Origin of the sequence: Burkholderia singularis (assembly GCF_900176645.1) — a bacterium.
Lineage (GTDB): Bacteria > Pseudomonadota > Gammaproteobacteria > Burkholderiales > Burkholderiaceae > Burkholderia > Burkholderia singularis.
In genome coordinates this window covers 1-49,656 of the sequence record NZ_FXAN01000060.1, presented here as the reverse complement: position 1 = coordinate 49,656, position 49,656 = coordinate 1, and the positions used below count along the sequence as shown (strand labels likewise).

The following is a 49,656-nucleotide window of genomic DNA, read 5'->3' as shown; positions in this document are numbered from 1 at the left end:
AATGCTCGACGCCATTTGAACACCAGGTTCGGATTCACCCCATGCTCCATCGCCAGACGCGCCACCGATACGTCCGGCTCGCAGGCCAGCTTGGCCAGATGCCGTCGAAATTCGATCGGGTGATTCGGGATGCCTTTGCGTGAAGTTCTCTTCGGCGTATCTGTTGCCACTTTGGTCCCCACTACTTTGGTGGGGACTACTCTGGCAACTTCCTTTCACATCGTCGAGACGGTGCTGGGGACACGCTTACCATCGAGCCACGCCTGCGCCAAATCCTTGCGTGAGCATCGGCCACGTATTCGCCGTTTGCGCGGCACGGCGTCAGGTCGATGGCGAAGCGGGCTGAATTGAAGCGAATTCTCTCTTATTGCATGATTGCCGCGCGGCCATGACCGCTGCGGAACGTGGCGTGACGGGTAAATTGCCGTTACGTGTTCAGAAGGGCCATGATTTGGCTCGCCTCATGGTCCGACTCGCAACTCGCCATGCCGTCGTTACGCAAGAGTGCGCGAATGGACACGAACATTAGCCATGCACTCGCATCGATCTCGTGATGACCGTCGCGGAGGACACCGTCTAACTCGGCGCGAGCTCCAAACGGCAAAAATTGGTCGACAATGCCGGAGCCGTCACGTCGGATCCGCTTCAATAGGTCGGTTCTATCCATATAAAACCTCTATTTTTGCCTGCGTATCCCGACGCAGGGGCGCGCTGGCGAGCGCTTGGCGTGGGACGCGACGAATCACAATTCAAGGTCGAGGACGCTCGCGTCTTGCGAGCAAGTGTCGATGAGGTGCTCCGCATAGGCAGTTGATGCTCGCCTCGCATCACCTGCATTCAGGAAGGGCTTGGCCACCGGGAGCTGGAATACTCGGCTGCGCGATGGTCCGTCGGGGTTTTCCGGCTCCTGGATGCGCACGGCGGCGTTGAAGCCCTCGTCGTAGTTATGCCCGTATCCGGGCTCGGTGGTATGACGTGGATAAACAAGCGGGTAAATTTCCAACCCGCGGTAGAGACGGAAGCTAGTTGCCATCGGGGCACCTCTGAGGCCGCATCACCATGCGGCGCAAGACAGTAGCAGTGCGAGCGACTGAATTCAGTCTTCACACGATCGGCCGCGTTGTTCGGCTTGCGATGAAAGCGGGCAGCCCTGTTTCATCGAAAAGAAGTCGGCGGATATGCGGGAACGGGCCCGGGCAATCATTCGCTTCATGCTACGCCCATTGCTGGACTTGTACAGCGGAAATTTACTTGCCCGTGCTTCGTTGACAAAGCGTCGGAGGGCCGGGTTTCAGGGCGGCATCATGGTTCCGCCATGATGCCGTCCCAAGGCTTTCGTACTCGTGTCAACGGCGGCGAAAGGCTGTTCTGCGCGTTGAGCCGCCGCTGCGTTCGTCCTTGTGTCGAAAATTGATCCTTCCTTTTGTCAGATCGTACACGGAGAGTTCCAGCGTGACACGATCCCCTGCAAGGATGCGGATGTGATTCTTTCGGATACGGCCAGACGCATAAGCACCCACCACGACGCCATTGTCGAGCGTGACGCGGTAGTGACTGTCCGGCAGTACTTCGTCTACGATGCCGTCGAGTTCCAGCAGTTCTTCTTTGGCCATTCAAGGTTCCTGGTTAATTGGTGTGACACCGATGATGCGGTGCCTGGTCAGGCAAGAGGTTGCGAGCGCCGAATGACATACGCTCGGGCGATGACGAGAAGTGCGGGGATGGGCTGCCCCTCCTGTTGTAGACGTCATAGTTCGCGTTGCCGGGGCGATGCGCGTCGTACAGGCGAGGGGGTGAATCAGGCGCGAGGGGCCGCAATACCGGTCCGATCGGGATTGGAGGCGCCAGAGGATACCGTGTTTGCCAGCTTCGCAAGGCGATCGGTCAAACAAGGGCTCGCAACGAGCCAATGCACGTCTTATCGTGCAGTGTACAGTTAGTTTTCCAAAGAAGTTGGTGCTGCATTATAACTGAACGCCGTTGTCGGCAGCGTCACGTTCTACGTTACGAAGAGTCCAGGCGGCTGTCACGCCTGTGCGGCGTCGATGCGGGATGCATCGATGTCGGGCACGCGTGAGGTGATTTGTCGTCGGCGTGTGCGGCGGCAGTCGTTATGCGCTGCTATTCGCAGAAGGAAAAGCCGGACAGCAGCGAAATCAGCACCGATGACGTTAGATACCCCGCGAAAGACCATGAAACGAGCGCCGCAAGGCCGATCGTCACGAGAATGGCAAGGACTACGAACGCTATGCGACTGGCGAGCTTGGTGGGTGCCATTGCCGTCAGCATTGCGTGCACTGGAGGTCGCACATTGGCATGGCATAGCGGATGCACTTGCCGCATCCGCTATGCGGCCGAGCTGTTTTTCGACAAGAGCGCATCGCTCACCTCATGTCAGCCTGACGCCCGGCGCGGCAAGCCGCGTGACTTGCTGATCGTCGATCGGCAGATGCAGCACTGCGGCGATCACGCCGAGCGCGGCCGAGCCATACCACAGCAGATCGTATGAATGGGTCGCGTCGAACACGACGCCGCCGAGCCATACGCCGAAAAAGCTGCCGAGCTGGTGGCCGAAGAATACGAAGCCGAACAGCGTCGTGATGTAGCGCACGCCGAACACTTGCGACACCAATCCGTTTGTCAGCGGTGCCGTGCCGAGCCAGACGAGTCCCATCACGAACGAAAACGCATAGAGGCTCGCAGGCGTGAGCGGCAGCGTCACGAACAGCAGCATCGCGGCCGCGCGCACGAAGTAGATGCCCGACAGCAGATACTTGCGACGCAGAAAGCCGCCCGCATAACCGCACAGGAACGTGCCGATCGTATTGGCAAGTGCGATGCTCGCAAGCGCGATGCCCGCTTGGCGTGCGCTCATGCCTTTGTCGAGCAGATACGCGGGCAGGTGCGCGGTGATGAATGCAAGCTGGAATCCACAGGCAAGAAAACCGAGATTCAGCAGCCAGAAGCCACGGTGGGATAGCGCTTCGCGAATCGCCGCACGCATCGTTTGTCCGTCATCGCCGGGCACGCCGGGTTCGGCACGGCGCTCGCGCAGCCAAGCGGCGAGCGGCGCGGTAGCAAACATCACGGCGGCGAGCACGACGATCGCCGACACCCAGCCGAGCCCGGCGATCATCTGTTGCGTAAGCGGCACCATGCAGAACTGGCCGAGGCCGCCGATCGTTCCGGCGACGCCGAGCGCCCAAGCACGCTGCTCGGCCGGAAACAACCGCGACAGCGCGCCGTACACCGCGCCGAACGCGGTGCCCGATAGCGCGATCCCAACCAGCACACCGGTCCCCAGCGTATAGACGCCGGCCGACGCCGTGTGCGCCATCACGACGAGGCCGAGTGCGTAGAGCACTGCGCCTGCGGCGATTACGCGGGCAGAACCGAAGCGGTCTGCGATCATGCCGGTGAACGGTTGCGCGACGCCCCACAGCAGGTTTTGCAGCGCCAGCGCGAAGCCGAATGTCTCGCGCGGCCAGCCGTGCTCGATGGTGACGGGCAGCAGAAACAGCCCCTGCACATTGCGCACGCCGAGCGCCGCGCCCATTAGAAGTCCGCCTGCCACTACGAGTCGCCAGCGGTGTTGCCACGCGTCTGCGGGTCCGATCACCATATGTCTCCGTCATGTGTTCGATTCGACCAAGTGTCGTCGCGCGGCTGGCAGCGCTGCGCGCGCCGTGCGGATTCGACTTCGACGGGCGCGCGTTCGGCGACCGTCGTTTGGCCATTAAAGCGCTGACGGGTGCGGCCGCTCAAGTGACTCTTAGGTTGAATTCGCATGCGTGGCACGCATGCGAGCGTGGCGACGGCGGGGAGAGCGCCGCTGGCATGGGGTTTCGTGGCAGGTTGGCCGGCGCGCACCGGCTTCGCGGGCCATATGCCGTTTGATTTCAGCGTGCATTGCGCGCCTCGGCGACGCGGCGAAACATGTTGCGTCTTCCGGTGGCGTCAGCGCGATCGTCAAGCCGGATCGGCATCGGCATCCACGTCCGCATCCGCCATCGCGGAGGCTTCGTCCATGATCCATGCGACCACCGCGCGCACATCGTCGCGCGCCACCGCTTCGGTCTGATGAAGCCAATACGCGTGCCCGGATGCACGGCCGGCGCCGGGCTCGCCAATCGCGACAAGCCGGCCTTCCGCGAGCAGCGGCTCGACGAGCGCACGCCGCCCGAGTGCGATTCCGCTGCCCGCCAGCGCTGCCTGGATCACCTGGTCGTACTGGTTGAAGCGCAGAATGCCGCGTGTGGGCGCATCGTCAAGGCCGAGCGCGCTCAAATGATCGGACCACCGCAGCAGCGGCCGGCGCGGACCGTCGAATTCGAGCAGCACGTGGCGGGCGAGCGCGACGGCGTCGAGGGTGTGGACCCCGAGCGACGGATGGGCGACGGGCATGATCGATTCGTCGAACAGGCGGATCGACGCAGGCGGCGCGCTGCTCGCCGGCGAATAGCGGATGGCCAGATCGATGCCCTCGGCGCGCGCGTCGAGTATCTTGTCGTTTGCGGCGACGCGCAGATCGATGTCGGGATGACGGCGCTGCAGGTTGCCGAGCCTCGGCAGCAGCCACAACGCGGCGACGCCGATGCTCGCGGTGATCGTCACCGGCTGGCGCGTCGTCGGATGCGTAAGCGCGTCGACGGCTTCCTGCAATTGCTGGATCGCGCCGTCTGCCGCGCGAAACAGCCGCTCGCCATCGGCGGTGAGCGAGATGGACCGGTAACCGCGGTTGAGCAGGCGCACGCCGAGAGTTGTTTCGAGCGCATTGATCTGCCGGCTGACGGCAGACTGCGTGACGCACAGATCCTGCGCGGCGACGGTGATGCTCATGCGCCGCCCGACCGCGACAAAACCGCGGATCAGATCGAGCGGCGGGAGCTTGACGAGAGGGACTGCCATGCGCACTCCTCATGCGAGAGATGCGGGAAGATTGATTGAGCGAATCGCGAAGGTCAAGTGCAATAGGCAATGCGGTGCAATCCGCACGAACCGCGATGCGGCGCGCCGGCAGCGGTGGTGCGCATGACGGGTGTGCATGCTGAGGATGATGGGATGAGCGAAATGACCGGGACGGGCGAAATCAGCGTAGCGAGCGGGACAGACGATAACGACACGGGCTTAACCGAGCCGGAGCCGATCACCGTGACGGCGGCCGACGGCTATCCGATCAAGGGTTTCGTTTGGCGCCACCGCGCGGTGCCCGCCGGTGGCGAGCCGAGGCCCGTGGTCATCGTCAACGCGGCGACATCGGTGCGCTGCCGGTACTATTTCCGCTTCGCCGCGTATTTGCATCGGCACGGTTACGATGCGATCGTCTACGATTATCGCGGCATCGGCGAATCACGGCCTGAGCGGCTTGCACATTTCGACGCCACCTGGCTCGACTGGGGCGAACTCGATTTCGAAGCGGTGCTGCGCCATGTGCTCGATGCGTTTGCGGGGCAGCCGATCGATGTGGTCGCGCACAGCATCGGCGGCTTCGTGGTTGGACTCGCGCCGTCGAACGCACGGATTCGCCGCGTGTTCATGATGGGAGCGCAGTATGCGTATTGGCGCGACTACGCGGCCCGGCACAAGTTTTCAATGCTGTGGAAATGGCATTGGCTGATGCCGCTGCTCGCGGCGCTCTGCGGCTATGTTCCGGCCAAGCGCTTCGGCTGGATGGAGGATACGCCGAAGGGCGTTGCGCTGTCGTGGAGCCGCAGCCGGCCGAATTTCGAGGATACCTATCGCCGCGCGCCGATTTTGCGCGACGACGTGCAACGCCGTGCGCTGGTGCGCCGCTTTGCGGCGCTGCGCGCACCGGTGCTCGCGACAAGCGTCACCGACGACGAATTCGGCACGGTTTCGGCGATCGAGCGGCTACTCCGGTATTTCACGCGCAGCCGCGTCGTGCATCTGCGGATTTCTCCCGATGCGATTGGCGCGGATCGCATCGGGCATTTCGCGTTCTTTCACAGCCGCTTCGAGGCGAGCCTGTGGCCGATTTCGCTCGATTGGCTGAAGAACGGCCGGATGGCACCATTCACGCCCGGCCGGATCGTGTCGCAGCGCGACGCGCAGCGTGATTGCGCCGATGCCGGGTGAATCGGGTCGACCGCGATGGTGGGCCATGCGCACGGCGAAGGTCGTGTCGGGCTGCATCAAGGCGCGGCAGCGTTTGCGGCTTGCGCCGCGCGCACCGCACGCGCCGCTCGCTCGACGAAATCGCGCTCGACGCTGGTGAGCGCTTCGTGCTTGCCGTCGGGCATGACGACGATGAGCTGATGAGTGACATCCTGCGTGGTCCACGCCAGATAACCGACGACGATGAGCATCACGCCCGCGACGAGCAGCACGTTCGTGCCGCTCAGGCCGCCATAGATTGCGGCGGCGAGCCCGATCAGCGAGATCGACCACGGCACGAGCTTATTTTTGGGGATAGTCAGAACTTCGACATCACGAATTTCGCGCAGCGCGAAGAGTTGCCCGCCGGCGGACAGGCCGTTGCGCGTGATCGTCACGCCGCGTTCGTTGAAGGCGTTTTCCATCGAGGCATTGCAAAACGGAAAACGCGCAGGGTAACAGATTTACCCGCGGGGATAGCGAGACCCGATGCCGCAGCGCGCGGCAATGGAAGGCCGCGAGCGGAAAGAACGGTGACCAGGCCAGCCAAGCCGGCCAGGATGATGATCGTCAGGACAGCTATCGAGACAGCGTCATGCTGCTGCCGCGCCGATGCACACCGCAATGCACGTCAATATAGTGCGGTGCCGCCTTCGTACAGCCGCCCCGGCACGTGAGACGCGACGGCCTCGGCGATTTCGGCTTCGGTGCTTTCGGCCGGCACGATCCGGCGGCGCGCGGGCGCATCGAGATGCATCGTCCATTCGACGAGACGATACGGGCGTCCCCATGGCCGCTGCATGGTGACCGAAACGCGGCAGCTCTGCACCGGGAATGCATGTTCGTGCGTGAGCAACGTATGCAGACCGCTGAAAACGGTATCCTCAATCATCGTTTCCTCCGATCCTGTCTTGCATGGGCGGCGCGTGCCGCCTCGATCCGGATAAAAAAATGCCGCCGATGCTCAGGCGGCCAACAGGGGGGGTGTGAGTATCCTCTCAATTCAGAATTAAGCGAAACTTAAAAGGCGCAAAAAAAACGCCCCGCACGAAGTGCGGGGCGTTTTGCCGCGATATGCCGCGAATTGCCGAGCGCTGGCTCAGAACTTGTGGCGGATACCGACGCGCGCGGCGATCTGGTTCTTCGAACCCGTGCCCGACGTGTTGAAGTAGCTCGTCGACGAGCCGATCTGCGCCTGCACGCCGTTGCCCGAACCTTGCTGGTAGACGACAAGGCCGTACACGTCCGTGCGCTTGCTGAGCGCGTAGTCGAGCGCGGTGTTGACTTGGTTCCAGTGATACGACTGGCCCGCACGGGTCAGGTTCGAATACGTGTAGCCGACCGCAGCCGACAGCGCCGGCGTGAATGCATACTTCGCGCCGCCTTCGTAGGCGTTGTATGCCGCGCCCGCCGCGCCCACAGCGTCGAATTGCGTGCGCGTCCACAGTGCCCAGAGCGACGCCGGACCCCAGATGTAGCGTGCGCCGACGCCGTAGCTGCGCAGATCGCGCACCGTGCCGAGGCCGATGTTCGCGACCGTCGTCGAGAATGCCGGCGTGGCTTGGCTCGGATAGCGGATGTCGGTGTATGCCGCGCCGATGCCGATCGGGCCGTTCGCATAGTTCAGGCCGAAGCTGTACGCGCGCGACGAACCGGGCGTGGTCGTCGTGCCCGCCGTCGTCGCCGGCGCGCCGGCGAAGTTCGTCGAGTTCGAGAAGCCGTACAACGCGCCGAACGTGAAGCCGGCGTAGTTCGCGCTCTGGAACTTCACCGCGTTGTTGATGCGGCTCGACGTAAGCTGGTCGATATCGTTGACGTGGTACGCGTAGTTGCCCGCGACCGTGTTGCCGCCCGTCGAGTAGTTCGAGCCGAGGATGTCGGTCGAGAACGAGTACTGGCGACCAAACGTCAGCGTGCCGTATGCTTGTTGCGACAGGCCCACGTAAGCTTGACGGCCGAAGATCGCGCCGCCCTGGCCGATCGTGCCGTTGCCGCTGTTGAAGCCGTTTTCGAGCACGAAGATCGCGCGCAGACCGCCGCCCAGATCTTCGGTGCCGCGCAGGCCCCAGCGGCTGCCTTGCGCGACGCCGTCGTCATACTTGAAGAGCTTGCTCGAGCCGCCGGTTGCGTTCTTGCTGTGGTTCACATAGCTGATACCGGCATCGATGATGCCGTACAGGGTGACGCTGCTTTGCGCATGCGCCGCGCTCGCCGTTGCTGCGAGGATAGCGGTGGTCAACAGTTTCTTGTTCAAGGAAATCTCCGACGAGTAGAAAAGGTGGGTTCCGCGACGCTCTTTAAGGCGCCTGGAAGGAACGGAAGCGAACTGTATCGATGGCGCACTTAATGAATATGACAACGGCTGTCACAATGTCTGGATGTCGCGCCCGCGCCACACTGGACCGCCAGCATGCGCATGGCGGTTCGGCGCTGCCGTGAACCGGGCGGTGCGCCCGCGCGCTGGAATATCTGTATGAAAATCGCTTGGTTGGCCCCTGCGGCGCGGCATGCGACGATGCGCGCTTTCAACGGACAATCAATCGGGATCGGAAGGGAACACCATGCAGAGATTGACTTCGATCTTCCGCCGGCTGGCGGGCGGCGCGGCGTTGGCGTTGGCGGCAACGCTCGCACATGCGGATGGCACGGCACTGAAGGTCGGCACGATGAGCGGCCCGGATGCGGACATCTGGTCGGTGGTGACGAAAGTCGCCGCGCGCGACGGGCTCGCGCTCAAGGTGATCGAATTCAACGATTACGTGCAGCCGAATGCGGCGCTTGCCGCGGGCGATCTCGATGCGAACGGTTTTCAGCATCAGCCGTTCCTCGACAGCGAGATCGACAAGCGCGGCTATAAGATCGTCAGCGTCGGGTTGACCTACGTGATGCCGATGGCCTTTTACTCGAAGAAATACAAATCGCTCAAGGATCTGCCGGCCGGTGCGAAGGTCGGGATTCAGAACGATCCGTCGAACGGCAATCGTGCGCTGAGGCTGTTGCAGAAATACGGGCTGATCAAGTTGAAGGCGGGGACCGGCGCGAATGCGACGCCGCTCGACGTCGCGGAAAATCCGAAAAAGCTCAAGCTCGTCGAACTTGACGCCGCGCAACTGCCGCGCGCGCTGCCGGATCTGGACGCTGCATCGATCAACACCGACTACGCGGTGAAGGCCGGGCTGACGCCGGTGAAGGATGCGATCGCAATCGAGGATCTGAAGGGGCCATACGCGAACCTGATCGCCGTGCGCACGCAGGACAAGGACAAGCCTTGGGTGAAGAAACTCGTCGCCGCGTATGAATCGGACGAAGTGCGCAAGTTCATCGAAACGAAGTTCAACGGCGCGATCGTTCCGGCGTTTTGATGGGCATGGGCGGCGCGTGCTTTTAGGCAAGCGCCGCCCATGCCCCGCCGGCTCAAGCCGACAAAAGCGAACCGGTCCGGAACGGCGTCGCTCCGGCGATCCGCGCGATTTCCATGCCGGCTGTCGCGAAACGCGCGATCTGGCGTGCGTACAGCACGCCGGACACGCTGCTCTTCAACGTAATGACGCGCTCGGTCAGCGGATCGACGATATCGACGACCGCTTGGCCCGCTTCGATCCACACGCCTACCGGCGTGTGGAAAACGATGATGCCCGAGACTGGCGCGACGAGCGGTTCGGTGCCTGCAAGCGGTGTTGCCGCGAATTCGAGCGGCGGCTGCGGCGCGGGCGTGCCTTCGATGGCGCCGCGCAGCGTCAGATAGTCGACGAGCGCCTGCGCATCGTGCTCGGCGAGCGCATATGACACGTCGCGCTCGCTGCGCAGCTCGACCGTCACCGAGATCGAACCATTCGGAATCGGATAGCGCTCGCCGAAGCGGCTGCGCAGCTCTGACCAGCAGAAGCTGTGGATTTCGTCGAACGGATTGCCCACCGAGTTCAGCGCGAGCAGCGATGCCTTTGCGCCCAGGTAGCGCGCAAGCGGCTCGACTTCTTCCCAGAGATCCGGATTCGTATACAGGTGCATGACCGCATCGGAATCGCAATGCAGGTCGAGCACGACGTCGGCGTCGTAGGATAGCCGCTGCAGCGCGAGCCGTTGCGATTCAAGCTCGGTGCGCGGCTTCTGCGCATCGAGCGCTTCGCGGATCGCGGCGCGCACGGCGGCGAGGTTCTTTGTTGCATCGTGCGTCAAGCGGCCTTCGACGCGCGGGAGCGCGAGCGCCGCCAGATCGTGGAAATTGCGGTTGAAGTTCTGCATCGAGCCGAGTTCGAAGCGGCCGAGATGGTCGCCGAACACGTGCTGCGAGAGGCCGATCGGATTCGCGATCGGCACGACGACGATTTCGTCACGCAATCTGCCAGCGGCTTCGAGCTTCTCGAGCTTGCGGCGCAGCAGGGTTGCGACGAGCATGCCAGGCAATTCGTCCGCGTGCAACGACGCCTGAATATAGACCTTCTTCCCGCTGCGCGGGCCGTAGTGGAAGCTGGTGATCTGGCGAGCCGTGCCGATGGCGGGCGAAATCAACGGATGGGTCTGCGTTTGCATGATCGGAATGCGCGGCGCAGCCGCGGCGTGAGTTCGATGTCAGTGAGATGACGATTGTACGTTGGCTGCCGCGGATGCATCAAACGCACGGCGCAGTTTCGGGGGGCGTTGCTCGGCGATGCGGGGGTGTATGCGAGTGTCGGTTCGGCGCTGCCGAGGGCGTGCGCAGAGCGGCGGCGCGTGCTTCGCGCAACCGGCCGCGGCATGCCGCCGATTTGACGGCACGATGCGTTGCCGTTGCCGGTCATGGTGTCGAGCAGCCCGCCCTTATTTCATCAGAAAGAGCGTGATGAGGAATGGCGCGATCAGGGTCAGGATGAGACCGCTGACGAGCGCGACCGGAATCTCGATCGGCCTGCACGTCTGCTTGATGATCGGGAGCGTCGAGTCCAAGGCCGTTGCGCCGCTCGCGCCGATGCACGGATGAGCGAAACGCGCTCCGGCGCTATACAGCAACACGATGGCGAACAGTTCCCTGAACAGATCGGTGAGCAACGCAACCGTGCCATAGGTGCTGCCCAGGTATTTCGCCACCAGCACGCCGGACAGCGTGAACCATCCGAAGCCGCTCGACAGCGCCAGCGCCACCCCAAACGGCGTGCCGCCGAGCGTCGATGCGATCGCGCCGCCGGCCCACGATCCCAGTATCACGAGAATCGGCACGGCGAGCGTGCGCAGCGATAGCACCTGACGGTTGACGTCGATTGAGATCAAATCGACGCCTACCAGCCAGATCAATGCGTAGAGCAGCTGGTTGGTCGACGGTAGCGGAAGCTTGAGGAGCCACGCGGGCATCGTTACGACGCTGATCGTCACGCCGATCGCCACCATCAGAAGTGCGATCGCGCATTCCTTCAGCGGTTTCAGAATCGCCCGGACCGGCCCGTGCCGCTGGCCCGCGGAGCCGTCGCGCATCGTCTCGGGGCGATGAACCAGCACGATCAAGAGCCACGGGATGAAGGTCGTCAACGCGGCGAACATGAGCGCCAGCGCAACGACATAGCCCACCTCGGAGGCTTGGCTGAGCACATGGCCGAATTCATGCCCGATCGACAGCAGGAGCAGCCAAACGAGCGGCGCGATGAGGCGCACCAGGACGGTTCGGACCGTTTGGCCGATGATCCGTCCGCTTACGTATCCTGCCAGAAGCGCAATGAGTATCGGAAGAATTGCCGCGTCGAGCGTCTGCATTCAATAAGCCTGAGGGGTTGGGGAAAATCGGTTGGGATAATACAGCGTCGGCCAGGGCTGTATTGTCGTTGGTTTTACGCGACGGGCCGACATAACGGCAGAATGCCGGATCGAAAAGCACGAAGCCTTTGACAAAACCGCTCAGCGTGAATGGGCGGCGATGTTGTTTTTATCGATGTTTTCCAATATGGATTGCGAATCGCTGACTGCCCGATAGGGGCGATGCTGACGGTTGGCGCATTGGAGCGATAAATAGAATGATAACGATGCCGTTTCCATCGCCTCGCAGACGGCAGGCGCAAACGGCGGGCGTCAACCGGCGCGAATGCGCCCGGTTCGGGTCTCGAAAATTCCGGGCCGAGCGTATGTCGATTTCATGTTTCGGATGAAGCCGACAGTGAATTCCGGGTGAAGCCATTTTGTCCCGGATCAGCGCAAATGGATTTTCGCCGGTATGGTGTTTGTTGATTCGGCGCGAAGTTCAATGGGGCGTGGCCGACGAAATCCGGATTCTCGGGGGCCCGTTGGGAAGCGCGTTATCCCTCGGTTGCAGTTGGCCGGGCGCGTTTGTTCGTCCGACATGTCGGTTCGCGGCGCAGCCGCGCTCGAGCGCATGCGGCGAGAACCGAAGCAATCCCGAGCGCGCGGCCGTGCGCGTCCGGCATCGCGGACGCGCCGCCCATGCCGCTAACGCTTACTTGCCGTAGACGTCAAAGTCGAAATACTTCTTCGAGATCTTCTTGTACGTGCCGTCCTTGACCATCGCCGCAATCGCGCCGTCGATCTTCGTCTTCAGATCGGTGTCTTCCTTGCGCAGACCGATTGCGGCGGAGCCCGTCGGAATTTCCTTGCCGGCGAATTCGAAGCCTGCGCCGCGCGGCGTCTTCAAAAAGCCGATGTCGGCTTGCACTTCGTCTTGCAAGGCGGCGTCGAGGCGCCCGGTCTGAAGGTCCGCGTAAACCTGGTCCTGGTTCTGATAAGGCACGACCTTCGCGCCATTCGGCGCCCAATTGGTCTTCGCGTAAGTTTCCTGAATGGTGCCCTGCTCGACGCCGATGGATTTGCCCTTCATCGATTCTGCGGTCGGCTGCAGGTTCGAGCCCTTCTTCGCGACGAGGCGCGTCGGCGTATCGAACAGCTTGGCGGAGAACGCGATTTGCTCTTCACGCTGCGGCGTGATGGTCAGCGACGACAGCACGCCATCGAACTTGCGTGCCTTCAGCGCCGGAATCAGGCCGTCGAAGTCGTTTTCAATCCACACGCACTTTGCATTCAGGCGCTTGCAGATTTCGTTGCCGAGATCGATGTCGAACCCGACCACCTTGCCGTCCGGCCCTTTCGACTCGAAAGGCTGGTAGCTCGGATCGACGCCGAAGCGAATCGTCGACCAGTCCTTCGCGTAAGCGCTGCCCGCCGATACCGCCAGCAGGGTCACGGTCAAAGCCGCCAAGATTTTTTTCACTGTTGGTACCTCGTTATACGTAGTCGTAGTTCGATGATTGCGTGCGGTTACGCCGCCAATTTCATGTTGCCCGGCGCGGTTGCCGGCCGGGCGGTGCCTGCGTCCGTGCCGAACGGAGGGCGCATTAAGAGTATCAAGACAAAATTGTTGACGGATGCTTAGTAAATGCCCGAATGGCGATCGGGCCGCACACGCAGTGTTTATTGGGTTCGCGACGTAGATGAAAGCTGATGATGGGCTGGCGAAAGGATACGCCGAGGCTTTGCGCCGCGCACCGAAATGCCGATTCGGCCGGCCCCGGCGCGCGATGCGAACGGATTGCCGCATCGCACAATCCGGGCGCCCAGCGAAGCGTCACGTGCCGTTGCCGGCCGTGACCACGCGTGTAGCGCCGCCGCGGCTACTCGTGCGCCGATGCCGCGCCGGGCCTGCGCGCGCCGCATGCGCGCAGGATCAGACGCACGACTTCGTCAGTCGTGCTGCCGAATGCTTTGGCCGATAGCGTGCGTTTGCCGGCAAGGGCTTCGATCTGCGCATCGAAGTCGGCGTAATGCTGGGTCGTTGCCCAGATCATGAATAGCAGCGTCTTGGGTTCGACGGGTGCGACAAGCCCGAGCGCGATCCAGCGCTCGATCAGCGCGACGCGCGTTTCGAGCCAGGGCTTCACGCGTTCGCGCAAGATGTCCTGCATGTGCGGCGCGCCGCTGATAATTTCGTTGGCCCAAACTTTCGAGCCGAGCGGTCTTCGGCGCGACAGCGCCATCTTCGCGCGCACATAGCCGCCGAGCGCGTCGACTGGGTCGTCGCCGACGTCGAACGTCGCAGCGGCTGCGTGCCATTCTTCGAAGATGTCGTCGAGCACGTGGCGGTACAGCGCAAGCTTGGTCGGGAAGTAATAGTGCAGATTCGCTTTCGGCAGGCCGGCGCGTTCGGCAATCAGCGCGGTGCTCGCGCCTTCGAAGCCGCGCTCGGCGAATACGGCTTCCGCACAGGCGACGAGTTGAGCTTCGTTCGATGCACGAATGCCGGCTTTGCGGCGGCGCTCGACGGGCGGCGCGGCGGCATGCTCGCGCCGCGCATGGCGGCCAGGCTGCTGGGGTTCGTCGGCGGGCGTTGGCGGATCGGGGTCTCGCATGGATCGATCGATGAATAAGGCGCGGCCGCACCCGCGGGTGCGGGCGCTTCGCGGCTATTGTAGACGCGGCTGCCCGGCATCTGATTGCATCGGCATCCAAACGTGGCTCCACGGACGCCATGATGGGATGCGTGTTTGCGGGACGCGTGGCGCGGGCCGCATCGGCCGGCATCGTCGAATCCGCCGACTTGAACCTTCAGTTCGATTCGGAGAATTGAATCTGGTTGGTGGCCGTTGTACAGCTACCCAGGTTCAGGTTGTTGCCTGCGATACTGAACGGCCCGATCGATTGCCGCACGCAAGTGGGATTGGCGGTGCTGCTGTTCTTGATCAATTGCAACTTCACGGACGACCCAGGATTGAATTGCGCGATACCGGATGCGTTTCCGTCAGCCCGGCCAAAAACGTTGAATGCCACCTGTTTCCAGGACGGGATGATATTCAATCGATCGGGCGATGTGATTAAGTAAGCGTAGTTACCGTAGAGGAAGTAAAACGAAAAGCCGTTGCTGGACGAAGCGATGACGTTCGTTTGCGCGCCTCCAAGCCCAGTGGCGGGAACCGCCGGCGTATCGTAAAAGGTGTCTCGTATATAACAATTACCTTTGCCGTCGTCCGACCAATTACTGGGACATGGTCCGAAATTCCCATAGTTCATCAGCCAGGATTCGCCGTAAAGAAGGGCGGCGGCGGGCTGCGAATTGGGAAGCGTCGTCGAATAGACAAACCGCTGGAAGGCCCGGCAGTTGGTCGCGCCATTATTGCAGGCCGATGTGACGGCCGTATTCGTAAGCAGTTGAATCGAATACTGATTGGCCGCGCTTGGATGGCTGGGGTCCGTGATCGACGCCACGCCGGTGACGGACGGAAAGATGCCGATTACCGAACTGATCGGAGTGCTCGATACCAGGGTATAACCGTTCGTGTTGTCCACCGCCGTGGGCGACGCACCCGAGGCGTTCAACGTGGTTTGCAACGGCGACGGCAGCGTGGACTTGAATGATGGACCCTGTCCGCAGGTTACTTTTTCCCACACAAGATTCGGATAAGACGCGCGAAAGCATCCGAAGCCAGACGATGCTATCTGCGTGATCTGTTTGAACCATTGCCCGCGCGCTTGTGTTTCGACGGAATGGGTGGCTCCCGCCGGCTCGACGCTTTCTGCGGCCGGTGCAGCAAGCACGGACGCGCTGACGAATCCTGCCAGGATGACAAAAGCCGAAAGTTTCGTATTTAAGTGCATAGCGAGTTTTCCTCGACGCGTGACGAAAATTTGTATGTCTGCAACGCAACGGCCGTGAGCGAGGCAACCATCGGAAACCCTCTTTGCCTCCGATCAAACGCTGGTGCAGAGCGCGTAAGCCAATAGGGGACACTTGGCGGATAGAGCTTATCGACGTTCTGTATAACGAACTGCCTCTGAATTCTCAGGGGTTCGTTGATATAAACCGTGTAGCTGTGATATGGCTGTCGATCAGCCGCGATCGTCCTGACCTCGCGGAGCGCATGCTCGAGGCGGATGCGCCGCAACGGGCTGATTGGCGTCGAGCCGTTTTGTCGGATGTATTCGAGGCGGTATCGGGAGCGCGATTTCGCCGCCGCCCATGCATCTGCCTCATGTTTTTGACACGTTTGAAATTGGCGATATGGTCGGTTATAACCTGACCATACGGACAGGATTGGAAGCGCCCCTCACGATAGATTCCGTTCGCCGGCCATGCTTGCCGCCGCAGCGCATCGCGCGCAATCTCGAACCAGATGGAGAGACACCCATGACTGCAACGACAGAAGTCGCGCTGTCGACCTCGGTGAAAGTCGACGGCGAGCGTTTGTGGAATAGCCTGATGGCACTCGCGAAAATCGGTGCGACGGAAAAAGGGGGCGTTTGCCGGCTCGCGCTGACCGATCTCGATCGAGCGGGCCGTGATCTGATCGTCGGCTGGGCGAAGGAGGCGGGCTGCTCGGTGAGCATCGACCGCATGGGCAACGTGTTCATGCGCCGCAAGGGCCGCAACGATGCGTTGCCGCCTGTCATAACCGGCTCGCATGCCGATTCCCAGCCGACGGGCGGCCGCTTCGACGGCATTTACGGCGTGCTCGGCGGCCTCGAAGTGATTCGGACTCTGAACGATCTGGGCATCGAGACCGAACGGCCGATCGAAACCGTCATCTGGACCAACGAGGAAGGCTCGCGCTTCGCGCCCGCAATGGTGGCCTCAGGCGTGTTTGCCGGCGTGTTTTCGCTCGAATATGGCTTGTCGCGTCAGGATGTCGACGGCAAGACGATCGGCGAGGAATTGGCGCGCATCGGTTATGCGGGCGATCTGCCGTGCGGCGGCAGGCCGATCCACGCGGCTTTCGAGCTGCATATCGAGCAAGGGCCGATTCTAGAGGCAGAGGGCAAGACGATCGGTGTCGTCACGGACGCACAAGGGCAGCGCTGGTATGAAGTCGTGCTGAGCGGCCAGGAGGCGCATGCCGGCCCGACGCCGATGCCGCGTCGCCGCGATGCGCTGCTCGGCGCGTCGCGCGTCGTGCAGCTCGTCAACGAGATCGGCCTGCGCCATGCGCCGCTCGCGTGCGCGACGGTCGGGATGATGCAGGTACATCCTAATTCGCGGAACGTGATTCCGGGGCGCGTGTTTTTCACGGTCGATTTCCGCCATCCGCAAGACGATGTGCTCGCGCAAATGGATGCGCAGTTGCGCGCCGGCATTGCGCGGATCGCGGCCGACGGCAAGCTCGATGCGCAGGTCGATCAGATCTTCTATTACGCACCTGTCGCTTTCGATGCCGGCTGCGTGCGCTCGGTGCGCGCGGCGGCGGAGCGCTTCGGCTATACGCATCGCGACATCGTATCGGGCGCCGGACATGACGCGTGTTATCTCGCGCAGGTCGCGCCGACGTCGATGGTGTTCGTGCCATGCATCGGCGGGATCAGTCATAACGAAATCGAGGACGCCACTCCCGAATGGATCGCCGCGGGCGCGAACGTGTTGCTGCACGCGATGCTCGAGCGCGCATCCGAGCCGGGCTGATCTCGCGCGGCCCTGCGCGGGCGCAGCGTTTTTGTCGAAAAAAACGGATGTCCGGCGGCGGATGCGGGGCCGCGCGCCCGGCGTTTCACCTCACCATAAACAGGAGTCCCCATGTCCTGGAAGGAAATAGGCGATGTCGCTGCGGGCCGCGTGCCGGCCGCGCAGCTCGCATGCAATTTCGCGGACGTCGCGCCGCCGCTGGATACGGGTGCCGCGCGGGTCGCCGCGGATCGTTGCCACTATTGCTATGACGCGCCGTGCATTGCCGCGTGCCCGACCGGAATCGACATTCCAGGCTTCATCCGCAAGATCGGCAACGACAACCTGCGGGGCGCGGCGCGTGACATCTTGTCCGCGAATCCGCTCGGCGGAATGTGCGCGCGCGTTTGTCCCACGGAGATTCTGTGCGAAGGAGCGTGCGTTCGCCATCATCAGGATGGCGAACCGGTTGAGATCGGCGCGCTGCAACGGTATGCGACGGACTGGCAGTTCGCGCGCGAAGCGGCCGGCGAGAAGCCGCTGTTCGAGCGCGCCGCCTCGAGCGGCAAGCGTGTCGCGGTGATCGGCGCGGGGCCGGCCGGGCTTGCTTGCGCGCACGGCCTCGCGCGCGCGGGCCATGACGTCGTGATCTTCGATACGCACGGCAAGCCGGGCGGGCTCAACGAATACGGAATCGCCGCCTATAAAACGGTTGATGGGTTCGCGCAACGCGAGGTCGCATGGCTGCTGTCGATCGGCGGGATCGAATGGCGCGCGAACCAGACGCTCGGGCGCGAGCTGACGCTCGATGCGCTGCGTGCCGAATTCGACGCGGTATTCGTCGGTGTCGGGCTCACCGGCGTGAACGCGCTGCGCATAGAAGGCGAAACGCTCGACGGCGTAATCGATGCGGTCGATTTCATCGCGCGGTTGCGGCAAGCGGACGATCTGTCGCAAGTGCCGGTCGGCCGGCGCGTCGTCGTGATCGGCGGCGGCAATACGGCGGTCGATGCAGCCGTGCAAAGCCGCAAGCTCGGTGCGCTGCAAGTGACGATCGCGTATCGGCGCGGCGCGATGCAGATGAGCGCGACCGGCGCGGAGCGCGAGTTCGCGCAGCGCAACGGCGTGACGTTGATCGAATGGGCACGGCCGGCCCGCATCGTGGGCGGTGGCGGCCGGGTGAGCGGGGTCGAATTCGACGCGATGCGTGCGACTCCGGCCGGCGGCGTCGAGCCGACTGGCGACACGTTCCGGATCGACGCGGACGTCGTACTGAAGGCGATCGGTCAGCGCTTCGAGTCCGACGGCCTGGCGGCACAGCTCGCGCTCGACGGCGGCCGGATCGCCGTGGACGCGCATGGCGCGACATCGCTGCCAGGCGTCTGGGCGGGGGGCGATTGCACGAACCATGCGGGCGAAGACCTGACCGTGCAGGCCGTCGAGGACGGCAAGCGCGCCGCGCGGGCCATCGATCGTTTTCTGCGCGGCTGATTCTGCGTGCGCTCCGGTAGCGCACCCAACGATTTTCCGAAACAAGAAGGAGATGACGATGGCCGATCTTCGTTGCACGCTTGCCGGCATTCGTTCGCCGAACCCGTTTTGGCTTGCGTCGGCGCCGCCGACCGACAAGGCATACAACGTGAATCGCGCATTCGAAGCCGGCTGGGGCGGCGTCGTGTGGAAAACGCTCGGGCTCGATCCGCATGTCGTCAACGTCAGTTCGCGATACGGCGCGGTTCATTACAACGGCCAGCGGCTTGCGGGGCTAAACAACATCGAACTGATCACCGACCGGCCGCTCGACGTGAATCTGAAGGAAATCGCGCAGATCAAGCGCGCTTGGCCGGACCGTGCGTTGATTGTCTCGTTGATGGTGCCATGCAACGAGCGCGACTGGAAATCGATTCTACCGATGGTCGAGGACGCGGGCGCGGATGCCGTCGAGCTGAATTTCGGTTGTCCTCACGGAATGAGCGAGCGCGGAATGGGCGCGGCGGTCGGTCAGGTGCCCGAGTACGTTCAGATGGTCACGGCTTGGGTCAAGGAGGGTAGCCGCCTGCCGTGCCTCGTGAAGCTCACGCCGAACATCGCCGACATCCGGCTCGGCTCGCGAGCGGCGCATGCGGGCGGCGCCGACGGCGTGTCGCTGATCAACACGATCAACTCGATCGTCGCAGTCGATCTCGATCTGATGGCACCGCAGCCGAGCGTCGACGGCAAGGGCTCGCACGGCGGCTATTGCGGGCCGGCGGTGAAACCGATCGCGCTGCACATGGTCGCCGAGATCGCGCGCGATCTCAGCACGCCGAACCTGCCGATTTCCGGAATCGGAGGTATCTCGAACTGGCGCGACGCGGCGGAATTCATCGCGCTCGGAGCCGGGTCGGTTCAAGTCTGCACCGCAGCGATGCATTACGGATTCCGGATCGTCGACGATATGATCGACGGGCTGTCGAACTGGATGGACGCGAAGGGCTACGCGACGCTCGACGATTTTCGTGGTCGTGCGGTGCCGAACGTGACCGACTGGCAGTACCTGAACCTGCGCTACGACGTGAAGGCGCGCATCGATCAGGATCGTTGCATTCAATGCGGGCTGTGCCATATCGCATGCGAGGACACGTCCCATCAGGCGATTACCGCGACGAAAGACGGCCGCCGCCACTTCGAAGTCATCGACGAGAACTGCGTCGGGTGCAATTTGTGCTTGCATGTGTGTCCAGCCGACGGCTGCATCACGATGGAGCGCGTCGATTCGGGCACCTACGCGAACTGGACCACGCATCCGAACAATCCGGTGCGCGCCGCGTAGACGTCCCATTCGCGGCAACCGGCTTGCCGGCGGCCGCTTCGACAAGGAGAGCGGTGCAATGAGTCATCCTGCGGTTCCCGGCGGCGCGCGGATGCCGGCCGGCGCGCTCATCAACGACGACCTCGCGCCGACGAGCGCCGCGCAGCGCACATGGCGCTGGCAGCATTTTGCGGCGCTATGGGTCGGGATGGTGATGAACATTGCGTCGTACATGCTTGCGGCAGGGCTGACCGATCAGGGGATGTCGCCCGCGCAGGCGGTGTTGACGGTATTGTTAGGTAACCTGATCGTGCTGGTGCCGATGGTGCTGATCGGTCACGCAGGCGCGAAATATGGGATTCCTTACGCCGTGCTCGTGCGCACTTCGTTCGGCACGCAGGGCGCCAAGCTGCCCGCGTTGCTGCGCGCGGTTGTCGCATGCGGCTGGTACGGCATTCAGACCTGGCTCGGCGGCAGTGCAATCTACACGCTGCTCAATATCCTGACCGGCAACGCGCTGCACGGCGATGCGTTGCCGCTCGCCGGCATCTCGGCAGGCCAGCTGGCGTGCTTTCTCGGCTTCTGGGCGTTGCAGCTCTACTTTGTCGTGCATGGCACGGAATCGATCCGGTGGCTTGAAAGCTGGTCCGCGCCGATCAAGCTCGTGATGTGCGTGGCGCTCGTCTGGTGGGCGTGTGCGAAGGCAGGGGGCGTCGGCACCATGCTGTCGCAGCCGTCGCAATTTGCCGCGGGCGGCAAGAGGGCGGGCCAGTTCTGGGCGACCTTCTGGCCCGGTTTGACCGCGATGGTTGGTTTCTGGGCGACGCTCGCGCTCAATATTCCGGATTTCACCCGTTTCGCGCGCAGCCAGCGGGATCAGATGGTCGGCCAGGCGATTGGCTTGCCGGTACCGATGGCGCTGCTGTCGGTGATCTCGGTGGTCGTCACGTCGGCGAGTGTCGTGATTTACGGCAAAGCAATTTGGGATCCGATCGATCTTGCGAGCCGGATGGAAGGCGTGGGCGTCGGCCTCGCGCTCGTGATCCTGACGCTCGATACGATGTGCTGCAATCTCGCGGCGAATCTCGTCGGCCCCGCCTATGATTTTTCGAGCCTGTGGCCGCGCGCGATTTCATACCGGACAGGCGGCCTCATGACCGCCGCGCTCGCGATTCTGATGATGCCGTGGAAGATTCTCGCAACCACGGACGGCTACATCTTCACCTGGTTGATCGGCTATTCGGCGCTGCTCGGACCGGTCGCCGGGATCATGATGGTCGATTATTTCTGGATTCGGCGCACGCGGATCGACATCGCGCAACTGTTCGACGAGCATGGCGACTATGCCTACGTTGGCGGTTGGAATGTCGCGGCACTCGCGGCGCTCGTGCTCGGCGTGCTGCCGAACCTGCCGGGCTTTCTGCACGAGGCGTTTCCGGCGGCGTTTGCCGGCGTCGCGCCGTGGTTCAAGCTGCTTTATACGTATGCGTGGTTCGTCGGGCTCGTGGTTGCCGCGTGCGTGTATGGCGTATGGATGGCGCTGTCGCGCCGCGCGAGGCCGGCGCTCGCGTGAACGGGGCTGCCGTTCTCGCGACGCGCGGGCGGCATTCTGCAATGCACAGGACCAGGAGACAAACATCATGACGATATTGATTCGGGGCGGCACCGTCGTCGATGCGGACCGCAGTTATCGCGCGGATGTGCTGTGCGCATCCGCGGCCGAGGGCGGCGTGATCCGCCAGATCGGCTCCGACCTCGATGTGCCGGCGGGGGCGAACGTGGTTGACGCGGGCGGCCAGTTGGTGATGCCGGGCGGCATCGATCCGCATACGCACATGGAGCTGCCGTTCATGGGCACGACCGCGAGCGACGATTTCTACACCGGCACCGCGGCCGGGCTGGCGGGCGGCACGACGACGATCATCGATTTCGTGATCCCCAATCCGAAAGAGCCGCTCATCGATGCGTTCAAAAAATGGCGCGGCTGGGCGGAGAAGGCCGCCGCCGATTACGCTTTTCATGTCGCGGTGACGTGGTGGGACGACAGCGTGCATCGGGATATGGGCATGCTCGTACACGAGCACGGCGTGTCGAGCTTCAAGCACTTCATGGCGTACAAGAACGCGATCATGGCCGACGACGAGATTCTCGTGAACAGCTTCTCGCGCGCGTTCGAGTTAGGTGCATTGCCGACCGTTCATGCGGAGAATGGCGAATTGGTGTTCCGGTTGCAGAAACAACTGCTTGCTCGCGGAATCACCGGGCCGCAAGCGCATCCTTTGTCGCGGCCGCCTGCGGTTGAAGGCGAGGCCGCGCATCGCGCCATCCGGATCGCGCAGGTGCTGGGCGTGCCGGTTTATATCGTTCACGTATCGGCCAAGGATGCGCTCGATGCGATCACGCGCGCGCGTGCCGACGGTCTGCGCGTGTTCGGCGAAGTGCTCGCCGGGCATCTCGTGGTCGACGAATCTGTGTATCGCGATTCCGACTGGACGCGCGCGGCCGCGCACGTGATGAGCCCGCCGTTCCGCACGCAAGAGCATCGCGACGCGTTATGGCGCGGCTTGCAGGCGGGCAATCTGCAAACGACGGCGACGGACCATTGCGTGTTCTGCGCATCGCAAAAGGCGATGGGCCGGGACGATTTCAGCAGGATTCCGAACGGTTGCGGCGGTGTGGAGGACAGAATGTCGATTCTGTGGGATCAGGGCGTCAATACGGGACGTCTGACGCCGAATGAGTTCGTTCGCGTGACGTCGACGAATGCCGCGCAAATTTTCAATCTGTACCCGCGTAAGGGTACGGTTACCGTGGGGGCGGACGCCGATCTCGTTGTCTGGGATCCGACGGCAACGCGCACGATCTCGGCGAAGACGCATCATCAGAATGTCGACTTCAATGTATTCGAAGGAATGACCGTGCGCGGGGTGGCAACCCATACGTTGTCGCAGGGCGAGCTTGTGTGGACGGACGGCGATTTGCGCGCGCAGCGTGGAGCGGGACGTTACTTGAAGCGGCCCGCCAACGCGCATTATTTCGATGCGCAGCGCGTGCAAAACCGGCTGCGCGAGCCGCAGCCGGTCGATCAATAGCGATGCGATGAATGCACGCGTGTCCGTCAACCACGCCGGGCGACGAGTGCGGACACCGTCTGTGCAGCTTCGAGCAGCGGCTCGACGAACGCCTTCACCATCTGCTTGGCGGTATGCCGTTGCGCGTTGCCGCTGATGTTCATCGCGGCGATCGTCTGGCCACGTCGATTGCGAATCGGCGCCGACAGCGAGATCAGGCCGACCTCGAGTTCCTGGTCGACGAGTGCCCAGCCTTGGCTGCGCACTTGCGCGATCGCGCTCTTCAGCGCATCGGGATCGGTGATCGTGCGCGGCGTGTAGGCGCGCAGCGTGCTTTGCGCGAGCGTCTCGTCGAGCTTCGCATCATCGAGCGACGCGAGCAGCACGCGGCCCATCGACGTGCAATACGCAGGCAACCGGCTGCCGATCGATAGATTGATCGTCATGATCTTATGCGTCGGCACGCGCAACACATAGACGATCTCGGTGTGATCGAGCACGGCTGCCGAGCAGCTTTCATGGATGCGCGCCGAGAGCTGCTCCATCACCGGCTCCGCGAGATTCCAGAACGGCATCGAGGTCAGATACGCGAACCCGAGATCGAGGATTTTCGGCGTCAGCCGGAACAGGCGGCCGTCTGCCTCGACATAGCCGAGCGTTTGCAGCGTCAACAAGATGCGCCGGGCGCCCGCCCGCGTCAGGCCGGTCGCGGCTGCGACCTCGGTGAGCGTCTGCTCGGGATGCTCCGTGTCGAACGCGCGGATCACCGCGAGACCACGCGCGAACGATTGGACGTAGGAGTCACCAGGTTTGGCCGGAAGATCTGTACTCATGATGGGTGGATACGATGTGCAGCCAAGAAGATTAGCGCATGGGGTCGGGTTGCGCCAACTTGGTGCCGAGCGGATACCGATTCTGGCCGGTTATTTGCCGGCCGGCGACCGCTGGGCGGGGCGACGGTGCGATGCGTCCCGCGTGGCAGACTACAGCGGCAACGAAGATGGAGCGCAGGCCGGAAAAGGCAAATGGCGACGCTCGCTTCGAGATTCGAGCGGGGCGGCTTGCACGGTGCGGGTTTTACTGTAATTCGGGGGAAGGGGGCCGACGAATGACTTTCACCGACCGCATGCGCTGCCGTTTGTCACGGCGTTGTCATTTCGACGGTCGGTCAAATTCGGCGAGCCGCCCGCCGAATACCCGGCAGGGCTTCGGGGGCGGCTCGCCATTGCCCGGGCGCAGGCCCGGTTAGCCCTTCGTCGCCGAAAGTTGTCCTTTCGGATTGGTCAGCCATTTGTTTGCGTTGACCACCAGCGTATTCGTATTGTTGAGCAATGTGCCCAACGAATCGCTGTTGATGGAAAACGTCCCGCCGAGCAAGTTGAAAGTTCCGTCAATCAGGTTAGCCCCGCCGTTGATTTGGATGCATTGTTTCATCGACAACGTTTGCATTATGAAGTCCCCTCGTGGATTGCAACGTAAAAGCGCGGCATCCCCGCCGCGATGCTTGTGGCCTTGGCTGCGTGCCGTATATGCAGTGCCGCCGTGACCTAATGCGTTTCAAACGCTCAGCGTGTAAAAGTTTCCATGATTGAATACGGAATACGCTGCGCAGTCCTAATATAGCGCCACTGACTATTTCGCAGTATCAGTTTTTTCCGCAGTAGTCGAATTTTTCATCTAATCCGGCATGCGTTACGTCTGCCGATGCAATCGATGTGATCGATACGTTTGTCAAGCATGATGGCCGTGCGCCGTGGGCGCGTTGCTTGACGGAACCCCGAGCGGTCCTTATGATCTTAAAAGACGTTCGATTAACGATCTAAAGTTCGTAGAAAGAACAAATGCCGGCGCGAGCGGCGCCGATGATTGCCGCTGCACTGGCTCGCGCAATCGGATTTCCCGGAGACGAACATGACCGAAGCATTCCTGTGCGATGCGATTCGCACGCCGATCGGCCGCTATGGCGGCTCGCTGTCCGCCGTCAGGGCCGACGACCTTGGCGCGGTGCCGATCAAGACGCTCATCGAGCGCAACCGCGATGTCGATTGGGCGGCGGTGGACGATGTGATCTACGGCTGCGCGAACCAGGCGGGCGAAGACAACCGCAATGTCGCGCGGATGTCGCTGTTGCTCGCCGGCTTGCCGCAAGACGTGCCGGGCGCGACGATCAACCGCCTCTGCGGCTCGGGCATGGACGCGATCGGTGTTGCCGCGCGCGCGATCAAGGCGGGCGAGGCCGGCCTGATGATCGCGGGCGGCGTCGAAAGCATGAGCCGCGCGCCGTTCGTGATGGGCAAGGCGACGAGCGCGTTTTCGCGTCAGGCCGAAATCTTCGACACGACCATCGGCTGGCGTTTCATCAACCCGTTGATGAAGCAGCAGTACGGTGTCGATTCGATGCCGCAGACGGGCGAAAACGTTGCCGAAGACTATCGCGTGAGCCGCGCCGACCAGGACGCGTTTGCGCTGCGCAGTCATCAGAAGGCGCTGCGCGCGCAGCAGGACGGCACGCTTGCGCAGGAAATCACGCCGGTAACGGTTCTGCAGAAAAAGGGCGACCCGGTCACGGTTTCGCGCGACGAGCATCCGCGCGAGACGTCGCTCGAAGCGCTCGCGAAGCTCAAGGGCGTCGTGCGTGCGGATGGCACGGTGAGCGCGGGCAACGCGTCGGGCGTCAATGACGGCGCATGCGCGCTGCTCGTCGCGAGCGAGGACGCCGCGCGGCGTCACGGGCTCGTGCCGCGTGCGCGGGTGCTCGGGATTGCGACGGCGGGCGTTGCGCCGCGCGTGATGGGCATTGGCCCCGCGCCCGCGACGCAGAAGCTGCTCGCGCGGCTGGGTATGACGCTCGACCAGTTCGACGTGATCGAGTTGAACGAGGCCTTTGCGTCCCAGGCGCTCGCGGTATTGCGGCTGCTCGGCGTCGCGGACGACGATCCTCGCGTGAATCCCAACGGCGGCGCGATTTCGCTCGGGCATCCGCTCGGCGCATCCGGCGCGCGGCTCGTGACGACCGCGACGTACCAGTTGCAGCGCACGAAGGGCCGTTATGCGCTGTGCACGATGTGCATTGGCGTCGGTCAGGGCATTGCGATCGCGATCGAGCGGGTCTGATTCGCACCGGCGATCGCGTTTTTATCGAAGCGGCCCGTGCTCGCAAGAGCGCGGGCCGTTTTCTTTTTGGTTTGCCACCGGCATTTCGACGTGTTTTCGGCAATCGAGCGAATTACTGTAAGTGCGTGAATATTCTATTTTTAAATTCGCCTTGTAATTCATTGATAATGATTTGATGAAAATCAGAAAAGCCCGGCTGGTTTACATCAAATATTCAACAATTGTCGGCCAACGGCGTCGGCGGAGGGTATGGAGAGCGACTGGTATTCAGCGGATCTTTCTCTCCGTTTGCGACGGCCTTTGTTGAGCGATTGACAAAAAATCCAAAAAGAAGGCCGATCGAAATTCCAACAACGGAGCGCGCATGCGTCACAATCAACCTGTCACTCAACATGAATTCGATTTTCCGCACGATGCGACGCTGATGTCGACAACTGATGCGCACGGCCGTATCGCGTATGCGAATGCGATGTTCGTCCAAGTCAGCGGTTTTTCGGGTGAAGGCCTTATCGGTCAGCCGCACAACGTCGTCAGGCATCCTGACATGCCGGGCGACGCATTTGTCGATATGTGGTCGACGCTGCAAGGCGGCGAGCCGTGGAGCGCGCTCGTCAAGAATCGCCGCAAGGACGGCGACCACTACTGGGTGCGCGCGAATGCGGTGCCGGTCATACGGCACGGGCAGACGCAAGGCTATATGTCGGTGCGCACCAGGGCGTCGCGCGACGAGGTTGCCGCTGCCGAACAGCTTTATCGCGACTTTCGCGAACAGCGCGCCGGCCGCCGGCGTTTCTACAAGGGTTTGATCGTGCGCAGCGGATGGCTGTGCGTGACATCGCTGTTGCAGACGATGCCGGTGCGCGCGCGGGTTCTTTTGCCGATGGCAGCGCTCGTGCCGACGATTGCCGGCGCTGCGTGGGCGGCAGGCGTGCCGAGCGCGACGCTTGCGCAGCTTGCCGGCGCGACGCTTGGCGGCGTGGCGCTGGCCGCATGGTGGCTCGATGCGCAGATCGTCCGGCCGTTGCGCGCATTGCGCCGGCAGGCGCTCGACGTCGCGACCGGCGCGAACCGGGACGGCGTGCAGATGAACCGGGTCGACGAAATCGGCATGACGCTGCGCACGGTCAATCAGCTTGGGCTGATGTTTCGCTGGCTCGTCGACGATATCAGCGAGCAGGTGCTCAACGTACAGCGCGCGATCAACGAGATCGCGCAAGGCAACGACGATCTGAGCGCCCGCACCGAGCAGGCGGCGACGAGCGTTCAGCAGACGGCCGCGTCGATGACGCAAATGACGGCGGCGGTGTCGAGCAACGCGCAAACGGCAACGCACGCGAACCGGCTGTCGGCGTCGGCGAGCGACGCGGCGCAACGCGGCGGGCAGGCCGTGCGCGAAGTGGTCAACACGATGGGGGACATTACGGCGAGCGCGCGGAGGATCTCGGAGATTACCGGTGTGATCGACGGCATCGCGTTTCAGACCAACATTCTGGCATTGAACGCGGCCGTCGAAGCGGCTCGCGCGGGCGAACAGGGACGGGGCTTCGCGGTGGTCGCGGGCGAGGTGCGGGCGCTCGCGCAGCGCAGCGCGAGTGCGGCCAAGGAGATCAAGGCGTTGATCGGCGCGAGCGTCGAGCAGATCGCGTCGGGCGCTCGAACGGTCGACGACGCCGGCAGGACGATGGACGACATCGTCGCGCAGGTGCAGCACGTGTCGGATCTGATCGCGCAGATCAGCGCGTCGACGATGGAGCAGAGCGCCGGCGTCGCGCAGATCGATCGCGCGGTGGTTCATCTGGACGACATCACGCAGCACAACGCGGCGCTCGTCGAGCAAAGCTCGGCAGCCTCCACGAGTCTCAGGCAGCAGGCGACGCTGCTGGTCGATGCGGTCAGTGTGTTTCGTTGACGGCGCGCAACGGGTGTGAAGCGGCGGCAAACGTTGTTGCGGCTAGGCGGCTCGGGAGCGTGACGGCGGCTCGCGTGCATCACTTGCCGTTTCGCGATGGTTCGCATCGACGCCGCGGTGCAATTCGCGAGCCGAATGCTTTGTGCTGCCGATCGTCCGGGCAGCATACGGATGCTTTCATACGAGTCAGCTCGCGGCGCGGCGAATGGACGCTGCCTTCTCGTCGAACTCGTTCGTCAGCGATGGGTCGTTCCAGCCGGCGGCGAGCCGTGCCGCCTCATCGATCTGGCGTTGGCCCTCGGTTGCGTCGCCGAGCGAGATCCGCGCGCGGCCGGCCTGGAGCAGCAGGAATGCGCGGTCGATTTCTTCGTCGCCGTGAGCTTCGATGACTTTCAGTCCGCGCTCGGCGGCGGCCAGCGCCTCTCGAGGTTGCCCGAGGCGGGCATGGGCGAGTGCGCACAGATAGTCCGCGCGCGCTTCGTTGATCCAGGTGCCGGCGCGCTGCCATAAGTCGCGGCACAAACGCGCACCTTGCGCGATGGCATGCCGGATCGCGTCGCTGCGCTCGATGCTTGTATCGTCGACGTCCAGCAGCGCGGAGACGGCATTGTTCAATCCGGCGGCGAGCATCGCATCGGCAGCGCCGCGCTCGTGTTGCGTGTCGAGCCAGCCGAATATCGTCGTCAGCGCGGCCGCGCCTTGCTCCGGTTCGCCGCCGCGAAGCGCGTGGCCGATCACCGCCAGGCGCACGACCATGGCCGCTTGCACCGCGCAAAGGCCATCGCGCTGCATCCGCAGTTCCAGCGCATACGCTCGAACCGGATCGCCGGCCATCAGCGCGGCGACGGCCGCATTGCGCCACACCGCGACGCTGACGTCGGCGCGCTGCGACGTCAGCTTTTGCTGAAAGCGCGACGCCTGCGGCCACTCGCGCAGCAACTCGCCGATCACGTGATTGCCTAGCCAACTGAGCTGCGGCAGGAGTTCGAACGGCATCTCCTGTTCGACGAGTTGCCATAGCTGACGCTTGGCGTCGTCCGGCGCAGTGTCGTGACTGGCCATCAATGCAGACAGGGTTTCCTTCACGCCCATATCACCCGGCTCCTTCGAAACAGCGAAACGGCAGGTCCCGAAAACAACGCTGCCGCGAGCGCGGCAGCGTTGTCTGCAAGGGCTCCTGTGCGATGGCTCATCGAGCGCGGCCGCACGCCGTCATATCGCAACGCACATGTATTTAATCACGACGTAATCGTCGATCCCATAGTGCGAGCCTTCGCGTCCGAGCCCGGATTGCTTGACGCCGCCGAACGGCGCGACTTCGTTCGAGATCAGTCCGGTATTGATGCCGACCATCCCGTATTCGAGCGCCTCGGAGACGCGCCATACGCGGCCGATGTCGCGGCTGTAGAAGTATGCGGCAAGGCCGAACTCGGTGTCGTTCGCATAACGGATCGCTTCGTCTTCGGTCGAGAACTTGAACAGCGGCGCGAGCGGCCCGAACGTCTCTTCCCTTGCAACCTTCATGTCGGACGTGACGCCTGTCAGCACGGTCGGCTCGAAAAAGCCATGACCGAGCGCGTGGCGCTTGCCGCCCGCCGTGACGCGCGCGCCTTTGGCGAGCGCGTCCGCGATGTGCGATTCGACCTTCTGGACCGCTGCCTCGTTGATGAGCGGCCCCTGCATGACGCCCGCTTCGGTGCCGGGGCCGACCTTGAGTTTCGAGGCGGCCGCGGCGAGTTTTTCTGCGAACGCGTCGTAGATTTTCTCGTGCACGTAAAAGCGGTTCGTGCACACGCAGGTCTGCCCGCTATTGCGATACTTCGACGCGATCGCGCCTTCGACTGCCGCATCGAGATCCGCGTCGTCGAACACGATGAACGGCGCATTGCCGCCGAGTTCGAGCGAAACCTTCTTGACCGTCGAGGCGCATTGCGCCATCAGCAGGCGCCCGACCGGCGTCGAGCCGGTGAACGACAGCTTGCGCACGAGCGGGTTCGACGTCAGTTCGCCGCCGATCTCCTTCGGATCGCCGGTGACGACGCTGAATACGCCCGGCGGCACGCCCGCGCGCTCGGCCAGCACGGCGAGCGCGAGCGCCGTGAACGGCGTCGCCTCGGCCGGCTTCACGACGATCGGGCAGCCGGCCGCAAGCGCCGGTCCGACCTTGCGCGTGATCATCGCCGCCGGGAAATTCCACGGTGTGATCGCCGCGCATACGCCGATCGGCTCCTTCGTCACGACGATCCGGCGGTCGGCGGCCGGCGTCGGGATCGTGTCGCCGTACACGCGTTTGCCTTCCTCCGCGAACCATTCGAGAAACGCCGCCGCATAGACGATTTCGCCTTTCGCTTCCGTGAGCGATTTGCCTTGCTCGGTGGTCAGGATCAGTGCGAGATCGTCGGCGTGCGCGACCATCAGATCGTGCCAGCGGCGCAGGATCGCCGCGCGCTCTTTCGCGGTGCGCTTGCGCCACGCGGGCCATGCAGCGTTTGCCGCGTCGATCGCGCGGCGCGTCTCGGCCGCGCCCATCGCGGGCACCGTGCCGAGCAGCCCGCCCGTTGCCGGATTGCGTACTTCGAAGCTGCGGCCGCCGTCGGCGGCTTGCCATTCGCCCGCGATGAACGCGCGTTCGCGCAGCAGCGCGGGATCTTTCAGTGCGAGGGTTTCGTGATCTGTGCTCATCGTATGTCGACCATATTCGAAAAAACGAGCGCCGCCGCACGCGGTGCGCCCGGCGGCGCCGGCCGCGGCACGCAGGCGGCGGTTTCAGGGCAGCGGCTTCGCGAAAGCGCCGCTGCGGCATCGGCAGCTGGATTGCCGCGGCGCGCAGCGCGCCGCCCGTGGTGGCGCGGCGCGGAAAACTCAGGCGGGCACGCCCACCGCTTCCTTCAGCACGCTCTCGAGAATGCCGAGCGCTTCGTCGAACACGGCATCCGGGATGGTGAGCGGGAACAGGAACCGTATCACGTTTGAATCGACGCCGCAGATCAGCAGCAGCAGGCCGCGCTCGAGCGCGAGCGTCTGCACGCGCTTGGCGAACGCGGCGTCCGGGGCCCGCGTATCCGGATTGGCGAATTCCGCCGCGACCATCGCACCCGGACCGCGCACGTCGGCAATCTGCGGGACTTCGGCCGACAGCGCGGCGAGCTTCGCCTTCAGCTTGTCGCCTAGCACGACCGCGCGCTCGGTGAGCTTTTCGCCGTCGATCACATCGAGCACCGCATGCGCGGCCGCGATCGCGAGCGGATTGCCCGCATAGGTGCCGCCGAGGCCTCCCGGCGCGGCCGCGTCCATCACGTCCGCGCGGCCGACCACGCCCGACAGCGGCATCCCGCCGGCCAGGCTTTTCGCGATCGTCAGCAGATCGGCGCAGACGTCGTAGTGCTCCATCGCGAACAGCTTGCCGGTGCGCGCAAAGCCCGTTTGCACTTCGTCGGCGATCAGCAGGATGCCGTGCGTGTCGCACAGCTTGCGCAGCGCGCGCACGAAATCGGCGGGTGCCGGATTGAAGCCGCCTTCGCCCTGCACGGGCTCGAAGATGATGGCAGCGACGCGTTTCGGATCGATGTCGGCCTTGAACAGCGCGTCGAGCGCGGCGAGCGAATCGGCGGTGCTCACGCCGCGCAGCGCGTTCGGGTACGGCGCGTGGAACACGTCGCCCGGGAACGGGCCGAAGCCGAGCTTGTACGGCGCGACCTTGCCCGTCAACGCCATGCCCATCATCGTGCGGCCGTGGAAGCCGCCTGCGAACGCGATCACGCCCGGCCGGCCGGTATGCGCGCGGGCGATCTTCACGGCGTTTTCGACGGCTTCGGCCCCCGTCGTGAAGAACGCCGTTTTTTTCGGCTGCGCAATCGGCGCGCGTGCGTTGATCTTCTCGGCAAGCTCCACATACGACGCGTATGGGACGATCTGGTACGCGGTGTGCGTGAACTGCTCGAGCTGCCCGGCGATCGCCTTGACGATTTTCGGATGGCGGTGGCCGGTGTTCAGCACGGCGATGCCCGCGGCGAAATCGATGAAGCGGCGGCCCTCGACGTCCCACAGCTCGGCGTTTTCGGCGCGCGCGGCATAAAAATCGCACATCACGCCGACGCCGCGCGGCGTCGCGGCGTTCTTGCGGGCATGCAGTTCGGCATTTTTCACGGTTGTCTCTCCTGGTGACTGGAATACGTCGCCGGCGACGGCCGGCGGCTGGCACGTCCTGCCAGCGTGCGCGTTGAAGTGACTATAATCAAATTTGGCTCTGCAAATTAGAGCCATTTTGATAAATTTAAAGGAGCCAATTATGCGGGTGAGCGTGCTGACGGACTGGCTCGCGCAGCGTCTCGTGCGCGGCGCCGCGCAGCCGCCGATTTATCGGCAACTGCACCGGCTGCTGCAGCAGGCGATCCTGACCCGCGAACTGCCGCCGGGCGCGCGCATGCCGTCTTCGCGGTTGCTCGCGGCCGAACTTGGGATTGCGCGCAACACCGTCACGCAAGTCTACGAGCAGCTGGTGCTCGAAGGCTACGTGACGTCGGCGACGGGGCGCGGTACGTTCGTCGCGGACAGCGCGCCCGACGAGATCGTCGGCGAGCCGCTGACCGGCGTTGCCGGCATGGCCGGCGCGGCCGCCGCCGGGGCCGAAACCGGCGGCGCGGGATTCGCCCGTTCGCTGTCCGCGCGCGGTGCGCGGCTCGTCGGCGGCGCGGGCGTGTCGAAGCGGCAGGGCGGCGCGTTCATGCCAGGCGTGCCGGACGTCTCGCGCTTCCCGGCGCGCGTTTGGACCCGGCTGCACAACAAGTATTGGCGGCGTTTGCATCCCGAGTTGCTGACCTACGCGCCGGGCGGCGGCCTGCCGGCGCTGCGCGAGGCGCTGGCCGACTATCTGCGCACGTCGCGCTCGGTGCGCTGCACGCCTGCGCAGATCATCGTGACGACCGGCATCCATCAGTCAATCGATCTCGCGGCGCGCTTGTTGACCGATCCGGGCGACGCGGTTTGGACCGAGGACCCGTGCTACTGGGGCGTGCGCAGCGTGCTGCACGTATCGGGACTGACCACGCGGCCGATTCCTGTCGACGACGAAGGCATCGCGCCCGCAGCCGACGATTTCGCCGCGCCGCCGAAGTTGATGCTCGTCACGCCGTCACATCAGTATCCGCTCGGGATGGTGATGAGTCTCGCGCGGCGGCGGATGCTGCTCGAGTACGCGCGCCAACATCGCGCATGGATCATCGAGGACGATTACGACAGCGAATTCCGGTATGGCAGCCGCCCGCTCGCGTCGCTGCAAGGGCTCGATACGGCCGGGCAGGTGATTTACGTCGGCAGCTTCAGCAAGACCCTGTTTCCGGGGCTGCGGGTGGGCTATCTGGTGGTGCCGGAGCCGCTCGCGGAAAGCTTCGCCACCGCGAGCGCCGAGCTGTATCGCGAAGGGCAGCTTTTGCAACAGGCGGTGCTCGCCGAATTTATCGCCGAAGGCCATTTTGTCTCGCATATCCGCAAGATGCGCACGCTGTACGGGCAACGCAGGCAGACGTTGCTCGACGCGCTCGCGCGCCGCTACGGCGACGAGCTGCCCGCGGTGGGCGGCGATGCCGGATTGCATCTCGTGATGCGTCTGCCCGGGCGCGCCGACGATCGCGCGCTCGCGCGCGCGGCGCTTGAGCGCGACATCGTCGTGCGCGCGCTGTCAGGCTATTACGCGAATGCGCGGCACGCCGCTGCCGGACTGTTGCTCGGTTATGCGTGCGTGCCGGAGGACGAGATCGCGCGGGCGTTCGATACGCTGTCGTATGCGATCGACGAGACGGTGCTCGGGCGTGGGCGCACGGCGGCGTGACGCTCGCGGGGGGAGGTTCGTCGCGGGGTTTGCCGCTGGAAGTGGGAAGTCGCAAGCTGCCAGTCGGAAGCCGAAAGCCGTCGCCGCGTCGCCGGTATCGCGGTCGCCGGCGCGCTTGAGGCGCAGCCATGCAAGCTGCCGCACCGAGACGACCGACGCCAAATTGCCGATAATACAACGTTCCGCCCATCCCCGAATTCCGCGATGACCGAATCCAACCGATCCGATATGGCCGCCGCGCCGCGCCTCACGAGCCTCTCTCACGGCGGCGGCTGCGGCTGCAAGATCGCGCCCGGCGTGCTGTCCGAGCTGCTGAAGCGCAATGCGCCGCCCGCGCTGTTTCCCGATCTGCTCGTCGGCACTGAAACGTCCGACGACGCGGCCGTCTATCGCTTGAACGACGAACAGGCGATCGTCGCAACCACCGATTTTTTCATGCCGATCGTCGATGATCCGTTCGATTTCGGCCGGATCGCCGCGACCAATGCGCTCTCCGACGTCTACGCGATGGGCGGCAAGCCGATTCTCGCGCTCGCGCTCGTCGGCATGCCGGTCAACGTGCTACCGCACGAGACGATCGCCGAGGTGCTGAAGGGGGGCGAGGCGGTGTGCGCGGACGCGGGCATTCCGGTCGCGGGCGGCCACTCGATCGATTCGGTCGAGCCGATTTACGGGCTCGCGGCGCTTGGCGTCGTGCATCCGCAGCGTGTGAAGCGCAACGCGGCCGCGCGTGCGGGCGACGTACTCGTGCTCGGCAAGCCGCTCGGCGTCGGCGTGCTGTCGGCCGCGCTGAAGAAGGACAAGCTCGACGCCGACGGCTACGCGCAGATGATCGCGACGACGACGAAGCTCAACCGCCCCGGCACGGCGCTCGCCGGGCTGCCAGGCGTGCATGCGCTGACCGACGTGACGGGCTTTGGCTTGCTTGGCCATACGCTCGAGCTTGCGCGCGGAGCGGGGTTGACCGCGCGCGTGCGCTACGGTGCGCTGCCGTGGCTCGCGGGCGTCGAGCAATTCGCGGCGGCGGGCGTGTTCACGGGCGCGTCCGGACGCAACTGGGCGGCCTATGGCTGCGATATCCGGCTTGGCGACGGCTTGCCCGCCGTCGCGCAGGCGTTGCTGACCGATCCGCAGACGTCCGGTGGCTTGCTCGTCGCGTGCGCGCCGGATGCGGTCGACGACGTGCTCGCGTGCTTTGGCGACGACGGTTTCGATCGTGCCACGGTGATCGGCGAGGTGATCGACGGGCCGGCACGCGTCGACGTGCAATGATGCCGCTGGTTTAATCGGCACGGGCTTGTGCTGCCGGCGCGCATCGTGCCGCCGCTGGCGGTTGCGCGGCGGGGGCATGCGAATCCCGTCTCGAATATGGATGGCGCACGCCATCGATGTACAGGACGCAAGCCATCGCCGCGGCCCGTCGTGGCTAACTGACGGCTTGGCGCCGCCCGGCGCCGTTCACGTGTCGATATTGACGCCCTATACTGCGCACGCAGTTGCTGAACTCCGTTCTCATCCAACTTACTCAAATCAAGGAACGCTCATGTTGACTCGCTCGATACTTTCCGCGGCCGTGTTTTCGCTCGCCGCGTGCGCGACGGCGCCGTCCGTCGCGCACGACAGCGATGACGCGTTAGCCGATGCCGGCTCGCACGGCCATCCAGTGAAGGTGATGATCGTCACGATGTTCGGCCCTGAAGGGCAAGCGTGGCTCGACAAGCTCGGACCGTGGAAGGACATCAAGGTGGCCGGCCTGTCGCCCGATTATCCGGCTGTCCACTGCAACAAGGACGACGTGTGCGTCGTCACGACGGGCATGGGCTATGCGAACGCCGCGTCGACGATCATGGCGCTGACGTTCTCGAACCGCTTCGATTTACGCAAGACCTACTTCCTGATCTCGGGCATCGCGGGCGTGAGCCCGAAGCAAGGCACGCTCGGTACCGCGGCGTGGTCGAGGTATCTGGTCGATTTCAGCCTGCAGTGGGAAATCGATGCGCGTGACATTCCGCCGAATTGGAACACCGGCTATCTCGGCATCAACACGAAGAATCCGAACGACAAGCCGCCGCTCGACTATCGCACCGAAGTGTTCCAACTGAACGGCAAGCTGACCGATGCCGCCTTCGCGCTATCGCGCAACGTGACGCTCGCGGACAGCACGCAGGCGCAGGCGGCGCGCGCGAAGTTCAACTACGCGCCCGCGAACCAGCCGCCCGCGGTGATGCGCTGTGACACGCTGTCCGGTAACACGTGGTTCTCCGGCACGCGGCTTGGCGAGCGTGCCGACCAGTGGGCGAAGATCCTCACCGATAACAAAGGCGTGTACTGCATGACCGCGCAGGAGGACAGCTCGTCGTTCGAGGCGTTGAAGCGCGCGGAGAGCGTGGGCCGCGTCGACACGTCTCGCGTCGCGGTGCTGCGCACCGGCTCGGATTTCGATCGTCCGTATCAAGGCCAGACGGACGTCGACAATCTGCTGAACTACGCGGATCAAGGCGGCTTCACGCTTGCCACCCAGAATCTGTATCTCGCGGGCAATCCGCTCGTGCAGGACATCGTCAAGCACTGGGGCGACTGGAAGAACGGCGTGCCGGCCCGTTGACGCTCGCCGCGCATAGTGATGCGTGCTTCGCGTGCGGCATGGGTGCGCATCAATCGGCGGCGGGCGCGGTCGAGCGGAACGGCTTCCAGACGGGCGTGTTGTCGTCCCAATGATCGAGCGGTGAAGGGATCGGTTCGTTCATGATGGTGATCTGACGGCGACGAATGCGGTGAACTGTATTGAATGTTGAATGGACATGACGCCGCGTATCGGTTTCGATGCGCGGCGTCATGCGTTTACCGGCCTGCGCCGGCGAGCTGATTCGCATTCGGATCGGGCCGGTACGCGCGTTGCGCGAGTTCGACACCGGGCGCACCGGGCGGCGCGTACGACATCGACTTGCGCAGTGCGGCCAGCGTGCCGTCGCGTTGCGCTTGTTCTAGCTCGGCGCGCACGTCGGCGCGTGTGCGGGGGCCCTGGTTGTACCGCGCTGCATTGACGTAATCGCCTGCGTGAGCTGTGACGGTATCCGTGGCGAATGCCGGCGCGGTAACGGCGAGCGCGACGGTGGCGATGGCGAGAAGACGGCTGCGTTTCATGTGTCACTCCTGTCGATTCGATGCGCACGTTCGAAATGGTGCGGTGCGCGACAGGTTGTAATTTAGGACTAGTTGCGTCGACGATAAATGGCATTGCCGCGAATTGATTTGTCGCGGGAATCGAACAATCGAAGTCCTTGGCAGTGGTAGGGATATCGCCGCGGTGTGCCGCGCGCCTCACGTTGCGCGTGGGCGATGCGCGCGTGCGTGCGCGGGACGGCGCGCGGGGTTGAAGCGACGCGGCGCGGCGCCACTGGTTGGCGGCATTGGCCGCATATGGGCGGACGCGCGACGAAGGCAGTGCGCTCGATGCCCGCAGACGATATGCGCGGGCTTTTTATCGGTAATCCGCGCCGGCGGTACGCTGTACGCTCATTGCGTGCCTTCTTGAAGCAGCGCGATCATCCGCTGCGCCAGCGGCGACAGATAGGCGCTCTTGCGATGGATCGCGCCGATGTGCCGATGCAATTCGAGTTCGCCCGGTGCGAGATCGAGCGCGGCCGCGTCGATCGGCAGGCTCAGCGCCTCGGTGCCGCCGATGCCGACAATGCGCGTGCCTTGCAACAGGCGAAACAGTGACGTGCTGCCGAAATCGGTCTCGATGCGCAGTTTCGGCAGCGGCAGCTCGCGCCGGCGGAAGGCGTCGTCGATGCGCTGCCGCACGGGAATCGTCGGTCCCGGCAGCAGCCAGTCCTGCTCGACAAGATCCTCGAGCGTCACGCCGCGCTTGCGATGCAGCGGATGCGCCGCATCCGCGAGTACGAACAGCCGGTCCTGAAAAAGCGGTGCGACGTCGAAGCCCTCGGTGTCGTCCGTAGGCTCCGGCGCGATCGCGAGATCGAGTTCGCCGGCTGCGAGCAGATCGAACAGGTCGTGCGCCAGACGTCTGCGCAGACGCAGTTTCGCGGCCGGCCGTTCGCCGATCAAGCGGCGGCACGCGCCGAGCACGAGCGCGTTCGGCACGGTCGGCGAATAGCCGATCCGCACCATGCCCAGCTCGCCGCTGCGAATCGCCTGTGCCTCCTTCAGCGCATCGTCGTACTCGAGGGCGATGCGCCGCGCCCGCACGATGAATTGCGTGCCCGCCGGCGTCGCGATGACGCCGCTCGCGGTGCGCTCGAACAGCGTCAGGCCAAGCTGTGCCTCGATCCGCTGAATCGCCTTCGTCAGCGCCGGCTGGCTGAGCCCGAGCGCATCGGCTGCCTTGCCGATGCTGCCGTGACGTTCGACGGCAAGCAGATAGTCGATGTCGCGCGTTTCCATCTGTCATTCCCAATGGTTATGGCTGTATAGCCGATCTCGCATTGTAGTGATGCCTTCCATCATACAGACTGGTGCAACGGATCGAACCACGGAGAATCGATTGAGCTTTCCCTATTTCCTGCGACGGGCTGCGCGCTATTGGGGCGACTTGCCGGCTGTCGTTCATCGTGACCGCGCGCTCAGCTATCGACAGTTAGACGAACGATCGACGCGGCTTGCGAATGCGCTGCTCGGCCTGGGCTTCAAGAAGGGCAGCGCGATCGCGGTCCAGGCGCGCAACTGCGCGGAACTCGTCGAGATCGAATGCGCGCTGTACAAGGCGGGCCTCGTGAAGGCCGCGCTGAACCCACGCTTCACGATGGCCGAGGCCTCGGACGTGATCGAAAGTTGCGCGCCCGTCGCGCTGATCGCGGGGCCCGGTTATACGCGCTATGCACCCGATACGCGCGGCTGCGCGTCGATCGAGCGCTTCATCGCGATCGGCGAACCGACGACGGGTTACCTCGACTACGAAACGCTGATCGAGCAGGCGAGCGCGCAGGCGCCGAACGTCGTCTGCAGGCCGGACGATCTCGCGGTGCTGCATTTCTCGTCGGGCTCGACGGGCAAGATCAAGGCGGCGATGCAAAGCTACGGCAATCGTCTAGCGTCGCTGCGCAAGCTGTTGCTCGGTATGGATCGCCCCGCGTGGCCGGGCGATCGCGTTGCGCTGATCGGCCCCGTCACGCACGCGTCTGGGATGCTGATGCAGCCTTATCTGTACTGCGGCGCGACACTCGTGTTGTTCGACACGTTCGAGCCCGCGCACTTTCTCGCCGAAGTCGAGCGGCTGCGAATCACGCATACGTTCATGGTGCCCGCGATGATCAACATGCTGCTCAACGAGCCGAGCCTCGCGCATGCGGATCTGCGCAGCCTGGCAACGCTCGCGTACGGCGCGGCGCCGATGGCGCCGGCGCGAATCGAGGAGGCATGGGCGCGGATCGGCCCGATTCTGTCGCAAGGCTATGGCGCGAGCGAATCGACGTCTGGCGTCACGCGCCTGAGCATCGCCGATCACGCACACGCGATCCTGAAGCGTCCTGAGCGGCTCGCGTCGTGCGGCCGGCCGCATGGCGAGAGCGAGGTGCGCGTTGTCGACGAGCATGGCCGCGAAGTCGAGGGCGATGCGATCGGCGAGATCGTGATTCGCGGCGACGACGTGTTTCACGGCTATTGGGGCGAGCCGGAGCTGACGCGCGAGGTGCTCGTCGACGGCTGGCTGCATACGGGCGATCTCGCGCGCGTCGACGAGGAGGGTTTTCTGTATCTCGTCGATCGCAAGAAAGACATGATCATCTCGGGCGGCTTCAACGTCTATCCGACCGAAGTCGAGGCGACGCTGTATCGGCATCCGGCCGTGCTCGAGGCGTGCGTCGTCGGCGTGCCCGACGACAAGTGGGGCGAATCGGTGAAGGCGGTGGTGGTGCTGAAGTCGGGCGCGACGTTGCATGCCGACGAGCTGATCGCCCATTGCCGCGCGAGCCTCGCCGACTATAAGCTGCCGCGCTCGGTGAATTTCGTCGCCGATCTGCCGAAGAATCCGAGCGGCAAGATCGCGCGCAAGCTGGTGCGCGAGCATTTCTGGCAAGGCGTCGCGCGTCGCGTCAATTGATGAGGAAGCCTGATGTTCGATGATCTGACGCATCCCGAATTCGTCGCGGTCCGCGACGGCATTCGCAGTTTCGTTTCGAATGAGCTGATCCCGCTCGAGCGCGAGCTTGGGCTCGACGCCGAGGCACCCTGGCCGAAGGAGACATTGCGGCGCGTGTGGCGGCGTTCTGCCGAGTTGGGTTTTTATTCCGCCTGCCTGCCCGCCGCGCTCGGTGGCAAAGGCTTGTCGATTCTCGAGCAATGCGCGCTGAAGGCCGACCTTGCCGCAAGCGGCGCGGTGCTTGCGCCGCACGTGCTCGGCGATCTCGGCGGCCCGCCGCGCGTGGGCAACATGCTGAAGTACGCGACGCCGGATCAGCTCGAACGCTATTTCATGCCGGTGATCCGCGGCGAGAAATCGACTTGCTTCGCGTTGACCGAGCCGCACTCCGGCTCCGATGCGCTGAGCATCAAGACGGCTGCCGTCGTCGACGGCGACGAACTGGTGATCGACGGTGCGAAGCATTACATCAGCGGCGCGCCGTTCGCGGATTTCGCGATCGTGATGTGCGTGACCGACGCGAGCGAGACGCCGCCGCAGATCAGCGCGGTGCTCGTCGATCTGGATTTGCCCGGCGTGACGGTTTCGCACGAATACGTGCCGATGTCCGGGCAGCACATCGACGCCGACATCCGTTTCGAACGTGTGCGCGTGCCGCGCGCGAATCTTTTTGGCGGCGTCGGCAACGGCTTCAAGCTCGGGATGTCGCGGATCAACGTCAATCGTCTGCTGCATTGCCCGACGATGCTTGGCCTCGCAGCCTTCACGTATCGCGCGGCGCTCGACTATGCGCGCACGCGGCAGCAGTTCGGCGGCCCGATCGCGCGCTTTCAGGCGATTCAGCACATGCTGGCCGACATGGCGTCGGCGTTGTGGGCGTGCGAAAGCATGATCGCGCAGACGGCGGCGCTTGCCGACGCCGGCGCCGATCTGAAGATGAAGGCGGCCGCGTGCAAGCTGTTCGTGTCGGAGCGTTGCTTCGAAGTCGCGGATAAGGCGGTGCAGATCCACGGCAACGTCGGCGTGACGCGCGGCCATCCGGTCGAGCGCGCGTTCCGCACGCTGAGGATGTTCCGGATCGTCACGGGCACGAGCGAGATCCAGCGCAACACGATTGCGCGCGCGATTCTCGAGCCGGCCGGCCAGCGCGGATGAGCGTCGTCGCATCGAATTGCTTACTGGCGCGCTCCGCGCGCCTTGGAGGCGCAGCATGAAGCACAGCAAGCCGGAATGGTCGTGTCTGACCGGCGTCACGATCGTCGACCTCAGCCAGCTACTGCCGGGGCCGCATGCGACCGCGCTGCTCGCGCAGCTCGGCGCGAGCGTCGTGAAGGTCGAGCCGCCCGGCGCGGGCGATGCGTCGCGGCTGCTCGGCGATGCAGTGTTCGCACAGTTCAATCGCGGCAAACGTTCGGTTGCGCTGGATATCAGGACGCCTGAAGGAAAGGCGGCACTCATCGGGCTGGTGCGCGACGCGGATGCCATTGTCGAGGGTTTTCGTCCCGGCGTGATGGCGAAGCTCGGCCTGGATTACGCCGTGCTGGCGCAGGCGAACCCGCGCATCGTGATGTGCTCGATCTCGGGCTTCGGGCAGACGGGGCCGTACGCGCACCGTCCAGGCCACGATCTCAACTATCTGGCGCAAGCCGGCTATTGGTCGGCGCCCGCGCAAGTCGAAGACAAGGTTTCGCGGCCTCGCGTGCGGCTGGCCGATTATGCGGCGGCGAGCCATGCGGCGCTCGCGCTTGCCGTCGCCGTGATGAGCGCGCGGCAGAACGGGCGCGGCCAGCATCTCGACGTGTCGATTCACGACGCGACGATGTCCTGGGTCGCGCCTGCGGCCTGGGCCGCACGCAAACGCGGCGCGGATGCGTCGCCGCTCGTGATGCCCGACAACGATTTGTTCGAAACCGCGGACGGCCGGCATCTCGCGCTCGGCATTCTCGAGAACAAATTCTGGATCGCATTGCGCGACGCGCTCGGCGACGAGTTCCCGGTGTTGGCCGACGAGCGGTTCGAGACGCGTATCGGCAGGCAGCGGCACAAGAGCGAAGTGCATGCGGTGTTGAAGGCCGTTTTCGCGACGCGCTCTCTCGCCGAATGGAGCGACGCACTGGCTAGCTTCGATTTGCCGATCGCGCCCGTGCTCGACGCCGATGAATTGTTCGACGATCCGCACGTTCAGGCGCGCGGGATGGTGCGTGAAATCGACGGCGGTCAGGCGATCGCGCTGCGCTTTCCGGTGAAGTTCTCGCTTGGATTGCCCGATGGCGACGATCGCGTGCCAGCGCTGGGCGAGATGTCGCCCGACATATCGACGCGGGACAGCGCGGCTTGACGCGCTGAGGCGACCGGCCCGCCAGGGTCGGCGACCGAACAACAGGCACGGAGACACGGATGACGACAGACAACGCGTGTTATCGCCCCGCGCGGGCATGGTCGATCGCGATCATGCTTGCGCTGATGATGCTCGTGAATTTTCTCGACAAGGTTGTGCTTGGCCTCGTGTCGGTGCCGATGATGCGCGAGCTGCATCTGTCGCCGACACAATTCGGATTGATCGCCGGCAGTCTCAACTGGCTGTTTTCGGTGTCGGCCGTGATCGGCGGAATCGCGGCGAACCGGTTGTCGACGAAATGGCTGCTGCTCGGCATGGGCGCCGCATGGGCGGCGTTGCAATTGCCGATGCTCGCCGCTAGCTCGGTGTGGGTGATCGTCGCGTGCCGCGTGTTGCTCGGCATTGGCGAAGGTCCGGCGTCGCCCGTTGCCGTTCATGCGCTGTACAAGTGGTTTCCCGATGCGAAGCGCAATCTGCCTGTCGCCGTACTGCATCAAGGCAGCGCGCTTGGCCTGCTGATCGCCGGGTTGACGATTCCCATCGTGTCGTCGCATTGGGGCTGGCGCGCGAATTTCGCATTGCTTGCCGCGCTCGGCGCGATCTGGTGCATCGCCTGGTTCGCGTATGGCGAGGAGGGCGCGTTGGACCGCACGGGGCCACGTGCGAGCGCTGCCGCCGCCGAGCGCGTGCCTTACGCGCTGTTGCTCACCGATCGCACGGTGCTCGGCAATTTCCTCGGGCATTTCGCGGCGAACTGGATTCTCGCGATGACGCTGACTTGGTTGCCCACTTATCTGCAACTTGGCCTGGGTTTCGGCGCGCATTCGGTGGGCCGGTTGTTTGCGCTGTTCGTCGCGGTCACTTCGCCGTTGAGCCTTGCGCTCGCGTGGGGCTCGCAGCGGCTGCTCGCGCGCGGCGTGACGTCACGGGTCGGGCGCGGCTTGTTCGTGTCGGCGGCGCTCGCGCTCGCGGGCCTGCTGCTCGCCACGCTCGTCGTGCCCGGCCTGCCTCCCATGGGCAAGATCGTGTTGCTGACGTTCGGCAGTGGTTTGACGCTCGTCATGTACTCGATCGGCCCCGCGATGCTCGGCGAAGTGACGCCCGACGCGCAGCGCGGGGGGATTCTCGCGCTTAGCAATGGATTCGCATCGCTCGCAGGGCTTGGTGCGCCCGTTATCGTCGGTGTGCTGATCGAAGCGAAGGGCGGATCGATCGCGCATGGCTTCGAAGCTGCGTGTCTCGTTTGCGGCGTCGTGTTGATGGGATGTGGCTTGCTTGGCGCGATGTGTCTGGACCCGCAATATTCGCGTAGGCGGCTTGCTCGTGGTGCGGCGGCAGCTTGTGACGCGACGCGGGTTTGATGGTGGTGGGTGGTTCGGGTTGGGGTTGGAAAGGGAGTGGCACGAGGTTAATGATTCGTTATGCGAATGATTAATTCGGCGTGCTTGGGTGTGGTGAATGCCATGGGGCCGGAGTAAGCGCTCAAGCGCTAACTCCAGCCAGCCATGTCATGGGATCGGAGGAGACATATGAAAAAAATGGTTTGGCTCGCGCTGGCAGGCGCGTTGCCGGGTTTGGTTCATGCGCAGTCGAGCGTGACGCTGTTCGGCAGGATCGGCGGCGGCGTGCGTTGGGTCAACGGCGTGCAGGGCGGTAGCGTCGTCGGTTTCAATAACAATCTGATCGCCGGCAACGAATTCGGAATACGCGGCAAAGAAGATCTGGGAGGCGGCACGAAAGCGATATTCATGCTCGATGGCGCGTTCAATAGCGGCACAGGCGCGGTGAAGATGAGCAACACGTTGTTCTCGCAGGCGGCGTATGTCGGCTTGTCCGGCGGTTTCGGACGCCTGACGTTCGGCCGGCAGTTCAACGCGGCCGAGGATTTCGGCATCGTTATCGATCCGTCGGGCGGGCGCGGCCAGTCGCTTGCGATCGAACCCGGCGTGCTGTGGGGCGGTAACTACTTCACGCTCGATTCGCGTTTCAACAATACGATCAAGTATCTCGGCGAACTCGGCGGGCTGCGCTATGGCGTGAGCTATTCGCCGGGCGGCGTCGCAGGCAACTCACATGCGGGCACGAACTTCTCGGCGGCCGTGATGTATCAGTATCAATCCGTGCTCGGCGGCGTGTCGTACTCGAAGACCTATAGCCCCGATGGCTCGCAATCCGCGCAAACGCTGCAAACGGGCGGCACCGTGCAGCTCGGCGCCGCGCGCCTTTATCTGAGCTACGCGACGCTCGACGTGTCGGCGGCGAGGGCCGGCCGGCCGAATCGGCGCGACAAGATTCCGTCGGCGGGCATCGTCTATCAGCCGGCGCCGTCATGGCAATTCACCGCGGCCGTCTACGACGATATCGCGAGCAATCTCGGTAACGTGCGCGGCGCAAGTGGGCACAAGCTGTCGTCCTATGCAGTCGTCGAATATTTCCTGTCGAAGCGCACCGAGCTTTATGCGGAGATCGACCGCAACGGCTTTACGGGCGCCTACAAGCGCGATCCGGCGAACGTCGCGGCGCTCGGGCTGCGGCCGGAGGCGGGGGGCATGACGGGTGTGTCGCTTGGCTTGATGACGCATTTCTGAGGCCGGCGGCGATAGCGACGATCTCTCGTTTACCTTATTTCAGGACATGTTTTCGATGAAGCCGATTTCTTGTTTATTCGTCATTTTGGCCACGGCGACATGCGTGGAGGCGGCCCCGGGGTTCGCACAGATGCCGACATCGGAGGCTCGGCCCGCATTGGCATCGGCGCCCGCGGTCGACGTTGCGACGCGTAAGCAGCATCAAGCCGAAGACCGGCGCTTGAAGCGCCGCGTCAGCGCGGCGCTCGCGCGCGTGCGCGGCCTCAATTCGACGCGCCTGATCGTGCGCGCGCACGACGGCGACGTCACATTGCTCGGCACGACCACCGACACGAGCCAGATTGAGTTGGCGGTTCAGGCCGCGCAACGCGTCGATGGCGTGAAGCGCGTGCAGAACGCGATTCGCATTGGTGAACCGGGGCTGTGATCGTTGCGCCGCCACGAGCCGGTAGTCGGCCGGAATCGGTTTGCGGTCGAAGCAGCCGCGTTTCATCACCTGTTTTCCAATAACGGAGTCCGCATGTTCAATATGCATGTTTTATCGAAAGGCCGCGCGATGCGCAGCGCGGCCATGGCTTGTCTGATGGCGACGGCCTCATGGTGCCAGGCCGGCATGCCGGACGATGCTGCCGCCGGCTCCGATCCCGTCAAGCTAGGCATCATGCAAGGTTTTCCGCCGCCGCAGGACAAGCTCGTGACGAAGGCGAACGCGTTTAGGTTTCCGAACTTGCGCTGGTCTCTGCGCAATACGCGCCTGAGCGTGCCGACCGCGAATGTCGGCCGTGCGAGCGAGCCGTGGCCGTTGCCGTCCGGCGATGCGGCGGCGCTCGACGATGTGCGTTTCGTTGTCGACGGCCGCACGCTGACGCTCGCCGATTATCTGCGCGACACCTATACCGACGGCTTCATCGTGGTGAGCCGGGGCAAGGTCGTTTATGAGCGCTACTTCGATTCGTTCGGGCCGCGTGATCTCCATGCATGGGCGTCGATGACGAAATCGGTGACGGGGCTTGTCGCCGCGCGGTTGATCGCCGAAGGCCGGCTCGATCCGCAGGCGCCGCTCGCGCGCTACGTGCCCGAGCTGGCGGATACGCCGTTCGGTGCGGCGACGGTCCAGCAGAATCTCGATATGGAAGTGCCAGTGACCTATCCGTCGGGTCTGCCGCCCGATCTTGGGTTGTTCGGCGCGGTCGGTATCGCGCCGCGCCGCGACGGCGCGCCGGACACGATCTACGATTTCCTGAGGGTGGCGCGTGCGACCCCCGGCATGACGGCGGGCCAGATGTGGTTCTATCAGAACGGTTCGCCGGAGGCGGTTGCGTGGGCGCTGTGTCGGATCGCGGGCCGCTCGTGGAGCGAGCTGGTTGCAGACGATGTGTGGCGCCGAATCGCGGGCGACGATGCGTATGTCGTCGTCGATCGCGTCGGCGCCGAGATGGCGAGCGGCGGCTTGCATACGACGCTGCGCGACGCGGCGCGCTTTGCCGAGTTCGTGCGCACGGGCGCGGGCGCGAAGTCGCGAACCGGTTCGGATGCCGAAGCGAATGCGAAGTCTGGCGCGGGTTCGGCAAGCGGCGCTGCAGAGCTGATGCGTGCGGCGATCCGCATCGCGCTGAAACCGGCCGACAATGCGGCGCTGTTTGCCCGGGGCAATCTTGCCGTGGGCCGAGCCGGTTATTCGTATCGCGATTACTGGTATCAGACGAACGACGGCGACGGTTCGTTCGTCGCGAGCGGGCGCTTCGGGCAGGCGATCCTGGTCGATCCGAAGGCGGCGCTGTCGATCGTCAAGTTCTCGTCGTCGCCGGATTTGGCGCCGCGCGCGCAGAGTGCGCGCGGCCAAGCCGCCGCGCGTCCGGCGCTGGAGCGCGCCGACGCGCTTCAAGCCGCGGCGCGTGCGATCGCTGCGGTGCTCGCGCGCTGAATGCACCGGATAGTTACGCCGAGCAGATCGAGATCGGAAATGGCGGGTGCGTTTCGCGCGTGTGCGAGCATGGCCGAGTACGCCCCAGCCGTTTCGAGCGCGCGCGGCGCACCTCGTGCGGCGCCATTGTCACGATGCCTGCCAGGCTGGCCATTTCTCTTGCGCTACGCTGCCTCGCCCCGCCCGCGCCAACGTACATTCGCCTGCGGCATTCGGCGCGTTCGCTCGATTCGCATCATGGATGCGAGACTCACGCCACCCACTCGTTCAGCACCGGCGTATCGAGCGACGGCGCGCGCTCGGCTTCCTCGAACGTGCGTTTGCTGCAAGCCGCATCGAGCCCCTTGCGTCCGCTCAACAGCGGGCAGCGATCGAAGATCTCGGCGACCCAGTCGACGAATACGCGCACCTTCGGCGATAGATGACGGCTGTGAGGATAGACGACCGAGATCGGCATCGGCAGCGGCCGGTAGCCGGTCAGCACTTCCTTCAGCGTGCCGTCGCGCAGCTGCGGCAGCACCATGAAGAGCGGCGGCTGAATCAGCCCGAAGCCTTCGACGCCACAGGTCACGTAGGCGTCCGCGTCGTTGACCGACACGAGCCCGTTCATCTTCACCTCGACTTCCTTGCCGTCGATCAGGAACGCCCAATCGATGTTGCGTCCGGTGCGGCTCGAAAAATAGTTGACGGCTTTGTGTCCGGCAAGTTCGTCGATGGTGCGCGGCTCGCCGTACTTCTCGAGATACTCGGGCGACGCGACTGTCGTTCCCTCGAACAGCCCGACGCGCCGCGCGACGAGCGACGAATCCTGCAGCGCGCCGACGCGGATCACGCAATCGACTCCCTCCTGCAGAAGATCGACGGGCCTGTCGGTAAGCCCCAGTTGCAGGTCGATATCCGGGTAGCGCGTGTGGAATTCGCACAGCGCGGGGATCACGATCAGGCGTCCGATCGAGCCGGGCATATCGACTCGCAGCTTGCCGTGCGGCTTGCGGTTGTTGACCTGAAAACTTGCTTCGGTCTCCTCGACATCTGCGAGAATGCGCACGCAGCGCTCGTAATAGGCAGCGCCGTCGGGCGTGAGCGACAAACGGCGCGTCGTGCGGTGCATCAGCCGCACGCCGAGGAAGGATTCCAGATTCTGGATGATCGTCGTCACCGACGCGCGCGGCAGCCCAAGCGTCTCGGCTGCCTTGGTGAAGCTGTTTGTATCGACGACGCGCGTAAATACCTGCATGGCTTGCAGCCGATCCATCACTACCTCCGCGATTGACCCCCTAACGACCAAAGGCCGCGACACCATGCGAGTGACGCAGCCAACAATTGTTCAAGGGAAGTGAATTGTGTTGCCGGATTATAGGCATTTATCCGGATGTTTGCCGGACCGAGAATTCGATCCATCTTGAAATGGATGCGCGCTGCCGCGCACGCTCACTATGGACGCATTCGACTTTCGCCGCCTGAGCACCGCCCGAGCGAGCGCTGACAAGACGCTCGCGCGCCCGGCGCTTGCGGTATCGGAGGTTGTGATCGCAGGCTATGCGCAGGACATCGGCTTGCGTTTATATCGGCGTCCCGATAAATCCTCAATGCCAGTAGTGCTTTATTTTCATGGCGGCGGTTTCGTGCGCGGCTCGCTCGACGACGCCGACCGTGCCGCGCGCTATCTCGCCGAGCAGGTGCCGGCGCTCGTCGTATCGGTCGATTATTCGCTCGCGCCGCGCCATCCGTTTCCGGCCGCGCCGGAGGATGCGTACTGCGCGGCACGCTGGGCCGACGCCCGTGCCCGCGCATTTGGCGGCAATCCGCGCAAGATCGCCGTTGCCGGGCACGACGCGGGCGGCCATCTGGCGAACTGTCTGTCATTCATTGCGCGCGACCGCGGTGAAATTCGCATCGCCGCGCAGGCGCTGTTCGGTCCGATGCTGGACCCGAGCATGACGCGGCTCGCCGATGCAGCGCGCTTATCGTCTGACATTACTGAGCGTGAATGTGCGGCGTGCTATCGCGCGTATTTGCCGCAGCCCGCGCAGCGGATGCATCCGTATGCGGCGCCGCTCGAGTCGGCGCGCCTTGCCGGGCTGCCGCCCACGCTCGTTGCAACCGCGCAGAACGACGTATTGCACGGCGAGGCGGAGAAGTACGCGAGTTGTCTGATCGAGGCCGGTGTACTGACGCAGGTAATCCGCTATCGCGACGTGTCGCATGCGGCGCTCGCCGATCACGCGCCTGCGTTGCAGGAGGCGGCACGGTTCCTTCAGTGCCGTTTCGGCGCAGGCGTGCCGGGCTGATGTTTGCCGCCGTTTCATTCGAATTCGAGCAACCAACCGAACAATTTGGAGATTTTTTCATGGCTATTTTGCGTACTCGTCATTCGCGGATCGCCGCTGCGGTACTTGTCGTCGTCGCGGCCGGGCTTGGTGCGTTCGGCGCGATGCGCGTGAACGCAAGCAGTGCCGACAAAGCGCAGGCGCCGCTGACGGAAGTGGACGTGGCTGGGGTGCTGTCGAAGACGGTGACGGATTGGCAGAGCTATTCGGGGCGT

At 64.1% G+C, this 49,656-nt stretch carries 41 protein-coding genes and 1 pseudogene; 21 read left to right on the top strand and 21 right to left on the bottom strand.

The features are described 5' to 3' along the window. The 5 genes from BSIN_RS12980 to BSIN_RS12950 form a co-directional block, all read right to left on the bottom strand. On the bottom strand, positions 1–182 hold a 182-nt coding region (locus tag BSIN_RS12980), incomplete at its 3' end, for a transposase (RefSeq protein ID WP_143757433.1). A 560-nt stretch (positions 183–742) separates the two neighbouring features. After that, positions 743–1,033: a hypothetical protein gene (locus BSIN_RS12965; RefSeq protein WP_089340809.1), complete on the bottom strand. Its 291-nt coding sequence runs from the start codon at positions 1,031–1,033 to the stop codon at positions 743–745. 313 nt (positions 1,034–1,346) lie between these two features. After that, the gene (gene infA / locus BSIN_RS12960; protein WP_059512751.1) at positions 1,347–1,613 is read right to left on the bottom strand and encodes a translation initiation factor IF-1; all 267 of its coding nucleotides are present in this window, start codon (positions 1,611–1,613) and stop codon (positions 1,347–1,349) included. 776 nt (positions 1,614–2,389) lie between these two features. Next, on the bottom strand, positions 2,390–3,622 hold the full coding sequence (locus BSIN_RS12955) for an MFS transporter (protein ID WP_069236271.1): 1,233 nt from the start codon (positions 3,620–3,622) through the stop codon (positions 2,390–2,392). A gap of 347 nt (positions 3,623–3,969) precedes the next feature. Next, a complete protein-coding gene (locus BSIN_RS12950; RefSeq protein ID WP_089340808.1) occupies positions 3,970–4,908 on the bottom strand; it encodes a LysR substrate-binding domain-containing protein in 939 nt (312 codons plus the stop codon). A 162-nt stretch (positions 4,909–5,070) separates the two neighbouring features. Here BSIN_RS12950 and BSIN_RS12945 point away from each other — a divergent pair, with 162 nt between their 5' ends. Beyond that, positions 5,071–6,096: an alpha/beta hydrolase family protein gene (locus BSIN_RS12945; RefSeq protein WP_369828183.1), complete on the top strand. Its 1,026-nt coding sequence runs from the start codon at positions 5,071–5,073 to the stop codon at positions 6,094–6,096. Between the two features lie 56 nt (positions 6,097–6,152). On the opposite strand, the gene BSIN_RS12940 is transcribed toward BSIN_RS12945, so the two are convergent. The 3 genes from BSIN_RS12940 to BSIN_RS12930 form a co-directional block, all read right to left on the bottom strand. After that, positions 6,153–6,539 carry a DUF6232 family protein gene (locus BSIN_RS12940; RefSeq protein WP_069236269.1) on the bottom strand — a complete coding sequence of 129 codons (387 nt, stop codon included), beginning with the start codon at positions 6,537–6,539 and terminating at the stop codon, positions 6,153–6,155. A 206-nt stretch (positions 6,540–6,745) separates the two neighbouring features. Then, complete coding sequence (locus tag BSIN_RS12935) at positions 6,746–7,006, bottom strand: DUF2866 domain-containing protein (protein WP_059512766.1); 261 nt, start codon at positions 7,004–7,006, stop codon at positions 6,746–6,748. A 207-nt stretch (positions 7,007–7,213) separates the two neighbouring features. Beyond that, positions 7,214–8,368, bottom strand: a complete 1,155-nt coding sequence (locus tag BSIN_RS12930) for a porin (RefSeq protein WP_059512768.1) — start codon at positions 8,366–8,368, stop codon at positions 7,214–7,216. Between the two features lie 307 nt (positions 8,369–8,675). On the opposite strand from BSIN_RS12930, the gene BSIN_RS12925 reads away from it, so the two are divergent. Then, a complete protein-coding gene (locus tag BSIN_RS12925) occupies positions 8,676–9,476 on the top strand; it encodes a MetQ/NlpA family ABC transporter substrate-binding protein (RefSeq protein WP_089340807.1) in 801 nt (266 codons plus the stop codon). A 52-nt stretch (positions 9,477–9,528) separates the two neighbouring features. Here the strand turns inward: BSIN_RS12925 and BSIN_RS12920 are convergent, their stop codons facing one another. The 5 genes from BSIN_RS12920 to BSIN_RS12895 form a co-directional block, all read right to left on the bottom strand. Continuing rightward, positions 9,529–10,644 (bottom strand): succinylglutamate desuccinylase/aspartoacylase family protein, encoded by a 1,116-nt coding sequence (locus tag BSIN_RS12920; RefSeq protein ID WP_069236267.1) that lies wholly within the window; start codon positions 10,642–10,644, stop codon positions 9,529–9,531. A gap of 267 nt (positions 10,645–10,911) precedes the next feature. Then, positions 10,912–11,835, bottom strand: coding sequence for a LysO family transporter (locus BSIN_RS12910; RefSeq protein WP_089340805.1), 924 nt, complete (start codon positions 11,833–11,835; stop codon positions 10,912–10,914). A gap of 694 nt (positions 11,836–12,529) precedes the next feature. Further along, positions 12,530–13,297 carry an ABC transporter substrate-binding protein gene (locus tag BSIN_RS12905; protein ID WP_089340804.1) on the bottom strand — a complete coding sequence of 256 codons (768 nt, stop codon included), beginning with the start codon at positions 13,295–13,297 and terminating at the stop codon, positions 12,530–12,532. A 400-nt stretch (positions 13,298–13,697) separates the two neighbouring features. Further along, positions 13,698–14,432, bottom strand: coding sequence for a TetR/AcrR family transcriptional regulator (locus tag BSIN_RS12900; RefSeq protein WP_059512780.1), 735 nt, complete (start codon positions 14,430–14,432; stop codon positions 13,698–13,700). A 196-nt stretch (positions 14,433–14,628) separates the two neighbouring features. Continuing rightward, complete coding sequence (locus tag BSIN_RS12895) at positions 14,629–15,675, bottom strand: hypothetical protein (RefSeq protein WP_089340803.1); 1,047 nt, start codon at positions 15,673–15,675, stop codon at positions 14,629–14,631. A 529-nt stretch (positions 15,676–16,204) separates the two neighbouring features. Between BSIN_RS12895 and BSIN_RS12890 the strand changes: the two genes are divergently transcribed. The 5 genes from BSIN_RS12890 to hydA all read left to right on the top strand — a co-directional run bounded on the left by BSIN_RS12890 (position 16,205) and on the right by hydA (position 23,332). Next, the gene (locus tag BSIN_RS12890; RefSeq protein ID WP_069236263.1) at positions 16,205–17,470 is read left to right on the top strand and encodes a Zn-dependent hydrolase; all 1,266 of its coding nucleotides are present in this window, start codon (positions 16,205–16,207) and stop codon (positions 17,468–17,470) included. Positions 17,471–17,581: 111 nt separating this feature from the next. Then, positions 17,582–18,940, top strand: coding sequence for an NAD(P)-dependent oxidoreductase (locus BSIN_RS12885; RefSeq protein ID WP_089340802.1), 1,359 nt, complete (start codon positions 17,582–17,584; stop codon positions 18,938–18,940). A gap of 58 nt (positions 18,941–18,998) precedes the next feature. Beyond that, positions 18,999–20,261 (top strand): NAD-dependent dihydropyrimidine dehydrogenase subunit PreA, encoded by a 1,263-nt coding sequence (gene preA, locus BSIN_RS12880; RefSeq protein WP_089340814.1) that lies wholly within the window; start codon positions 18,999–19,001, stop codon positions 20,259–20,261. 58 nt (positions 20,262–20,319) lie between these two features. Continuing rightward, positions 20,320–21,813: an NCS1 family nucleobase:cation symporter-1 gene (locus tag BSIN_RS12875; protein ID WP_089340801.1), complete on the top strand. Its 1,494-nt coding sequence runs from the start codon at positions 20,320–20,322 to the stop codon at positions 21,811–21,813. 67 nt (positions 21,814–21,880) lie between these two features. Then, on the top strand, positions 21,881–23,332 hold the full coding sequence (hydA, locus tag BSIN_RS12870; protein ID WP_089340800.1) for a dihydropyrimidinase: 1,452 nt from the start codon (positions 21,881–21,883) through the stop codon (positions 23,330–23,332). A 26-nt stretch (positions 23,333–23,358) separates the two neighbouring features. Here hydA and BSIN_RS12865 read toward each other — a convergent pair whose 3' ends face one another. Then, positions 23,359–24,144, bottom strand: coding sequence for an IclR family transcriptional regulator (locus BSIN_RS12865; RefSeq protein ID WP_059512791.1), 786 nt, complete (start codon positions 24,142–24,144; stop codon positions 23,359–23,361). A gap of 412 nt (positions 24,145–24,556) precedes the next feature. Next, the gene (locus BSIN_RS12860; RefSeq protein WP_059512793.1) at positions 24,557–24,760 is read right to left on the bottom strand and encodes a hypothetical protein; all 204 of its coding nucleotides are present in this window, start codon (positions 24,758–24,760) and stop codon (positions 24,557–24,559) included. 462 nt (positions 24,761–25,222) lie between these two features. On the opposite strand from BSIN_RS12860, the gene pcaF reads away from it, so the two are divergent. Continuing rightward, a complete protein-coding gene (gene pcaF / locus BSIN_RS12855; protein WP_089340813.1) occupies positions 25,223–26,425 on the top strand; it encodes a 3-oxoadipyl-CoA thiolase in 1,203 nt (400 codons plus the stop codon). Between the two features lie 364 nt (positions 26,426–26,789). After that, complete coding sequence (locus tag BSIN_RS12850) at positions 26,790–28,334, top strand: methyl-accepting chemotaxis protein (protein WP_089340798.1); 1,545 nt, start codon at positions 26,790–26,792, stop codon at positions 28,332–28,334. A gap of 186 nt (positions 28,335–28,520) precedes the next feature. On the opposite strand, the gene BSIN_RS12845 is transcribed toward BSIN_RS12850, so the two are convergent. The 3 genes from BSIN_RS12845 to BSIN_RS12835 form a co-directional block, all read right to left on the bottom strand. Then, entirely contained in the window at positions 28,521–29,426 is a 906-nt protein-coding gene (locus BSIN_RS12845; protein WP_089340797.1) for a hypothetical protein, read from the bottom strand. 120 nt (positions 29,427–29,546) lie between these two features. Beyond that, complete coding sequence (locus BSIN_RS12840; protein ID WP_069236257.1) at positions 29,547–31,016, bottom strand: NAD-dependent succinate-semialdehyde dehydrogenase; 1,470 nt, start codon at positions 31,014–31,016, stop codon at positions 29,547–29,549. 180 nt (positions 31,017–31,196) lie between these two features. Beyond that, positions 31,197–32,480, bottom strand: a complete 1,284-nt coding sequence (locus BSIN_RS12835) for a 4-aminobutyrate--2-oxoglutarate transaminase (protein WP_089340796.1) — start codon at positions 32,478–32,480, stop codon at positions 31,197–31,199. Between the two features lie 142 nt (positions 32,481–32,622). On the opposite strand from BSIN_RS12835, the gene pdxR reads away from it, so the two are divergent. The 3 genes from pdxR (at position 32,623) to BSIN_RS12820 (ending at position 36,766) form a co-directional block, all read left to right on the top strand. After that, the gene (gene pdxR / locus BSIN_RS12830) at positions 32,623–34,161 is read left to right on the top strand and encodes a MocR-like pyridoxine biosynthesis transcription factor PdxR (RefSeq protein ID WP_089340795.1); all 1,539 of its coding nucleotides are present in this window, start codon (positions 32,623–32,625) and stop codon (positions 34,159–34,161) included. A gap of 204 nt (positions 34,162–34,365) precedes the next feature. Continuing rightward, a complete protein-coding gene (gene selD, locus BSIN_RS12825) occupies positions 34,366–35,433 on the top strand; it encodes a selenide, water dikinase SelD (RefSeq protein ID WP_089340794.1) in 1,068 nt (355 codons plus the stop codon). Between the two features lie 271 nt (positions 35,434–35,704). Next, positions 35,705–36,766, top strand: a complete 1,062-nt coding sequence (locus BSIN_RS12820; protein WP_089340793.1) for a purine-nucleoside phosphorylase — start codon at positions 35,705–35,707, stop codon at positions 36,764–36,766. A gap of 236 nt (positions 36,767–37,002) precedes the next feature. On the opposite strand, the gene BSIN_RS12810 is transcribed toward BSIN_RS12820, so the two are convergent. Both BSIN_RS12810 and BSIN_RS12805 read right to left on the bottom strand, forming a co-directional pair. Further along, the gene (locus tag BSIN_RS12810) at positions 37,003–37,305 is read right to left on the bottom strand and encodes a DUF4148 domain-containing protein (protein ID WP_089340791.1); all 303 of its coding nucleotides are present in this window, start codon (positions 37,303–37,305) and stop codon (positions 37,003–37,005) included. Between the two features lie 372 nt (positions 37,306–37,677). Further along, entirely contained in the window at positions 37,678–38,568 is an 891-nt protein-coding gene (locus BSIN_RS12805) for a LysR family transcriptional regulator (RefSeq protein WP_089340790.1), read from the bottom strand. Positions 38,569–38,668: 100 nt separating this feature from the next. Between BSIN_RS12805 and BSIN_RS12800 the strand changes: the two genes are divergently transcribed. From BSIN_RS12800 to BSIN_RS12770, 7 genes are all read left to right on the top strand, one after another. Continuing rightward, positions 38,669–40,222: an AMP-binding protein gene (locus tag BSIN_RS12800; protein WP_089340789.1), complete on the top strand. Its 1,554-nt coding sequence runs from the start codon at positions 38,669–38,671 to the stop codon at positions 40,220–40,222. Between the two features lie 12 nt (positions 40,223–40,234). After that, a complete protein-coding gene (locus BSIN_RS12795) occupies positions 40,235–41,416 on the top strand; it encodes an acyl-CoA dehydrogenase family protein (protein WP_089340788.1) in 1,182 nt (393 codons plus the stop codon). Between the two features lie 55 nt (positions 41,417–41,471). After that, positions 41,472–42,599, top strand: a complete 1,128-nt coding sequence (locus tag BSIN_RS12790) for a CaiB/BaiF CoA transferase family protein (RefSeq protein ID WP_089340812.1) — start codon at positions 41,472–41,474, stop codon at positions 42,597–42,599. Between the two features lie 59 nt (positions 42,600–42,658). Then, complete coding sequence (locus tag BSIN_RS12785; RefSeq protein ID WP_089340787.1) at positions 42,659–43,960, top strand: MFS transporter; 1,302 nt, start codon at positions 42,659–42,661, stop codon at positions 43,958–43,960. A gap of 168 nt (positions 43,961–44,128) precedes the next feature. Then, positions 44,129–45,187: a porin gene (locus BSIN_RS12780; protein WP_089340786.1), complete on the top strand. Its 1,059-nt coding sequence runs from the start codon at positions 44,129–44,131 to the stop codon at positions 45,185–45,187. Between the two features lie 157 nt (positions 45,188–45,344). Next, the gene (locus tag BSIN_RS12775; protein WP_256583780.1) at positions 45,345–45,614 is read left to right on the top strand and encodes a BON domain-containing protein; all 270 of its coding nucleotides are present in this window, start codon (positions 45,345–45,347) and stop codon (positions 45,612–45,614) included. Positions 45,615–45,707: 93 nt separating this feature from the next. Continuing rightward, positions 45,708–47,111 (top strand): serine hydrolase domain-containing protein, encoded by a 1,404-nt coding sequence (locus tag BSIN_RS12770; protein WP_369828182.1) that lies wholly within the window; start codon positions 45,708–45,710, stop codon positions 47,109–47,111. Positions 47,112–47,361: 250 nt separating this feature from the next. Here the strand turns inward: BSIN_RS12770 and BSIN_RS12765 are convergent, their stop codons facing one another. Further along, on the bottom strand, positions 47,362–48,366 hold the full coding sequence (locus BSIN_RS12765; protein ID WP_059512826.1) for a LysR family transcriptional regulator: 1,005 nt from the start codon (positions 48,364–48,366) through the stop codon (positions 47,362–47,364). 181 nt (positions 48,367–48,547) lie between these two features. Here BSIN_RS12765 and BSIN_RS12760 point away from each other — a divergent pair, with 181 nt between their 5' ends. Further along, complete coding sequence (locus tag BSIN_RS12760; protein WP_059512881.1) at positions 48,548–49,402, top strand: alpha/beta hydrolase; 855 nt, start codon at positions 48,548–48,550, stop codon at positions 49,400–49,402. Between the two features lie 59 nt (positions 49,403–49,461). Beyond that, positions 49,462–49,656: pseudogene (locus BSIN_RS12755) on the top strand (efflux transporter periplasmic adaptor subunit); the annotation flags it as partial.

Excerpts from the sequence above, each read along its gene's own strand:
- BSIN_RS12900 (WP_059512780.1), bottom strand. The coding sequence starts at position 14,432 with ATGCGAGACCCCGATCCGCCAACGCCCGCCGACGAACCCCAGCAGCCT.
- pcaF (WP_089340813.1), top strand. The coding sequence starts at position 25,223 with ATGACCGAAGCATTCCTGTGCGATGCGATTCGCACGCCGATCGGCCGC.
- BSIN_RS12940 (WP_069236269.1), bottom strand. The coding sequence starts at position 6,539 with ATGGAAAACGCCTTCAACGAACGCGGCGTGACGATCACGCGCAACGGC.
- BSIN_RS12920 (WP_069236267.1), bottom strand. The coding sequence starts at position 10,644 with ATGCAAACGCAGACCCATCCGTTGATTTCGCCCGCCATCGGCACGGCT.
- BSIN_RS12910 (WP_089340805.1), bottom strand. The coding sequence starts at position 11,835 with ATGCAGACGCTCGACGCGGCAATTCTTCCGATACTCATTGCGCTTCTG.
- BSIN_RS12805 (WP_089340790.1), bottom strand. The coding sequence starts at position 38,568 with ATGGAAACGCGCGACATCGACTATCTGCTTGCCGTCGAACGTCACGGC.
- BSIN_RS12965 (WP_089340809.1), bottom strand. The coding sequence starts at position 1,033 with ATGGCAACTAGCTTCCGTCTCTACCGCGGGTTGGAAATTTACCCGCTT.
- BSIN_RS12850 (WP_089340798.1), top strand. The coding sequence starts at position 26,790 with ATGCGTCACAATCAACCTGTCACTCAACATGAATTCGATTTTCCGCAC.
- BSIN_RS12955 (WP_069236271.1), bottom strand. The coding sequence starts at position 3,622 with ATGGTGATCGGACCCGCAGACGCGTGGCAACACCGCTGGCGACTCGTA.
- preA (WP_089340814.1), top strand. The coding sequence starts at position 18,999 with ATGGCCGATCTTCGTTGCACGCTTGCCGGCATTCGTTCGCCGAACCCG.
- infA (WP_059512751.1), bottom strand. The coding sequence starts at position 1,613 with ATGGCCAAAGAAGAACTGCTGGAACTCGACGGCATCGTAGACGAAGTA.
- BSIN_RS12790 (WP_089340812.1), top strand. The coding sequence starts at position 41,472 with ATGAAGCACAGCAAGCCGGAATGGTCGTGTCTGACCGGCGTCACGATC.
- BSIN_RS12780 (WP_089340786.1), top strand. The coding sequence starts at position 44,129 with ATGAAAAAAATGGTTTGGCTCGCGCTGGCAGGCGCGTTGCCGGGTTTG.
- BSIN_RS12945 (WP_369828183.1), top strand. The coding sequence starts at position 5,071 with ATGACCGGGACGGGCGAAATCAGCGTAGCGAGCGGGACAGACGATAAC.
- BSIN_RS12865 (WP_059512791.1), bottom strand. The coding sequence starts at position 24,144 with ATGAGTACAGATCTTCCGGCCAAACCTGGTGACTCCTACGTCCAATCG.
- BSIN_RS12925 (WP_089340807.1), top strand. The coding sequence starts at position 8,676 with ATGCAGAGATTGACTTCGATCTTCCGCCGGCTGGCGGGCGGCGCGGCG.
- BSIN_RS12895 (WP_089340803.1), bottom strand. The coding sequence starts at position 15,675 with ATGCACTTAAATACGAAACTTTCGGCTTTTGTCATCCTGGCAGGATTC.
- BSIN_RS12760 (WP_059512881.1), top strand. The coding sequence starts at position 48,548 with ATGGACGCATTCGACTTTCGCCGCCTGAGCACCGCCCGAGCGAGCGCT.
- BSIN_RS12950 (WP_089340808.1), bottom strand. The coding sequence starts at position 4,908 with ATGGCAGTCCCTCTCGTCAAGCTCCCGCCGCTCGATCTGATCCGCGGT.
- pdxR (WP_089340795.1), top strand. The coding sequence starts at position 32,623 with ATGCGGGTGAGCGTGCTGACGGACTGGCTCGCGCAGCGTCTCGTGCGC.
- BSIN_RS12810 (WP_089340791.1), bottom strand. The coding sequence starts at position 37,305 with ATGAAACGCAGCCGTCTTCTCGCCATCGCCACCGTCGCGCTCGCCGTT.
- BSIN_RS12890 (WP_069236263.1), top strand. The coding sequence starts at position 16,205 with ATGACTGCAACGACAGAAGTCGCGCTGTCGACCTCGGTGAAAGTCGAC.
- BSIN_RS12770 (WP_369828182.1), top strand. The coding sequence starts at position 45,708 with ATGTTCAATATGCATGTTTTATCGAAAGGCCGCGCGATGCGCAGCGCG.
- BSIN_RS12795 (WP_089340788.1), top strand. The coding sequence starts at position 40,235 with ATGTTCGATGATCTGACGCATCCCGAATTCGTCGCGGTCCGCGACGGC.
- selD (WP_089340794.1), top strand. The coding sequence starts at position 34,366 with ATGACCGAATCCAACCGATCCGATATGGCCGCCGCGCCGCGCCTCACG.
- BSIN_RS12935 (WP_059512766.1), bottom strand. The coding sequence starts at position 7,006 with ATGATTGAGGATACCGTTTTCAGCGGTCTGCATACGTTGCTCACGCAC.
- BSIN_RS12765 (WP_059512826.1), bottom strand. The coding sequence starts at position 48,366 with ATGGATCGGCTGCAAGCCATGCAGGTATTTACGCGCGTCGTCGATACA.
- BSIN_RS12845 (WP_089340797.1), bottom strand. The coding sequence starts at position 29,426 with ATGGGCGTGAAGGAAACCCTGTCTGCATTGATGGCCAGTCACGACACT.
- BSIN_RS12785 (WP_089340787.1), top strand. The coding sequence starts at position 42,659 with ATGACGACAGACAACGCGTGTTATCGCCCCGCGCGGGCATGGTCGATC.
- BSIN_RS12860 (WP_059512793.1), bottom strand. The coding sequence starts at position 24,760 with ATGCAAACGTTGTCGATGAAACAATGCATCCAAATCAACGGCGGGGCT.
- hydA (WP_089340800.1), top strand. The coding sequence starts at position 21,881 with ATGACGATATTGATTCGGGGCGGCACCGTCGTCGATGCGGACCGCAGT.
- BSIN_RS12875 (WP_089340801.1), top strand. The coding sequence starts at position 20,320 with ATGAGTCATCCTGCGGTTCCCGGCGGCGCGCGGATGCCGGCCGGCGCG.
- BSIN_RS12840 (WP_069236257.1), bottom strand. The coding sequence starts at position 31,016 with ATGAGCACAGATCACGAAACCCTCGCACTGAAAGATCCCGCGCTGCTG.
- BSIN_RS12820 (WP_089340793.1), top strand. The coding sequence starts at position 35,705 with ATGTTGACTCGCTCGATACTTTCCGCGGCCGTGTTTTCGCTCGCCGCG.
- BSIN_RS12885 (WP_089340802.1), top strand. The coding sequence starts at position 17,582 with ATGTCCTGGAAGGAAATAGGCGATGTCGCTGCGGGCCGCGTGCCGGCC.